Origin of the sequence: Holophaga foetida DSM 6591, assembly GCF_000242615.2 — a bacterium.
GTDB lineage: Bacteria > Acidobacteriota > Holophagae > Holophagales > Holophagaceae > Holophaga > Holophaga foetida.
In genome coordinates this window covers 647,443-704,238 of sequence record NZ_KI912268.1, presented here as the reverse complement: position 1 = coordinate 704,238, position 56,796 = coordinate 647,443, and the positions used below count along the sequence as shown (strand labels likewise).

Genomic DNA, 56,796 nt, shown 5'->3' with positions numbered 1-56,796 from the left:
CAAGGCCCTGTTGTCGGGCCTGGATCACAAGCTGCCCCTGGTGCTGGATCTGCGCCAGTGCGCTACCGGGGATCTCCAGGAAGCCGCCCTCATCGCCGGATTCTTCCTGGGAGATGGTCCCTTTGCCACCATCCAGGAGGTGGGGAAGGGGGATCGCCTTGTCCGGACCGTGGCTGTCTCTCTGGAGCCCTTTCCCAAGCTGGCCGTCCTCCAGGGGGTCGGTACCTTGGGGGCCCCGGAGGCCCTGGTTTCCGCCTTCAAGAAGCAGGGCGTCCCCACCTTCGGGGATCGCACCGCCGCCCTTGGGGTGGAGCGCTCCCGCTTCACCCTGCGCACCGGAGCCGCTGAAATCGTCAACCGCCGCTGGGTCGGGGTGGGTGGTGAGAAGCTGGGCTTCGGCGGCGAGAAGAGCGAGCAGGCTCCCGGCGTGGCCCCACAGCACGCGCTGAAGGGGCTGAAACCCGAAGAGGATCCCCTGCCCAAGGTGCTGGAGATCCTGCTGGCTCCGCCGACCGATGAGAAAAAGCCCGGAGCCCAGGCCCGCCTGGGGCTTCCAGTCTTCTGGTTCGGGGTGGTCTCTGCGGTGACGGTCTAGTTCATGGCGCCCAAGCGACGCGGCGGCGGCACTTCCACTGGAAAACTCCTGGTTCTGGCCTGCACCATGTTGCTGGTGGGCCTGGGGCTCGGGCTCCTGTTCAGCAGCTATGGATGCGATAGGAAGCGGGATCGCAGCGGGGAAGGTCTGTTGCGCCCCGAGCCCCAGCGGCCGGTCCGCCCTCCGAAACGGCCGGAAAAGCCCACGGAGCCTGTTCCTGAATCGCCGGAACCTGAGCCCACCAAGCCTGCGGAGCCCAAGGGACACAAGGAGCCAGTGCCGGAGCCTGAAACGCCTTCGAAGCTGCCCTCCTTTGCCCTGATCATCGATGATCTGGGCTATGCCCGGCCCGAACTGGTGACCCGGCTCTGCGCCCAGTCCGTTCCCTTTGCTGTAGCGGTACTTCCCTTCCAGGAGTTTTCCCGCCAGAGCGCCGAGATTGCCCATACCAAGGGCAAGGAGGTGATGCTGCATCTCCCCATGGAGCCCATCGGGTATCCCGGGCCCAGCAAGAATCCCGGCCCCGGGGCCGTGTTCTACAACCAGTCCGAGTCCGAGGTGCGGGCGACGGTCCGGAAGGCCCTGGCGGAGGTGCCCCACCACAGGGGTGTGAACAACCATATGGGGAGCCGCATCACCCCGGACCGCACCCGCATGGGCTGGGTGCTCCAGGAGATCCATCGCTCCGGCTGCTTCTTTGTGGATAGCCGCACCGAAAAGGACACCGTGGCCCTGGCTGTGGCCCAGAGCCTTCGCGTCCCCGCGATCCAGCGCAAGGTCTTCCTGGATGATGACAAGCGCTTCGGGGAGATGGAAAAGCAGTGGGATCGCGCCATCGCCATCGCCAAGAAGGAGGGGCATGTGGTCATCATCGGTCACATCTACCCCGAGACCGTGGAGGCCCTGGAAAAACTGGTGCCCAAGTCCAAGGATCAGGTGCGCTTCGTGAAAGTGGGCGAGTTGGTGCGGTGATCGGAGGATCACTGGCTGAGCCAAAAAGATCAAAAGAGTAAACACAGACGTGATGGTCGGGCTTTGCCCGGCCACCACGTGGGGGTCAAAGGGGGGACATCGCGAGCGCAGCGAGCAGGCGGTCCCCCCTTTCATGACAGAGGGCACAGAGGTTCAAAAGAGAGGGCACAGAGAAAAGCAAAGATGGACTCTGGCTGACTGGGTCTTATTCTCGCCTCTGTGCTCTCTGTGCTGAATCTTTTATATCCCAAGCCGCGCCATCTTCCGGTAGAGGGTGTTGCGGGCCAGGCCCAGCGCCTTGGCGGCCCGTGAGACGTTGTTCTCGTGCTCCTCCAGGGCCTTCATGATCTCCACGCGGGCTTCCCGATCGAGGGACTCCCTGAGCTCGCTTCGCTTAGCCAGGGGGGGCGGGGAGGCCGGGGCGCTGCCTGGCTTGGGCGCCATCTGTCGCGGGGAAGGCCGGAGGATCTCCTCCGGCAGATGCTCGATCCTGATGGGGCCTTCCCGGGAGGCCTGGAGGATGCGTTCCACGGTGTTCTGGAATTCCCGGATGTTGCCGGGCCATGGGTAGGCCTGGAGGGGGGGGATGATATCCGGATCCACGGGTGGGTGGGGTTTCTGGCCCTGGTTGGCCAGAAAGGCTTCGAGCAGGAGGGGGATGTCCTCGATGTGCTCCCGCAGGGCCGGAAGGTGGATCGGCCTGACGTTGAGGCGGTAGAAAAGGTCTTCGCGGAAGGTGCCCTTCTGGACTTCGGCTCGCAACTCCTTGTGGGAGGCGCAGATGATGCGCACATCCACCGTGAAGGGGCGTTCCCCGCCGAGGCGGGTGACAGTCCGGTCCTGCAGGACCCTGAGGAGGGCTACCTGCTGGTCAAGCGGCATATCGCCGATCTCATCCAGGAAGAGCGTACCGCCGGCGGCGAGTTCGAACTTGCCCGGGCGTCCCCCCTTGTTTGCGCCGGTGAAGGCGCCCTCCTGGTAGCCGAAGAGCTCGCTGGCCAGCAGTTCCCGGGGGATGGCACCGCAGTTGATGGCGATGAAGGGGCCCGTCGCCCGGTCCGAGAAGTTGTGGATGGCCTGGGCGAACATCTCCTTGCCCGTGCCGCTTTCCCCGGAGAGCAGCACGTGGCTGTCGTCCGAAGCGGCGTGTCTGGCCAGCTCCAGGGCCTTCTGGAGGGCTGGACCGCGCCCCAGGATGTTCTCGAATCGGAAGGTTGCCTCCGAGCCGCTGTAACGATTGATGAGGCGGCGCATGCTCTGGATGGGATGGACCGAGAGCACCGCTCCCTGCTGCTGGCCCTGCTCATCGAAGATGGGGCGGCCGCTGGCGACGCAGACGATGGGGCGCTCCCACAGGGTCAGTTCCAGCTCCTGGTCCTGCAGTTCCACTCCGGAGTGGAGCAGCATGCGCAGCGGGTCCATCCGCTTCATGTGCTGGCAGAGGTCCAGTCCCGTGGCCTGGTGGTTGGACATGGAAAGCAGGCGCTCCCCGGCAGGGTTGATCTGCTGGATGATGCCCTTGGAGTCCAGGACGATGATTCCATTGCTGGCCGCCCGGAGGATGCTGGTGATGTGAGCATTGAGCATGGTCAGTTCACAGTTCCGCTGATAGATCCTGCACTCGTTCTCGATCGCCTGCACCGCGGCCACCACCATGCCGAGGGTGTGGATGTGGGAGGTGTCGATGGGCCCCATGAGTTCCAGGACGCCTGTGATCTGGCCGGACTCGTTCCGGATCGGGGCACCGGAGCAGGTCCAGGCGTGGTATTTCCGGCAATAGTGCTCGCGGCCGGCGACCTGGATCGGGCGTCCCAGCAGCAGGGCCGTGCCGACTCCGTTGGACCCCTCGTCCTTTTCCGTCCAGCGGGCTCCAGGCTGGAAGTTGATGTGAGGTGCTGCCCTGAGGGTTTCGGCGTCTCCGACCGCCTTCATCAGGATTCCGCGCCCACTGAAGAGGAGGACGACGGAACCCGAACCTGCCACAAAACTGTGCACCTTCTGCATGAATGGCGTCGCGATGCGGATCAGTTCAGCCTTCTCCTGCAGAAGGGCCGTGAGCTTGGCTCCGGTCACCTGCTGTTCCGGCTTTTCGGCGAATGGGTCTATCCCCCACTCCTTGCAACGGTGCCAGGAATCGGCGATTTCCGCTCGGAGCGCTTCCTTGGGGAACACCTCCCCCGTTCGGATGAAGTGCTCCCAGACCTGGGCCAAACGGTGCTGTCTGCGAAGCGATTGTGCCATGGTGTCATCCGTGTGTTCCAAACTGTTCCATTTATGGGGCATGTGGAGACAGTAAATCAAGAAGGGAAATCCTGTGATGGGTGGTGGATGATTTACAAGACTATCAAATGCAGTCTTTATGCGTTTCACAATAAATGGCGTGAGCTTTGCTTTGGAGAAGTGACTAAAGGATTTGCCACGGTGTGACACGACTTGGGCGTTGTCCGCAGTGTGTCTGATTGGAAATTGATTTATTAACCACGGAGTTGGCATGCCTAGCCCTGTAACAGACTTCTTTGAATCGCTGAGGGATCGAGCCCATTCAGCTTTGGCCGGGGGTGGCAAAGCGGGCAAGGTCACCATTCAGGTCGGATCTGCGACCTGTGAACACGCTGCGGGTTCGCTGGATGTCCTGGATGAGTTCACCAAGCACATCCAGTCTTCAGGTTCGGATGGCATCGTGATCCACAAGACGGGCTGTACCGGAAGGTGCAGCAAGGAGCCTATCGTGGGGATCTTCATTCCCGGTCAGGCGCCCGTCAAATACGAACGCGTGAACCGGGAACTGGTACACGAGATCTTCACGAAGCACATCCAGAAGGGGATTCCCCTCCCCGAGCATGCCCTTGATGGTTCGCTGGATCGCAAGGATGGGCCGGAGAAGTCTGGCAAGACCTCGATCTCGAAGCATTTCTCCGACATGTATGGCGATGTGAGCTTCTTCACCGCCCAGAACCGGGTCGCCATGCGCCATAGCGGGGTCCTTGATCCTGAGAGCCTCGAGGAATACATCTCCCTCGACGGGTTCAAGGCCCTGGCCACGGTCCTCTCCAAGAGTGATCCCGAGTGGGTCATCAACGAGGTCCTGAAGGCCCGGCTGCGGGGCCGCGGCGGTGGTGGATTCATGACGGGCCAGAAGTGGAAGTTCGCCTCGCAGAACGAGGAGAAGACCCGCTACATCATCTGCAACGGGGACGAAGGTGATCCCGGCGCCTTCATGGACCGGGGCATGCTCGAGTCCGATCCCTTCAGCGTGCTGGAGGGCATGATCATCGGGGCCTACGCCATCGGTGCCGGCAAGGGCTTCTGGTACATCCGGGCCGAGTATCCGCTGGCCATCAAGCGGATCCAGAACGCCATCGATCTCTGCAAGGCCGCTGGCCTCCTGGGCAAGGACATCATGGGCTCGGGCTGGGATTTCGAGATGGAGATCCGCTTGGGCGCTGGCGCTTTCGTCTGCGGGGAAGAGACGGCCCTGATCCGTTCCATTGAGGGCGAGCGGGGCCAACCCAAGGTCCGTCCCCCCTTTCCCACGACCCGTGGCCTCTGGGGCAAGCCGACCTGCATCAACAACGTAGAGACCTTTGCCAACATCACAGCCATCATCAACCACGGCGGGGAGTGGTTCGCCAGCGTGGGTACCGAGGAGAGCGGGGGCACCAAGGTCTTCGCCCTGGCAGGCAAGGTGAAGCACACCGGTCTCGTGGAGGTGCCCCTGGGCACGCCCCTGCGGGATGTGGTGTTCGGCATCGGCGGCGGTGTGCAGGATGACAGGCCCCTCAAGGCTATCCAGACCGGCGGGCCCGCAGGGGGCTTCATCCCCGCCTCCATGGACACCCTGGCGGTGGACTTCGGCCCCCTGTCCAAGGTGGGCTCCATCATGGGTTCCGGGGGCATGATTGTGCTCTCCGAAGATGACTGCATCGTGGACATCTCCAAGTTCTATCTCTCCTTCACCCAGGAAGAGAGCTGCGGCAAGTGCACCCCCTGTCGCGAGGGCACGACCCGCATGCTCGAGATCCTGGAGCGGATCACCGGTGGTTCGGCGGTTCTGGAGGACCTGGACAAGCTGGAACGGCTCGCCAGGCTCTGCCAGCAGACGGCCCTCTGCGGGTTGGGCCGGGCGGCACCCAACCCCATTCTCAGCTCCCTCAAGCACTTCCGGGAGGAATACATTGAGCACATTGAAGGCAAGACCTGTCGGGCCAAGAAGTGTGTGGCCATGATCCATTTCGAGATCAATGCGGAAGCCTGCATCGGCTGTACGGCCTGCGTCCGGAACTGCCCCGTCAACTGCATCGCCGGGCAGCGGAAGGAAGCCCACTCCATCGACCAGAGCCGCTGCGTCAAATGCGGACAGTGCTTCGATTTCTGCCGCTTCAACGCGGTCGAGCGCAAGTAAGTCGCCCTCCACGCCGATCACCTGGGAAACAGCATGATGACCAAACAAACAATCAACCTGACCATTGATGGGACCCCGTTGCAGGTGCCTGCCGGGACCACCGTCATGAAGGCTGCCGAACGCCTCGGCATCCATCTTCCGCGCCTCTGCTACCACCCCAACCTGAGCCTGGAGGGCGCCTGCCGCGTCTGTGTGGTGCAGGTGAAGGGCTTCAACCACTTCATGACCGCCTGTAGCCAGGAGGTCTGGGAGGGGATGGCGGTCCAGACCAACAGCCCCGAGATCCGGCAGGCCCGCCGCGACATCGTGGAACTGCTGCTGGACAACCACCCACAGGATTGCCAGACCTGTGATCGTGACGGCAACTGCGAGCTCCAGCGCCTGGCCTACCAGCTGGGTGTGCGGGAACGCCTCTTCGAGGGCAAGAAGAAGGAGTTCCCCACGGACGAAAGCAGCAAGTCTGTGATCCGCAACCCCTCGAAGTGCATTCTATGCGGGCGCTGCGTCCGGGTCTGCGCCGAAGTGCAGGGCGTCGGCAACCTCAGTCAGCACGGCCGGGGATTCAACACGGTCGTGGGTCCCGCCAACCTCTGCAACATGGACGAGTCCGTCTGCATCCAGTGCGGCCAGTGTGTGGCCGTCTGTCCCACCGCTGCCTTCCTGGAGCAGGACCACACCGAGCGGGTTTGGAAAGCTCTTGCTGCGGAGAAGAAGCACGTCGTGGTCCAGGTGGCTCCCGCCATCCGGGCAACCCTGGGCGAGATGTTCGGCCTTCCCGTGGGGACCCCCGTGACCGGCAAGCTGGTGACGGCCCTCCGGCGTCTGGGTTTCGATGAAGTCTTCGACACCAACTTCGGCGCGGATCTCACCATCATGGAGGAGGCCACGGAGTTCCTGAGTCGGGTCTCCAAGGGCGAGAACCTGCCTCTGCTCACTTCCTGCAGCCCCGGCTGGGTGAGCTTCCTGGAGAAGTTCTACCCGGAGATGATCCGCTTCACCTCCACCTGCAAATCCCCCATGCAGATGACCAGCGCCCTCATCAAGTCCTACTACGCGGAGAAGAAGGGGCTGGATCCCAAGGACATCTGTGTGGTGGCCATCATGCCCTGCGTGGCCAAGAAGTTCGAGGCCGGACGGCCCGAGCACACCATGGCCAACGGCGACCCGTACACCGATGCGGTCCTTACCACCCGCGAACTGGGCTGGATGATCAAGTCCTACGGCATCGACTTCAATGTCCTTCCGGAAGGTGAGTTCGACCGTCCCATGGGCATCTCCTCGGGCGCTGCCGATATCTTCGGTGCGACGGGTGGTGTGATGGAGGCCGCCCTGCGCACCGCCGCTGTCAAGTTGACGGGCGAGGAACTGGGGCCCCTGGAATTCGCCGAGGTTCGTGGCGTGACCGGCATCAAGGAAGCCACCATCAAGATCAACGGCATGGAGATCAACATTGCGGTGTCCAACGGCCTGAACAACGCCAAAAAGCTCCTGGAATCCATCAAGTCCGGGGAGAAGAACTACCACCTGGTGGAGATCATGGCCTGCCCCGGCGGCTGCATCATGGGGGGTGGCCAGCCCTATCCCCCGGTGTATCAGGATCCCATGGATCCTGAAATTTCCAGGGCCCGCGCCAAGGCGCTCTACGGCATCGATGCCCAGAAGCAGCTGCGCCGCTCCCATGAAAACCCCGCCATCGCCCATCTCTATGCGGAGTTCCTTGGCGAACCCAATGGCGAGAAGGCCCATCAACTTCTGCACACCACTTATCAGGCCCGCAGCCCCAGGGGGATTCGGTGAATCACCAGACTTCGACGACCGACAATTGGGAGGCCATCCGGGCCGCCTGCCTTGATGTGCTCCCGGCGCACATCATCGCCTTCATCGAGCAGAATCAAGATATGGAGCACTCCGAGGGGCAGCTCATCGCCGTCCTTCATATGGTCCAGGCCCATTTCGGATTCCTCGGGCAGGACACCATGCATGCCGTGGCCCAGCTGGCCCAGATTCCGCTCGCGAAGGTGACCGGGGTGGCCACTTTCTACCACTACTTCCGGCTCCAGCCCCGTGGAAAGCACATGATCAACGTGTGCCTCGGCACCGCCTGCTATGTGAAGGGTGCTGAAAAAGTTGCTCAGCGGCTCATGGACGAGCTGGGCATCCACTTCGGGGAGACGACCAGGGATGGCCTCTTCTCGCTGGACAGCACCCGCTGCCTGGGCACCTGCGGCCTGGCGCCGGTGGTGATGGTGGACAACCAGGTCTTCGGACCCCTGACCCCCACGGATGTCTCCGTACTCCTCGCCAAATACGTCAAGAAAGAGAAGGTTGCCGCCGAGTAGTTCCCCTGGCGGCACGCCCATACCCCTTCCGTGAAGCAGCGCTCAAAACCGTGAAACGCCTCCCTCCGGGGTGGGCTGCGGAAAGGGCCGTGCTTCATGGAAGGGCTCTTTGATGTTGGCGTTTACGGATTTGTAAGCGGCGACCCCCGCCATGGAATAGGAACGGTGGGAAAAGCAGAACCGGCCGCGGATAAATTGGATAAACGCCGATAAAGAAGTGGTCTACGGGCGGGGCACCTGGGCCTGCCCCGCGACGCGGGGGCGGACGGCGAAGCCGCCCGCGTTCAACAAGGGAGAGGGAGGCTATGGCACGCATACGTGCCTCCGCCTCCCTCTCCCTTGTTGAACCAGTCCCAGGTGCCCAGGTGGACTTCTCTGATCTGTGTGCATCCAGTGCATCTGAGGCTGAAACTGCCTTTGCTTCTCCTGGAACGGGGAGATCAAGCTTCGCAACGGCGATAACCTGGTCTTCCTTTATCCGCGTGCATCCAATTTATCCGCGGCCAACATGCTTTTCTCCTCGGGGAAAGCACGATCCGTGGCTCTCGAGCTGAACGGCTACTTCTTGGTGAAACTTGGTGCCCTTGGAATCTTGGCGGTGGAAGTGCTTTTCGGAATGATATTTTTAGACAATTGTTCTGACTTTAATGTGATGTTTGACGCATTTATTGGGGAATGCAGTTGCTTGCAAAGGTTGATTGGTAAAAATTAATAATTTGTAATCAATGGCTCGCAAGGGCGATCTGGCCCGCCCCGCTATGCGGGGACGCGCGGCAAAGCCGCACGCGTTAAGGAAGGGCAAGGGGGCTGTGGCACATAGGCGTGCTTACGCCCCCTTGCCCTTCCTTAACCTGGCCAGAGCGCCGAGCCTTCTGTCATCGGCTTTTCATCCCTTTCATCCGTGCGCATCCCAGCTCATGTCTTTTTCGGCTGAGTAAAGCCGATAATTGGATTTTATTATTGTTATAGGTGGATAGGCCTGCTTGGGGAGCCCGTAATCGGGTTTGATGCCTCATTGTCCGTAGCTTTCTCGGGACATTCCCGCCATTGAAAGGTATCCTGGGAGTTTATTCCTGGAGTTGATCCAGGACGCTTTCGGAGGAACCATGTGCGGCATTCTGACCATTCTCAATATCGATCCCGCACGGTCCAATCCCAATGAGCTCCGGAAGGTGGCCCTGGCCATGGGCCGGAAGATCCGTCACCGCGGTCCCGACTGGAGCGGCATCTGGGCCTGTGACCGGGCCATCCTGGTGCATGAGCGCCTTTCCATCGTGGACGTGGAGCATGGCGCCCAGCCCCTGGTGGACACCATGAATGGCAATGTTCTGGCGGTGAACGGCGAGATTTATAACCACAAGGAACTGCGGAAGCAGCTTCATGAGACCCATGATTTCCAGACCAACTCTGACTGCGAGCCCATTCTCTATCTCTATGACGAGTTTGCGCCGAAGGACTTCCTGAACCGGATGAACGGCATCTTCGCCTTTGTCCTCTACGATCCCAAACGGGATACCTTCCTCATCGCCCGGGATCCCGTCGGCGTGATCCCCTTGTATGTGGGCTGGGATCGCCAGGAGAACATGTACGTCTCCTCGGAGATGAAGGCCCTGGTGGGCCACTGCGAGCGCATCCAGGAGTTCCCGGCGGGCCACTACTTCCTGGGCCACGAGGCAGACAAAGGCTTCCAGAACTACTACGAGCCCAAGTGGGCTGAGCCCGGCTTCTACCCCACCACGCCTTACGACCCGGCGGTGTTGCGGGACGCCCTGGAAAGCGCCGTCAAGCGCCAGCTCATGTGTGACGTGCCCTACGGCCTCCTGATCTCCGGAGGGGTGGACAGCAGCATCATCGCCGCCATCGCCGCCAAATACAGCCAGAAGCGGGTGGAGGAGGACGAGCAGTCTCCCTCCTGGTGGCCCCGGATGCACAGTTTCGCCGTGGGCCTCAAGGGGGCTCCGGACTTCGCCCCGGCCCGCAAGGTGGCAGAGTACATCGGCTCGGTGCATCACGAGATCACCTTCACGGTGCAGGAGGGGCTGGACGCCCTCTCTGACGTGATCTACCACCTGGAGACCTTCGACATCACGACGGTGCGGGCTTCTACGCCCATGTATCTCCTGATGCGGAAGATCCACTCCTTCGGCATCAAGATGGTCCTGTCCGGCGAAGGCGCCGACGAGATCTTCGGCGGCTACCTCTACTTCCACAAGGCCCCCAACGGTCGGGAACTGCACGACGAAACGGTCCGCAAGCTCGAGAAGCTGCATCTCTACGACTGCCTGCGAGCCAACAAGACCAGCTCCGCCTGGGGTGTGGAGGCCCGGGTGCCCTTCCTGGACCGCGAGTTCCTGGACGTGGCCATGATGATGGACCCCGAGGCCAAGCTGCCCCGCAACGCCGACTACCCCCGGCCCATCGAGAAGTATCCCCTCCGCAAGGCCTTCGACGGCTACATCCCCGACGAGGTGCTCTGGCGCCAGAAGGAGCAGTTCTCCGACGGGGTGGGCTACTCCTGGATCGATTCCCTCAAGGCCTACGCCGAGAAGGAGATCTCGGATGGCATGATGGGCGGCGCTGCCCACCGCTTCCCGGTCAAGACCCCTGAGACCAAGGAAGCCTACCTCTACCGCCAGCTCTTCGAGCAGCACTTCCCCAGCGCCACTGCGGTCAACTGTGTGCCCCACGAGAAGAGCGTGGCCTGCAGCACCCCCACGGCCCTGGCCTGGGATGCGTCCTTCCAGAACATGGTGGATCCCTCGGGTCGCGCCGTGGCTGGGGTGCATGACGAGGCCTACAAGCAGAAGTAAGCGTCGCCTCTGAAAAGAGAGGGCACGGAGGGAAAGACCCCGTGCCCTCTTGGATTATCGTTATGACATAAACAGCTGACCCAAGAAAAGAGGCCTCCCAGGGGGGAGGCCTCTTTTCTTGGCGGGAAACCCAGAAGGGTTAGAACCTCACCGTCACCTTGTCGCCGCTGGTGACGTGCACCGTATCGATGAAGCGGACACGGCGGGGGTTGAAGTTCAGGATGAGGCTGCTGGTGCGGATACCGTCGCCAAAGGAGCGGACTCCGTTGAGAAGGTTGCCGCTGGTGACACCGCAGGCCGCGAAGATGATCTGATGGCCGGGGGCCAGATCCTCGGTGAAGTAGATGCGGTCGAAGTTCACGCCCATCTTCTCGGCCTTGTCGCGGCTGGCGGTGTTGCTGTCCGTCAGGAGGCGGCCCTGGATTTCGCCATTGAGGCACTTGAGGGCGGCGGCGGAGAGGACGCCCTCGGGAGCGCCGCCGATGCCCATCACGGCATGGACGCCGGTGCCGGAAACGGCGGCGGAGATGGCAGCACTGAGGTCACCGTCCCCGATGAGCTGGATGCGGGCACCCGCCTTGCGGATATCCCCGATCAGTTTCTCGTGTCGTGGGCGCTCCAGCACCACCACGGTCAGATCCGCCACCTTGCGGTTCAGGGACTTGGCAATTTCCTGGAGGTTTTCGCCCACTTCGGCATCCAGGCTCACCTTGCCCTTGGCCTGGGGTCCCACCACCAGCTTCTCCATGTAGAGATCGGGGGCGTGCAGGAGGCCACCCTTGGTGGAGGCGGCCAGCACGGCGATGGCGTTGGCTGAACCTGTGGCGCAGAGGTTGGTGCCCTCCAGGGGGTCCACCGCGATATCAATGGCGGGGCAGCCTGCGCCGCGGCCCAGCTTCTCGCCCACATACAGCATGGGGGCCTCGTCCCGCTCCCCTTCGCCGATGACGATGGTGCCGTCCATCTGGATCTCGTCCATGGCCTTGCGCATGGCCTCGACGGCCAGCTGATCACTGTGCTTGCGGTCCCCATGCCCAATGCTCCGGGCGCAGGCGATGGCAGCCTGTTCGACGACGTGAAGGAATTCACCGGTCAGTTGTTGTTCCATGGGGGCTCCTTCCGAGGGGATCGGGTAGGGGTTTTGAGGTGATATATGAAGTGCTCAGGCCAGGTTCTGCTCGTCTCGGACGATAGCCTGTCTGATCCATTCCTGGAAGGGGGCAGAGGCCGCTTCGACCGGAACCATGAGGATTTCCGGAACCTCATAGGTGTGCAGATCCGTGATGGTCCTGGAGACATCCTCGAACTTGTCGCGGGTGGTCTTGATCATCAGCATGACCTCTTCGTCCAGGTGCGTTCCGCCCTGGTAGTAGTAGTAGCTCTTGATGCTGGGCAGGATGTTGACACAGGCAGCATAGCCCATATCCACGAGGGCCGAGGCGATCGTCAAGGCCGTCTCCTCGCTCCCGCATGTAGTGAAGATCGTGCACACATCGGTCACGGACAATGCTCACCCCCGGCAATCACCGTCCCATAGTGTGCCACGGCTTGCGGATTCGCCCAAGGGGCAGGAGTTGCGGAATAGGCTTCCGGTTTCACGACGGCATGGATTTTTCGGCCGCATGCCATTCCTCTGCTCGTTCGGCTCTCGGATCCGCGGGCTTGCTACGCGAGGTCCGTGTCAATACAGCATTCCGGCCATGGCACCCGTGATCAGGGTGGCGAGGGTGCCGGAGAGGATGGATCTGATTCCCAGGGAGATGATCTCGTTCCGGCGCTCAGGGGCCATGCTGCCAAGGCCGCCGACCATGATCCCGAGGCTGCCGAGGTTGGCAAATCCGCAAAGTGCGTAAGTCATGATGAACCTGCTCCGCGGGCTCAGGGCTTCTGTGGAGAGTTTTGCCATATCCAGATAGGCGATCATTTCGTTGAGAATGGTTTTGGTGCCCATGAGTGCCCCGGCCGCCGGGGCTTCCTTCCAGGGGATGCCGATGAGCCAGACCACCGGTGCCATGATGTAGCCGAGAAGGCCCTGGAGGCTCACGGGCTTGCCGAACAGGGGGGGGAGCAGTCCCAGCAGTCCGTTGGCAAGGGCGATGAGGGCCACAAGCACGATGAGCATGGCTACGACGTTGATGAGGAGAGCAACGCCCTCGGTGGTGCCCAGGGCAATGGCATCAATGGAGCTTGTTGCAGGTTGGGGCGGCGTGAGCTTGCCCTCGGTGGTCCTACCCGTCTCGGGCACCATGATTTTCGAGACCACGATCGCAGCGGGGATGCTGATGATCGACACGATGAGTATGTGCCCGATGGCATCCGGCACGGAGTTCCGCAGAACCGATGCGTAGAGCACCATCACGGTTCCTGCGATGCCAGCCATGCCGCAGCTCATGGTGATGAAGAGCTCGCTGCGGGTCATTTCCTTCAGGTAGGGCTTGATGAAGAGCGGCGATTCAACCATGCCGAGGAAGATGTTGGCCGCTGCGCTCAATCCCACGGCTCCGCCGACCCGGAGCGTCTTCTGGAAGAACCAGGAGAAGACCCTGACGAGGACCGGGAGGATCCGCCAATAGAAGAGCAGGGACGAAAGGGCGCTTATGACAAGCACAATCGGCAGGGATTGGAGGGCGAAGACAAAGCTCGAGCCCGGGGATTCCTCGCTGAAGGGCAGGGGGCCACCACCGAGATAGCCAAAGACAAAGGAGGTCCCCGCCCTGGTCGACTCTTCCAGGAGTCCCACCCCCCTGTTGAGCAGGTAGAAGACCTGGCGGGCGAAGGGAGCCTTGAGCATGATGAAGGCCAAGGCGACCGTGACGGCGAGGCCTAGGGCCGCCTCGCCGAACTTGACCCCTTTTCGGTTCTCGCTGAGCAGCCATGCGAAGAACAGGAGCACGAAAATGCCGGATACGGGTTGGAGGATGGACATAATCACCACGATATCCCAAGCCTGAGCCTCCGGTTCTGCAGGACTGCGCCTTCTGTGCCGCGTGAAGTTCAGGGGAGGCCCATCCAGGGGATACGGTTCCCGCTCCTCAACCGCAGGATCGTGATGGTTCCTGCGTGAAGCCTGACTCCAAAGGCTATCCTTCCAGAAATTCGCGCAGTTGACCTAGAACACGAGCCGCAACGGCAAGCTCATCGGGGTTGAGCCGCTTTGCCAGCGCTTCCTCCAGTTTGTGGCTCCGGTCGTGGAATTCTGAGAAGAGAATCGCTCCCTTTTCACTCAAGGTGATGTAACTGCGGCGCCCGTCACGCGCATCGGTGGATCTTTTGACGAGCCCTTCCTGCTCAAGGTCACGCACCTGACGAGTTACGGCGGCGGCGTTGATGTTGAGCTGACGGGCCAAGTCCATCACACCCATTTCGCGGTCACTCACCGCCAGCAGGCGCATCACTCCAAGGCGAGCCAAGGGAGTGCCGACTTCGCGAGAGAACGCAGCCATCAAGACCTGATGCGTGCGCACGATCTCTCGCAGCAGGTGCGGCTCTCCGCCTGAATGGTCCAGTCCTTTTCCCATCTGTTCGGCACGTGTGTTCATGGGGCGATTTCCACATGTTTCATGGCACACGTCAACGATTGCCGCGCCGCTGAGCGCGAGAGATGAAACGCGGAACCCGTTGCGCGATGTGAAGAATCAGAAGGATCGTCAGCGGAAGCGCCAACTTGTCATGCACCTCAACAAGCATGAATCGGAGGTGGGGGGAGCCGCCGAGCAGGGTCAGTCCCCATGGCACCAGCCCCGTGATGGCGACGAACAGCATGAGGACCGTGAGCCAAAGGAGTTGAGGGTGACCGGAAGGGCTCCCCCGCCGCAGCAGGCGTGCGTACCAGGAACGTCGGAGGATGACGTGCTGGATGAGGAGCAAGGAAAAGATTGTGATTGCGACTTTATGAAAAAGCCCCCACTGGGGCTTGTCCAGCCCCCAGACGGTAAGCGCCGGTAAATCAGATGGGTGTATCGACGCCCTCACCGTCCGGGATGCGGCGCCCAGGTGGAACCCCACCTGGATCGCGAGTCCTGAGATGGCGGTCGCCAGGCCACTTACGAGGAGGGCAATGTTCGCCAGGGTGCCAACCGGGTTCAAGGTTCTCGCCTTGGTCCCCTGGGGCTCGGAGGCTGGTGTGATCGCTCCATACTTGCACTGGCGGATGCATGCACGGCATCCGGTGCACCTTTCGGGTGCGCTGATGCACACGTGTTTGTGCCACGGAAGATCGATTTTCCTGAAAACCCGATTCTTGCAAACGTCGAAGCACTTCCAGCAGGCGCTGCATTGGTGTGCCGCGAGGCGGATATGGTCAGTCTCCTGAAGTGGCATGCTCCCTCCGGTCCAAGTTGCCTGGGAGATTGTTTGACATAGTCATTGACTGTGTCAAGTATTATGGCGCCCTGCTGTGCTCACCGCATCTGGTGGAGGTTCGAATCCTCTCGCCCCGACAGATACAAAAATGGACGGCTTTTGCCGTCCATTTTTGGTCGGGGCGAGAGGATTCGAACCTCCGACCTCTCGGTCCCGAACCGAGCGCTCTACCAGGCTGAGCCACGCCCCGAAAGATCCGATCGTACCTTGCTCTGCGAGCTTTGTCTAGCCTTCCTTCCTGCGCTGGCGCAGGAGTTCCAGCACTGCCAGGAGGGGATCCTCGTCTTTTGGCGGCAGGGGGGCAGCCGGAGGCGGTGGGGGGTCGCAGGGGACAATCTCAATCCGCTGGAGGTCCAGCTTGAGCATTCTCTTGATCCTCTCCTGGACCTGGGGCCATGTGGCTTCGGCGGAGAGGCGCAGATTCTGGATGGCACTCACCTGCCAGCAGCCCACGAGCAGTATGCCGGCGCGCACTCGCAGCAGGCGGGTGTGGTTCATCAGCAGCGGGCCCACGATCAGGGGCCAAGCCCGGCGCAGGCGCTGTTCCATCCGGGCCTCGACGGCCTCCCGGCCCTTCAGCCCCGCTTCCCGGATGGGAGACAGGCCTTTGGAGCGGAAGCGGGAACGGGGGAAGGACATGGTCAATCTGAATGATGACATATTGGCGATGCCCCTCGGGGCGGGCATCGCCAAACGTGCTAGAATCCTCTACTGAGCGGCCGACCGGCCGCTCCCTTTTTGTGGCGTCCAACATGGCTCTTGTCGACGAAATCCAGAAAAGGCGGACCTTCGCCATCATCTCCCACCCGGACGCGGGCAAGACGACCCTGACGGAGAAGCTGCTGCTCTACAGCGGCGCCATCGACCGGGCTGGCTCGGTGAAGGGTCGCGAAGGTTCAGGCATGGCCCAGTCGGACTGGATGACCATCGAGCAGGAGCGCGGCATCTCTGTGACCTCTGCCGCCATGCAGTTTGAGTATCACGACCACATCATCAACCTGCTGGACACGCCGGGCCACCAGGACTTCAGCGAAGACACCTACCGGGCCCTCACGGCGGCGGATAGCGTCGTGATGCTTCTGGACTGCGCCAAGGGCGTGGAAGAGCAGACCAAGAAGCTCTTCCGGGTGGCGAACGAGCGCAAGCTCCCCATCTTCACCTTCGTCAACAAGCTGGACCGGCCCGGTCGCGAACCCATCGAGCTCATCGACGAGGTGGAGGAGCTCTTCGGGCTCCACGCCGTGCCCATGACCTGGCCCATCGGCTCCGGCCCTGACTTCAAGGGCGTCTATGTGCGCGCCACGGGGCAGATCCAGGTCTTCGAACGCACCAAGGCCGGGCGGAAGGCCCGGGTGGCAGGGCAGGGAAGCCTGGATGATCCCGAGATCGCCTCGCTCCTCACCGCGGGCGAACTCCAGCAGCTCAAGGAGGATGTGGAACTGATGGACCACGTCCTGCCCAGCTTCGATGTGGAGGAGTTCCTGGCGGGACGCCAGTCCCCCCTGTTCTTTGGATCGGCTCTCAACAACTTCGGCATCGCCGAGTTTCTGGACGAGTTCCTGGAGATGGCCCCCTGTCCCCAGGGGCGACCCCTGGCCAATGGTGGAGAAGTCAAGGCCGAGCAGCCCTTCACGGCCTTCGTGTTCAAGGTGCAGGCCAACATGAACAAGGCCCACCGGGATCGCGTGGCCTTCGCCCGCATCGTCTCGGGACACTTCGAGCGGGGCATGGACGCCCTTCACGTGCGGGAGAAGAAGTCCATCAAGCTCAACTACCCCCACATGTTCTTCGGGCGGGAGCGGCAGATCGTGGACGAGGCCTATCCCGGTGACATCCTGGGCCTCATCAATCCCGGCATGTTCCGCATCGGCGATGTGCTCAGCGCCTCGGGTCCCCTTGAGTTCCACGCCGTGCCCCGCTTCTCGCCCGAGCAGTTCAGTGGCGTGCGTCTGGCGGACCCCGGAGCCCGGAAGGGATTCCTGAAGGGGCTTCAGCAGATCGCCGAAGAAGGAGTGGTCCAGGTCTTCTGGCCCAAGGGGGGCGCACCTCTGCCCATCCTGGGGGCCATCGGTCGCCTCCAGTTCGAGGTGCTCCAGCATCGCCTCAAGGACGAATACGCCTGCGCGGTGCTCATGGAACCCCGGGGCTTCCAGATGGCCCGCTGGATCGAGGGCGGCTGGCCAGAGCCCAGCCGCTACTGGGGCGAACTGGTGGAGGACAGCGAGGGGAACTCGGCCATCCTCTTCGAGAACGACTGGCAGCGGCGCACCACTGCCGAAAAGTGCCCGGACCTCCAGTTCCACCCCCACCCCCCCAAGTAGACGCTTTCGTTCCTACCTGCTTGATGCTCGCGCCATCCCTGGACTTCCATCCTGGGCTGGCGCGATTCGGCTAATGGCCCGATCCTTCTTCCCGGTTGGCCGGAAAGGCCTGTCGCTGCGGGCTGTGACCTCGGTCAACAACCTGTAAACGCGTGGTGATTATTGTTGCCACAGGGAGTCTTCAAACTGAAAATCTCTTTCATGCGGGTCCATTGTCATGGGGAGAAACACGAAAGGTATGACCAGGTGCGAGGCTCGGCTTCGATGGTTGCACTGGACGGGGCTTTTGTTCGTGAGTTTTGATCCCATGTCGGTATAACTGGTTTTTTTTAACACTTATCCACGTATGGATGGAGGAAGACCCATGAAGAAGCTCTTGACTGGCGACGAAGCCGTCGCCCGGGGCGCCTGGGAAGCCGGTGTCAAGTACGCCTCGGCCTACCCTGGAACCCCCAGCACCGAGATTCTCGAAAACCTGGCTCTCTACAAGGGCGATATCCTCGCCGAGTGGGCCACCAACGAGAAGGTCGCCATGGAGGCCGTCATCGGTGCGTCCATGGTTGGCGCCCGCACGATCTGTTCCCAGAAGCACGTGGGTCTGAACGTCGCCGCCGATCCCATGTTCACCTTCGCCTACACCGGCCCCCTGGGCGGTATGGTGATCGTGACCGCCGACGAGCCCGGCCAGCACTCCTCCCAGAACGAGCAGGACAACCGCAACTACGCCAGGCACGCCAAGATTCCCATGGTGGAGCCCTCCACCGCCCAGGAATCCAAGGACATGGTGAAGGTCGCCATGGAGATCAGCGAGGAGTACAACACCCCCGTGCTCTTCCGCATGACCACCCGGGTCTGCCACTCCAAGGGCATCGTCGAGTGTGGCGAGCGTACCGAAGTGGGCGTCAAGCCCTATGTCAAGGACATCAAGAAGAACATCCCCGTTCCCGCCATGTCCCGGGTCCAGCGCGTCCAGGTCGAGGCCCGCACCGAGAAGCTCAAGGTCTACTCCGAGAACACCCCCCTCAACTTCGCCGAGATGAACAGCGACGAGATCGGTGTGATCGCCTCCGGCGTCTGCTTCAACTACGCCAAGGAAGTCTTCGGGGATTCCGCTTCCTACCTGAAGCTGGGCTTCACCTACCCCATGCCCACCGGCAAGATCAAGGAGTTCTGCTCCAAGGTCAAGAAGGTCTACGTCATCGAAGAGAACGACCCCTGGATCGAGGAGCAGGTGCGCCTCCTGGGCTTCGAGTGCTTCGGCAAGAACCTCTTCCCCTTCAACGGCGAGATGACCCCCGATGTCATCCGCAAGTCCGTCTATGGTAAGCCCTGCGACACCATCGAAACCGATGGCAGCAAGGTGGTGGATCGTCCCCCCACGCTCTGCGCCGGTTGCCCCCACCGCGGCTTCTTCTACGAAATCGGCAAGAAGAAGAACGTGGTCATCGCTGGTGATATCGGCTGCTACGCCCTGGCCTTCACCGAGCCTTACAATGCCACCGACTGGTCCAACTGCATGGGTTCCAGCACCGGCACCGGCCACGGCGCCCAGCAGGTCTTCAACATGCTGGAAGGCGACGCCAAGAAGCGCGTGGTTGCCGTTCACGGTGACTCCACCTTCTTCCACACCGCCATGAACGGTCTGGTCAACATTGCCTACAACCGCAGCAACACCATCACCGTCATCCTGGACAACCGCATCACCGGCATGACCGGCCACCAGGAGAACCCCGTTTCCGGCTACACCCTCCAGGGTCTGGAAACCCCCGAGATCGAGATTGCGGGTGTGGTCAAGGCCATGGGCTTCAAGAACGTCATGCAGGTCGATCCCAACGATCTGACGGCCATGAAGTACGCCATCGACTGGGCCCTGGCCAACGAGGCTGAGCCTTCCGTCATCATCACCCGCTGGCCCTGCGTGCTGAAGAAGTTCTCCGCCCAGGACAAGGCCGAGTTCCCCGAAGCCTTCAAGAGCAAGTCTGTTATTGACCAGGACAAGTGCATCGGGTGCAAGAGCTGCATCAAGACCGGCTGCCCCGCCCTCTCCTACGATGCGGCCGCCAAGAAGGTCTCGATCATCCGCGACCAGTGCGTGGGCTGCGGTGTCTGCATCCAGACCTGCCCCCCCAAGATCCAGGCCATTTCCAAGGAGACCAAGTAATGACCAAGAGCATCATGCTGGTGGGTGTGGGCGGACAGGGCACCATTCTCGCCGCCAAGCTTCTGACCGTCGCCCTCATGGACGCCGGCTATGACGTGAAGATGAGCGAGATCCACGGAATGTCCCAGCGGGGCGGCTCCGTGTCCTCCCAGGTGCGCTACGGCAAGGAAGTCCACTCCCCCGTGATTGAAGAGGGTGGCGCTGACATCCTGGTGGCCTTTGAGAAGATGGAAGCCATGCGCTGGCTGAACTACCTCAACCCCAAGGGCAAGGTCGTGGTGAACAACTGGGAGATCAAGTCCATGCCCATCGTGACGGGGAAGGTGGACTACCCCGCAGGCATCATTGAGGAGCTGGGCGCCAAGGTTCCGACCACTTCCATCGACGCGGCCAAGCTGGCCACTGAGCTGGGCAACTCCAAGGTGATGAACGTGATCCTGCTGGGCGCCACCGTGAAGTCCATGGGCCTCGACACCCTGGACTGGGAGCGCATCATCAAGGAGAACGTGAAGCCCGCCCTGGCGGAACTGAACATCAAGGCCCTCAAGCTGGGTATGGCGCAGGTGTAGTCATATGGGGGGGAGGGTGGGGTGCCCCGGCGGCGCTTTCTCATCCCCCTCGCCGATACAGCCCCAAAGGCAAGCCTAGCTCGTCTTTGGGGTTTTCTCTTTTAGCGGCGCATACAGGTTTCAAAAGCCTCATGTGCCTCCCCTTTCCCGAGGAATGTCCGATGAGCTGCAAAGTCCTGGCTATCAACCCCGGTTCCACGTCCACCAAGATTTCGGTCTACGAGGACGAGAAGGAACTCTTCACCAAGACCCTGGACCACCCCGCTGAGGAGGTCGCCAAGTACTCCCATGTCGCCGAGCAGTTCGAGATGCGGAAGGACCATGTGCTGGCTCTCCTCAAGGAGAATGGCTTCGACGTCAAGGAACTGGCGGCGGTGGTGGGCCGTGGCGGCATGCTGCCCCCGGTCAAGTCCGGCGCCTACGAGGTCAATGAGACCATGGTGAAGCGCCTCCGCTTCAACCCCGTCCTGGAGCACGCCTCCAACCTCGGCGCCCTCATCGCCTTCGAGATCGCCCAGAGCATCGGGGTGAAGGCCTTCATCTATGACTCCGTGAAGGTGGATGAGCTTCTGGACGTCGCCCGGGTCACAGGCGTGCCCGAGCTCCCCCGCACCAGCGTCACCCACACCCTGAATTCCCGGGCCATGGCCATGAAGTGCGCCAAGTCCAAGGGCAAGACCTACCAGGACATGAACTTCGTGGTGGTCCACATGGGCGGCGGCGTGTCCGTCAATGCCCACATGAAGGGTCGCCTGGTCGACGTGATCCCTGACAACGAGGGTCCCATGAGCCCCGAGCGCGCCGGTCGCATCGGCACCGCCGGTCTGGTGGATCTCTGCTACTCCGGCAAGTATGACAAGCGCGGCATGCACAAGAAGCTCCGTGGCGACGGCGGCCTCAAGGCTTACCTGAACACCGTGGACGTGCGCGAAGTGATCAAGATGATCAACGAGGGCAACGCTCAGGCCCGGCTCCTGCTGGAGGCCATGACCTACCAGATCGCCAAGGGCGTGGGCGAGATGGCCACCGTGCTCTGCGGCCAGGTGGACGCCATCATCCTCACTGGTGGCATCGCCTACTCCGAGATGGTCTGCAACCTCATCAAGGAGCGCATCTCCTGGATCGCCCCCGTGGAGGTCCTGGCTGGTGAGAACGAGATGGAGTCCCTGACCCTCGGAACCCTCCGCGTCCTGCGCGGCGAGGAGATCGCCCACCAGTACGTGGAAGCCGAATAGCCTGGAAGTCGGCAAATGACTTTTATTGAATGTAAAAAGGGACCCATGGGGTCCCTTTTTACGCGGGATGATGGTGCATCGGCCATCGTTCTGTCGGAATCCCGCGCGTGGTAAATCTCCTCATCGTCTCCTTCATCTGGGCTGCATCCTTCAGTCTCATCAAGACCTACCTGGTCTCCGTGCCGCCGGATATCGTCAACGCCGTGCGCCTGGGACTCACCTTGGCAGTGTTCCTTCCTTTCCTCTCATGGAAGAAGGTTCACGGGTGGAAGGCCATGGAGCTTACTGCCATCGGTGCGATCCAATTCGGAGCCATGTCCTTCTTCTACACGCGCTCCTTTGGAACTCTGCAGGCGCATGAAGCCGCCCTTGCCACCATCATGACCCCCCTTTACGTCATTCTCCTGGACGATCTCCTGGAGCACCGGATCCAGTGGCTTTTCCTGGGCTGCGCGCTGCTGTCCGCGCTGGGGACCGCTATCAGCCTCGGAATCCTGGATGTCGGCCTGAAGGGGCTCGGTATGGCCTCCCCCAAGGGGCTTCTGCTGATCCAGGCCTCCAATCTCTGTTTCGCCGCCGGGCAGGTCTGGTATCGCCGGGCCATGGGGCGAGGCTTGGGGCTGGGCAATGCTCAGGCCTTCGCCTGGTGTGCGGTGGGGGCCGCCCTCGTCGCGGGGGTGGCGGCCATTCCAAGCCTGGTCAGCCGAGGTCTGCCTGTCCTGGGCAGGATCCAGCTGGGTGTGCTCTTCTATCTGGGCGTGATCGCCTCCGGGATGGGCTTCTTCCTCTGGAATGTCGGGGCACGGAAGGTCAACGCCGGGGTCCTGGCGGTGATGAACGACCTGAAGATCCCCTCGGCCATGCTCGTGGCCGTGCTGCTCTTCGGGGAAAAGGCTGCCTGGATCCGCCTCGGGGTGGGCGGAGCCATCATGTGTCTGGCCTGGTGGCTCGCCTCACGCTTTCCCCGAGGAGAAAAGCCTGTTGGCCGCGGATAAATTGGATGCACGCGGATAAAGGACGCCCCAGTTATCGGCGTTGCGAAGCTTGATCTCTCTGCTCTTGGAAAAGCAAAGGCATTTTCAACCACCGATGCACAGGATGCACACAGACGTGATGGTCGGGCTTTGCCCGGCCACCACGTGGGGGTCAAAGGGGGGACATCGCGAGCGCAGCGAGCAGGCGGTCCCCCCTTTCATGGCAGATCAAGGAAGTCCACCTGGGCGCCTGGGACTGGTTCAGCAAGGGAGAGGGAGGCTATGGCAAGCTCGCTTGCCTCCGCCTCCCTCTCCCTTGCTGAACGCGGGCGGCTTCGCCGTCCGCCCCCGCGTTGCGGGGCAGGCCCAGGTGTCCCGCCCGTAGATTATTTCTTTATCGATGTCCATCTTGTTTCTCTGTGGACGATTCTGTTTTTCCCGGCGATCCCATTCCATGGCAGAGCCCTGAATGCCTGCCTTTACGATTGATGTCAAACGGGCTCAGGCCCTGGGGAGCAGGCGGTTCAGACCGCTCAGCACGGCCTTGAGGCTGGCCGTGGCGATATCCGCGTCCTGTCCGACGCCGTAGCCTGTGGAGCCATCCGCGAGCCTGAGCTGGACGTAGGCCACGGCCTCGGCGTCCTCGCCGTCTCCCAGGGCGTGTTCGTGGTAGCCCCGGACGTGGATGCCTTTGCCCAGCTGCTGGTTCAAGCCCTTGACGAAGGCGTCGATGGGGCCCTTGCCCGTGCCCTCCAGGGTGATGGTCGACGATCCGTCCTGGAGGCTGGCCTGGATCTGGCAGGTGTCCGATCCCAGGAGGCGGCGGCTGTCGTAGTCCGCCAGCCTGAAACGACCCGGGCACAGATACTCGCTTTCAAAGGCCTGCCAGATGCGCGCGGGGACGAGTTCCTCGCCCGAGGTGTCGGCGAGATGCTGCACCTCTCCACTGAACTCAGCAGCCAGTTCCCTAGGGAGTGCAAAGCCGTAGTTCTCCTCCAGGACGAAGGCCACGCCCCCCTTGCCGGACTGGCTGTTGATTCTAATGATCGGTTCATACTGTCGCCCCACGTCCGCAGGATCCAGGGGGAGGTAGGGCACTTCCCAATCCGAGCGTCCTTCCGCCTTGAGGATGGCCAGTCCCTTCTTGATGGCGTCCTGGTGGGAGCCGCTGAATGCGGTGAATACCAGCTCTCCAGCGTAGGGGTGGCGGGGAGGGATGGGCAGGCGGTTGCAGTGCTCGAAGACTCGCACCAACTCCGGCAGGTTGTCCAGTCTGATGCCTGGATCCACGCCGCTCATGAGGAGGTTGAGGCCCAGGGTCACCAGGTCGACGTTGCCGGTGCGTTCACCGTTCCCGAATAGGGTGCCCTCCACCCGTTCGCCTCCTGCCAGAAGCCCGAGTTCCGTGGCAGCCACGGCGCAGCCCCGGTCATTGTGGGCGTGGAGGCTGATCACCACTCGCTCCCGGTGCTTCAGGTGGCGGACCATCCACTCGATCTGGTCGGCGTAGTGGTTGGGAGAGGTTCTTTCCACGGTGTTGGGAAGGTTGAGGATCATCTCTCCGGGGCGCGTGGGGTTCCAGGTCTCGATGACCGCATCGCTAACTTCGGCGGCAAAGTCCAGTTCCGTGTCGGAAAAACTCTCGGGGGAGTATTCGAATACCACCTCGCAATCCCTCAGACCCTTGGCGGCCTCCTTGACCCAGCGGGTGCCCTGGACCGCCAGATCCTTGATGGCGTCCCTGTCCTGTTCGAAGACCACCCGGCGCTGGAGGGCAGAGGTGCTGTTGTAGAGGTGGATGATCACCCGCTTGGCACCCTGGAGGGCCTCGATGGTGCGGGCGATGAGGGGCTCCCGGGCCTGGGTCAGCACCTGGATGGTCACATCCTCCGGGATGCGGTCCTCCTCGATGAGGCGGCGGATGAACTCGAAATCCATCTGGGAGGCGGCGGGGAAACCCACCTCGATCTCCTTGAAGCCCACCTGGAGGAGGGTTTCAAAGAAGGCCAGCTTGCGGTCCCAGGCCATGGGTTCCACCAGGGACTGGTTGCCGTCCCGCAGGTCCACGCTGCACCAGCGGGGTGGGGCTGTCTGGGTGCGGTTCGGCCATTGGCGACCCGGCAGGTCGACAGGGGGAACTGGGTGGTAGCGGTGAGCCTTCACGATATCTCCGAAAGACGGGCGTGCCGAAGGTGATCGAGATGCCTGCATGCCAGCAACCCCCTCCGGCTTTCGCAGGAGGGGGTTGAGAAGATGTTCTGCAATCAGCTCAGTCCCGTCCCGCGCCGCTAAGGAGCAGGTTCAGGAGCATAAGGCTGAGGGACGCGGAACGCATGAGAAATCCAGTCTTTCTGAATATTCGCCCTGGGTCAAGCAGTGATGGCTCCTCTTTGTATTTCGTTCGGGTTGGCCTATATTTCCTGAAACACTGGACAGCAGCCTGAATACCGTAAGTTCCCGGGGGATGGCACGTGGAAGACGAGAACAGCAAGGGGATACCCGCCGAAACGGCTGAACGGACCCTGCGTGAAACCGAGGAGAAGTACCGCACTCTGGAGCATCTCTTTCATCTCTTCCTGGAATACAGCCCGATCTATTTCTTCTTCAAGGATGCGGAACTGCGTCCCATCCTGCTGAGCCGCAATTTCGAGCAGATGGTGGGAAAGCCGATGGACCAGATCCTAGGTCGGACCATGGAGGAACTCTTCCCGCCAGAATTGGCCAAGAGCATGATCGAGGATGATCGGCGGATCCTCCAGGAAGGCGCCCTGGTGAGGGTTGACGAAGCCCTGGGCGGGAAACACTTCACGACCATCAAGTTCCCCGTGAAACAGGAGGGAAGGCCCACCTTCCTGGCGGGTTTGACCATCGATGTCACTGATCAGAAGAATGCAGAGGAAGCCCTCCGGCGGAGTGAAGCGAAATTCCGTTCCCTCTTTGATTCGATGATCGAAGGGGTGGCCATTCACGAAGTCATCTACGACTCCGAAGGCAAATCCATCGACTACCGGATCCTGGATGTCAATCCAGCATACGAGACGCAGACCGGTCTCAAGGCCGACCACAGCAAGGGGCGGCTGGCGAGTGAAATCTATGGGGGAGAGGGCCCTCCCTACCTTGACAAATTCGTCTCCATGGCGGCTGGCGGAGCCCCCCTGGCCTTTGATGCCTACTTCGCCCCCATGGATCGCCACTTCCATATCTGTGCCTTCTCCCTCCAGCCGGGTGCTTTTGCAACGGTCTTCGAAGACATCACGGAGCGGAAGCGCAGCGAGGAGGAACGTTGCAGACTGGAGGCCGAATTCCAGCACATGCAGCAGCTCGATAGCCTGGGTAGCCTTGCTGGGGGAGTCGCCCATGACATGAACAACGTCCTGCAGGCGATTCAGGGCATGACCTCTGTATTGAAGGTGAAGTGTGCTGAGGATCCGGGTCTGGCTTCAGGGCTGGACCTCATCCTGAGCGCATGCACTCGCGGCGGGGATCTGGTGAAGAACCTCACGGATTTCGCGCGGAAAGGCCTACAACAGCCCTCCTTCCTGGACCTGAACCAGGTCGTGCGGAACGAGGTGGAGATGCTCCAGCACACCACGCTCCAGCGGATCGAGCTCCAGACGGAGCTGGATGCGACCCTACCTCAGGTCCTCGGCGATTCCTCCTCCATCGGGAACGCCCTCATGAACCTCTGCATCAACGCCATCGATGCCATGCCCGAGCGAGGGGTGCTGCGCTTCAGGACCCGAAGGCTTGGGGATGGCTGCGCAGAGCTTTCCGTGGAGGACTCGGGGCAGGGCATCGCGCCGGAAGTCCTGGCGCATGTCACCGAGCCCTTCTTCACCACCAAGCCCAAGGGGAAGGGCACCGGACTCGGCCTCTCCGGTGTGTACGGAACGATGAAGGCCCATGGCGGATCCATGGATATCCAGAGCGAAGTGGGCAAGGGCACGAGGGTCATCCTCCGCTTTCCTGCTCCGGGGAGCGACCTGGCCCCAGCCACGCTGTCACCCCTCGCGGCTCCTTCCGGATCCGCCTGTGTAAGGTCCCTCCGGATCCAGCTCATCGACGACGACGAACTGATCCGCGAGACCTTCCCGGAATTCATGGAGATCCTGGGGCACCGCGTTCTGGCGACGGCCGAGGACGGCAGCAGCGGTCTGCGGCAGATCGAGGAGGGCCTGGAGGTGGATGTGGTCGTCCTGGACCACAACATGCCCGGACTCAGCGGGGTCGAGACCCTGACCCGCCTGCGCTCCCTGCGCCCAGGTCTGCCCATCGTGTTCTGTTCGGGACACCTGGAGGACGCTGTGAGAAGCCATGTGACGGGATGTTCCCTGGTGTGGACCCTGATGAAACCCTACGGCATCAAGGACATCCAGGTCCTCCTGGGCGAGGTGGCCGGGACGCTCTGGGTGCCATCCCAGGGCTCAGGGCAGTCGTCCTGACACAATCCTGATGCCTTTCGGGCGCATCCTGACAGCGCCCTGACACGGATTGGCCGAACGTGTACGTGGAGGTGGTTCCATGTTCGGACTCCGGATTCTGGCCGCCGTCCTGGCCTCTGGCCTGGCGGCATATCTTGTGGTGGCGCTTTTGCGCCCGGAGCGGTTCCAATGAGCCCGCTCCTTGGCATCCTGTTCGCTGGACTGCTCGCCCTGCTGCGTCTCCAGCACCATCTCCCCATGAATCCCCAGGGTTTTGGACCGATGAGCTGGCCTCTCGCCTTCAATACGGCGGTGAGTTTCATCACGAATACCAACTGGCAGGCATACAGTGGCGAGGCCGCCCTCAGCTACCTGAGCCAGGCCCTGGGGCTCACGGTCCAGAACTTCCTCTCCGCAGCTACGGGTATCTCCGTCATGGCCGCGGTGGCCCGGGGCATCCGGCGCAGGAAGGCCACCAACCTGGGCAGCTTCTGGGTGGACTTGGTGCGGGTGACCCTCTAGTCCAGGCCGTTGGCAGCCTGGAGGGCAAGGAACTTCGCCACGGGATCGATGCTTCGGTCCTCTGGTCCACGGCCACGACCGCCGCCAGCAACGGCAGCGTGAACGCCCAGCACGATGCCATGTCACCCCTGGCCGGGCTCTCCCAGATGGTGCTCATGCAGATCGGAGAGGTGCGCGGATCCGTGTGGCGCTTCGGAATCGCCCTGGAATCCAGGGGGCGAGTCCGCTGCTGGAGATCGGGGATCTACGGGTGGATCTGGAGACCCGCATCGTCACCCGCGGAGGGGAAAGGGTGCACCTCACCCCCAACGAGTTCAAGCTCCTGGTGGCGCTGATGCGGCACCCGGGCAAGGTGCTGACCCACAACCAGCTCTTGAAAGAGGTCTGGGGTGCGGCCTGCCTCCAGCAGGTCCACTCCCTCCGGGTCTGCATGAACCAGCTGCGCCACAAGCTGGAGCCGGATCCGACCCGCCCGAAACACCTCCAGACGGAACTGGGGGTGGGTTATCGGCTTTGCGATTAACCATTTATAGCGTGCGCACGATCCGCTCGATCTTCGTGGCCTTCTTTCGATCGGTCTCGATGAGCATGGCGTGGAACTGGAGGTCCCGCTCGGCCACTTCGAAGCGTTCGCCCCGGGCCTTGAGGAAGCGGCTCAGACTGGCTTCGATCTTCATGCCGATGACGCTCTCGTAAGGGCCCACCATGCCGATGTCCGTGACGTAGGCGGTGCCGTTGGTCAGGACCCGGGCATCCAGGGTCGGCACATGGGTGTGGCTGCCTACCACGGCGGCCACGCGGCCATTCAGGTGCCAGCCCAGGGCCTGGGCTTCGCTGGTGGCCTCGGCGTGGAAGTCCACCAGCACGAGATCGGCCCGCTCCTTGGCCAGGATGGCGTCCGCGCAGCGGAAGGGGCAATCGCAGGGGGGCATCTGGACCCGGCCCATGAGGTTGATGATCAGGACCTCCAGCCCAGAGTGCGTGTGAAGCTTCACGTAGCCGTTCCCCGGGGTGCCGGGGGGGTAGTTGGCGGGGCGGAGGAGGCGGGTCTCCTTCTGGAAGTAGCTCACGATGTCCTTCACGTCGAAGGCGTGGTTGCCGGTGGTGATGACATCCACCCCCAGCTCCTCGAACCAGCCCTTGGCGATGCGTTCGGTGATGCCGTGCCCGTGGGCCGCGTTCTCCCCGTTGACGACGACGAAATCCAAGCTCAGTTCCCGTCGGAGGGTGGGCAGGTGCTCCTCCAGCAGCCTTCGGCCAGGTTCACCCACCACGTCGCCCGTCACAAGAATTCGCATGATCCCAGCCTACCATCCACCGGATTCACCCCGGAGTCCGGAAAGGCCGAAAGGAGGGCAGGTGTTGAGCATGAACGAAGAGTCCACTCATTCCTGGCGACGAAGGGGATGGAAGCCCCGTTCCCTCAGGGGGCGTGTGCTGGGGGCCCTGCTGGTGACCGGCCTGCTTCCGGTGCTGATCCTTGGGGTTTACAGCTTTCTCGCCGAGCGCCAGAGGGCCGTGGTCCTTGAACTCTCCCGACTCTCGGACCAGTCTCAACAGCTCTGTTCATACATAGATAAATACATTTCCTCGAACTCGAAGCTGGTGCGGCACTTGGCCCTGACATCCGAGGTGGCGTCTTTCCTGGCGGAGGCCCATCCCGACGCGGCCCGTAAGGGCGCCATGAATGCCTGGCTCCAGCAGGAGCTGGCGCTGGACGAGGATCTGGATGCCCTCTTCATGATTCGCACGGATGGCTTGTGCACGGCCTCCAGCGAACCCAGGTTCCTTGGGGTCAACTACGCCTTCAGGGGCTATTTCCAGGATGCCATGGCCAGACGATCCCATCTGGCTGACTGGCAGATCGGTCTGGTTACCCATGATCCGTGTGTCTTCTTTGCAGAGAGGGTGGAGCGGGGGGGGCGGATCCTGGGAGTCATTGTCCTCCGGATCGGCATGGCCAGGGTCCAGAGGGAAATCCGCGCCCGATCTGCGGAGGGCAAGGTCGCCTACCTGATCAATGCCGATGGCATTTTCCTGGCGCACTCTCAACCCGATCTGGTTTACACCGCCATCACGCCCATCCCAGCGTCACGTCTCCAGGAGATCCAGGCCAGCCAGCAGTTCCTGGGGAGGGAGCACCCCGTTCGGATTAGCTTGAATGCTCACAGCATTCAGACGGTGTTCCAGACGGTGGCGACCGGGCAGCCTGTCCAGTCACGGTACGTCCGCGGTGGTTTTGCGCGTTGGGTTTCCCTGCGCCGACTGGAATCCGAGCCCTGGGTCGTGGGGATCGCGGTGAACGAAACCGAGGTCTACTCCCATTCCCAGCGGATCCTGCTTCTGACCACTCTGGCTTGCGTCCTGACGCTGCTCCTGGTGGTATTCGGGGGCTTCTGGTTCTCCCGGCAGATTCTGAGGCCCCTGGGGCGGCTGGAGGATACGATCAACCGCTTCGCCTCGGGAGAGGTGGGGGTGCGGGCCCCGGAGGAGGGGGTGGATGAGGTCGGGCGCTTGAAGCACCACTTCAACCTGATGGCCGACACCATCCAGGAGCAGACCGAGGCCCTTGCCATGCGGGTGGACACCCTGGAGGGCATCCTGCCCATCTGCGCCTCCTGTCGGAAGATCCGCAACGAGGAAGGGGTCTACGAGCCCATGGAATCCTATATCTCGACCCGCTCCGGGGCCCAGTTCACCCACGGGCTCTGCGAGGACTGCGCCCGGAAGCTCTATCCGGAGCTCCATGATCCCGATGGGCGAAGAAAGAGCCCACCCCGGAAGCCCGCGTAGCCACACTCGGAACCCCAGGCTCCTTTGGCGCATTGCCATAGTGCCCGCTGCTCTGGAGGACCCATTCCAGGTGCTAATGTGGATCTGGGACACGCCTCATGAATCGATTGCTTTTCTCCTGTGTGATGGGCCTTTCCGGCCTCAGTCTCGTGGCCCAGGCCCCTTCCCAGACCATGGGCCTCCACGAGATCCGGCCCGGCATGAAGGGATACGGGCGCACGGTCTTCCTGGGCGGAAAGATCGAGAAGTTCAATTTCGAGGTCCTGGGGGTGCAGCGGGGCACTGCCCCTGGCCGCAGCATGATCCTGGTGAGGGCCAGTGGCGGCCCCCTGGCGGAAACCGGGATCATGCAGGGCATGAGCGGCTCTCCCTGCTATATCGACGGCAAGCTCATCGGCGCCCTGTCTTCGGGCTGGCAGTTCCAGAAGGAGCCCATCGGCGGCGTCACGCCCATTGGGGAGATGCTCGATCAGCTCAAGGACCTTCCGGAGACCCCGGCCATCCGAACTCCCCTGATTCTGCCCAAGCTGGAGCCCCCCAAGGTTCTGAAGTCCGCCCTCCGGGGCGAGATGATCCCTCTCTCCCAGCTCATGGGAGCCGGGGCGGAGCAGATGCCTCTGGTCCTGAGCGGCTCCAGGCTGGATCCAGAGGTCAAGGCCCTCTGGGAGGGCACCTCCGTTCAGTTCGCCGCAGCGAGCAACGGAGCCGGGCACGGCCTTGGTGAAGCCAGTCCCCTGGAGCCGGGGGGGATGGCCTCCATCGCCCTCATGCAGGGGGACATGGAGTTCGCGGCCTCGGGCACCATCACCTATGTCAGCGGCAAGAAGGTGCTCCTCTTCGGGCACCAGCTCTTCAACCTCGGTCCGGTGGACCTTCCCCTCTGGTCCGCCACCGTCGCCGGGAACGTGGCCAGCTACTCCACCTCCTTCAAGCTGGCCCAGCCGGTGGCTCCCGTGGGGGCGCTGCGCCTGGATCGGAGCGCCGGGGTGGCCGGGACTCTGGGGGCCGAGGCGAAGATGATCCCCCTGCGGGTTGGGCTCAACCTGGGAGGGAAGCGGAACCTCAACTACCGTTTCGATATCATGGACCACCCCACCGCCACCCCGGCCCTGGCGGCCACGGCGGTGATGCAGACCCTCAACACCCAGGTCCGGGCCCTGGGCTTCACCAGTCTGGCCATGCAGGGCCATATCAAGCTCGCGGGCCATCCCCCCATCCAGATCGAGAACATGGTGGCGGACCTCAATTCCACACGGATTGCCCAGTACGTGGGGGGCATCCTCCAGGCCATCACCCTCAATCCCTTCGAGCGGCCGGTGTTCGAGGGCATCTCCATTAGCATCAAGGCCGAGGAACGCCTGGATCGTACGGCCATTGCCGGGGTCCGCATCCTCAAGGCGAGGGTGAAGCGTGGCGAAGTCCTGCCGGTGCTGGTGACCCTCCAGAACATCCAGGGGGTGCGGGAGACCGCCACCTTCAACGTGAACGTGCCCTCTTCTGCCAACCCAGGCATGGCTACCCTGATGGTGGGGGACGGTCTCAGCCTGCTTAATGCCGACCCCGACGAGCGGGCCATCGAGATCGCCAGCCTGGGCGACATGGTGCGGCTCATCAACGGGAGCCTCCGGAACAATCACGCGTACGCGCTCCTGGTCCAGGCCCAGCCCGGCGCAGGACTTCGGGGCTCCCGCATCGAGGGGATCCCCCCCAGCGTGAGCGCCATGCTGGGCAGTGATGGGGATTCCCGCTCCAACCAGCTTCAGAAGCACATCATCAGCCGCTCCCTGCTGCCCCTGGAACGGGAAGTGAACGGGCTGGTGGGCCTTGAGGTGGAGATTGAGTAGCGGCGTTTTGGAAAAGAGTCACCACAGAGGGCACAGGGGGAAAGAGTGGGGAGGAGATGTCCCTCTGCCATGCCCCGCTGGGTTCGTTCTTTCTGTTTGATTTCGAGTCTCACGGAGTATCCATGCGTTTCAGCAAGATGATCCCCCTGGCGGTGTGTGGCCTGACGCTCCTGGCGGAGCCTCCCCAGGCCCGCTTTTCGAGCTTCAACGACTGGCTGGGGGCCGAGAACCGGGGGGTCCGTATCGGAGCCGATGGGAAGCTTCGTCTTGCACCCAATCTCCGGCGGGTGGCCCAGGTGCCCGAGGGGGTCATCTGGGCTTCGGTGCCGGACGGTGCGGGCGGAGCCTACCTGAGCGCAGGCAACGAAGGTCGGCTCTTCCACTTCACGGGCGGGCAGGTGAAGCCCCTGACCCAGGTGAAGGGGGGGCTCGTCTTCGCCATGGCCCGCCTGGGAAGTGATCTCATCGTGGCTCCCAGTGGCGAGGGCAAGCTCTACCGCATCAACCCCGCTGGCGACGTGAAGCCCTTCGCCGATACCGAGATGAAGATCGTCTGGAACATCGCCGTCCAGGGCTCGGATCTGGTACTCGCGGGCGCCGGGGAACGGGGCGCCACGCTGACCCTGGCCAGGGAGGGGACCTGTCGCAAGCTGGCGGAACTACCCGATGAAAGGGCCTTCACCGCCATGGTCCCCGACGGACAAGGGGGCTTCTATCTGGGGACCCATGGCAAAGGCCTCGTGGTGCGATACTCGGGCATGGGGGCTGGGGATCGCCTGGAGACCCTCATGGCCACCGGCATGGAGGAGGTCCGGGGTCTGGTGCTCCACGAGGGGCAGATCTACGTGGGGGCCAACAACGGTCTGGCCCAGCGATTCTCCACAGGGCAACTGGAGCGCCGGGAGGGCTACCTGGCGGGACCCAGCGCTGGGACCAGATCCCTCCTCATGCGCCTGGATCGGAGCCGCGTTCCGGAGACCCTCTGGCAGAGCGCCCAGAGCCAGATCTTTGCCATGACCGCCTGGAATGGGCAGCTGCTGGTCGGCACCGGGAATCGTGGGCGGCTCTTCGCCGTCCCCCTGGACGATGCGGCACGGGCCCTGGAATCCTTCAGCGTCCTGAACGATCTGGGTACGGCCCAGGCCACGGCTTTCCTCAAGTCCGGCCAGGAGCTGTTGGTGGTGGGCTCCAATCCGGCTGAACTGCACAACCTTTCGGAAGTCCAGGCCACCGAGGGAGCCCTCGACGGCCGGATCATAAAGGGGAGCCCACTGGCGGATTGGGGACGGGCCTACCTGGATGCCGAGACCCCCTCGGGCACCAAGGTGGAGTTCCAGTTCCGCTCGGGCTTCACCGAGACTCCGGACGCCACGTGGACCCCCTGGACGCCGCCCCTCCAGAGCGGGGAGCGTCCCAGCATGAATCCCTCCCGCTTCTCTCAGTTCCGGGTCAAGCTCAGCAGTTCCAGGGGGGGGACCACCCCCACCGTGGAGGGGATTGAAGTCCACTGGGCCAACCGCAATCTGGCGCCCGTCTGGTCCGAGGTGGAAGTCCTGCCCCCGGGGCTTGTCGTCACCCGTCAGGGGCCCGCCGAGGAACTCGGCATCGAGCGGGTGCCCCTGGAAACCCAGAAGCTGATCCCCGCCATCGGGCTTGCAGCGGGGGAGAAGCGGGGCTTCCGACGCGGCTCCCAGGCCTTCCTGTTCCGGGTGAACGATCCCAACGCCGATCAGCTCGCCTTCCAGATCCGCCTCCTGCCGGATAGGGGGCGGGCGATCGAGTTGGAGAACAGTTGGCGTGAACGCTTTTTCACCTTTGACACCCTGCCGGTGCCGGATGGCCGCTACCGGCTGGAAGTGGTGGCCAGCGACGCCCCCACCCAGCCCTTCAATGGCGCCCTCAGCGCCGTTTGGCGCACCGCCGCTTTTATGGTGGACCACACGCCGCCTGTGATCAGCGAATTGAGTGCCACCCAGGAGGGAGAGGGCGTTCGCATACGCTTCGCTGCCAAGGATGAGAGTTCCCTCCTCAAGGAAGCGGCTCTTTCCGCAAATGGCGACACATGGCTCCAGATCGCCCCCGAGGATCGGGTTTTCGACCGCAAGGAGGAGCACTTCGACATCCTGGTGCCCAGGGAGCACGTCAAGGGCGACCGGGTTCTGGTGCGGATTGTGGATGCCAGCAGCAATGAACAGAGTGCTGCCGTGATGATTGGAGTGGTATCAGGACGAAAAAAATGATTTGTTTATAGTGTTGGGGCTTTTCAGGCTCGCAGGGTTGCAATGGGCTCCTTCAGGCCCGTGAGCATCGCGAAGTTCTTCAGCTTCTCCAGGTGGGTCTCCCTCAGGATGGTTCCGGCGGGGATGACCAGCCAACCGTTCTGGGTCTCCACGTTGTCCAGGACCTGCATTCCCGCGGAGAGTTCCCGCAGCGTCATGGGCTCGGGTTCCGACGGTGAGCGTGTCTCGTTTGCTTCCGCCTGCAGCACCTTCCTGAGAGCCTGGAGCACCTCTATGTCGTACCAGGCCGTGCGTGCGAACATGTCTTGCACGGTGGCGAGGGGGCCTGGCTTCTTGGGGAGCAGGCCGAGGTAGTCCCCCACGACCCGCAGAATCCTGGCCCCCAGGGGAATGGCGCCTTCCTTCAGATTGTCCGGGGGGAAGCCTGACCCGTTGAAGTTCTTCTGGGCGTAGTAGACGGCTTCAGCCACCTCCTCCAGACGGGGGATGTTCCGTATCAGGTTGGATCCGATCTCAGGCACGCGGGCATAAATCTCTCTTTCAGCGGAGTTCAGGATGCCTCCGCGACGGGTCTTCTCCATCACCTGGGGGGGGACCGTGAGTACGCCAATCTGACAGAGGACCGAAGCGACCCCCAGGTACCAGGGCTCGTCCAGGCCCATTGCCAGACCTACCCGCTCCGAGAGTTCCGCCAGACGCTGGGAGCGCCCAAAGCTTTCGGGATCCAGCAGGGAGAGCAGTTCCACCAGCATGGCGATGGCTCCCCTCAGGGTCTGTTCGACCAGTTCCTTCTCGGCGGTTACGAGCCTGTACTGTCTCAGGGCGGCCTGGAGGACGGATCCCAGGGTTTCCGCCTCACATGGCTTGGTAAGAAAACGGAAGATCGCGCCTTTGTTGACAGCATCTGTGGCCGTCTGCTGGTCCGCGTTGCCTGTGAGCATGATCCGGATGGTGTCTGGCGAGATCTCTCTCACTTTGGCGAGGAGTTGGACCCCATCCATCTCCGGCATGCGCATGTCCGAGACGATGACCGCAAACGGGCCAGAAGTCCCCAGCCGTTCGAGGGCTTCAGCGCCTCCCAGGGCCGTCTCGATCAGGAAACGTTTTCGGAGCACCCGGGTGTAGGCCGATAGGACATTTTCTTCATCGTCCACGAAAAGGATTTTCTGGGCCACGGGGTCTCCACTCAGTACTCGAGAACATGGACAGGCTCTTCCAGACTGCGGAGCTCCTGCAGGGTGTTCAGCAGGTCCAGGTGTGCAGGCCCCAGGCGAAGGCCCGCCAGCAGCACGGTCTGCCCTGATGCATCCTCTACGTTGTGGGCCAGGACCATCCCCTCCTTCAGCTCCCGGGGGGGAAGGGCCCTCGCCCTGGGGGGCGGGGAAAGCATGACGGTGAAATGGCGCTCCAGGAGGGAGATCAGCTCCAGATCCGGGTTCTTGGAATCCAGCTTCATGTCTTCGATGACGACCTGTGCGTCCTTCCGGGCCTGCTCCCGCAGGGTGAAGTCCGTGACACCTCGGAGGATCCGGGCCTCAAGGGGGTCTGTGCCATCGGGGTCCTGCTTGGCCTGGAGCCGTATGATCTGGGCCACATGCCCCATGCGCGGGATATTTTCCAGGAGGTTGGCCCCGAACTCGGGGGCCCGGTCCACCAGGGCGCTTTCCTTGGGGGAGAGAGGACGTTTCTCCCGGCACTTGGCCGCCAGGCCCCGGGGGAGGACCGCGAGGCCGATGGGGGAGAGCATGGCGGCCATCTCAAGTTCCCAGGTGTTTTCGAGACCCATCACCGTGCCGAGGGTCCGGACCCGCTCCCGGATCAGCTGGGAACGCCCATAGGCTTCTGGATCAAGCAGACCCAGGAGATCCGTCAGGACCCGGATGCTGCCCATGAGGGTCCTTTCGAGAAGGATCTTTTCTGCCTGGGTCAGGTGGTACTGGCGCAGGGCTGCGAGGATCGCTGTCCGCATGTGATCGGAGTCACAGGGCTTGCTCAGGAACCGGAAGACCTCTCCCTGGTTCACGGCATCTGCAGCGGTTCCCTGATCCGCATTGCCGGTGAGCATGATCCTCACGACTTCCGGCCAGCGATCCCTGACGCTCTTGAGGAGCTCCAGCCCGGTCATGCCGGGCATGCGCATGTCCGCTACCACGACCGCAAAGGGGCCATGGCTCTCCAGGGCCTGGAGTGCCGATTCGCCCCCCAGGGCGACCTCGATGGAGAAATGGCGGCGCAGGTTCCGGAAATAGCCCTGCAGGACGTTTTCGTCATCATCCACGAGCAGGATCTTGTCTGTGGTTACGAGTTCCATGTCATGACTCCGTGGGCTGGCAAAGCATGTTCCGCCAAATCTGGATGCGGTCCTTCAGTCCGGCGGCTTCCAGGGCGGCTTCATCCAGTTCTCCTCCCTCGAAAAGGGGGTGCTGGTTTGTTCTCCCGGAGAGGGCGTCAGCCGCATGCACGGCGATGATCGGACTGAAGCCTTTGGCCAGGGCAGGAAGGGGCCCGTGGTGCTTCTTGACAATATCCAGGATGGGGGCCGGGATCCCCCAGAGCCCCAGAAGGTAGGCTCCCACCTCTGCGTGGGTGATGCGGAAAAGCCGCTGCTCTGCCAGGGGAACCGGGACGTGTTCCTGCACCACGATCTCCACCACACGGTCGTAGGCCTCGGGGAAGTTGGCGGCGAGGAGAAGGATGCCCACATCGTGCAATATTCCTCCCACAAAAGATGCTTCCTGGGTGTGCCTGTCAGCGTGCTCCGCAGCAGCTATGGCCCGGGCGTTGTTTGCGACCTTCAGGCTGTGATGCCAGATGCCTTCCAGATTGAAGATCTGGGTTTCCAGGCTGGGGGACTCGCAGAAGATGCCATGGGCGAGCACCAGGGTTTTCACGGTCTCGATCCCCAGGTAGGCCACGGCTTCGTGGGGGGTCTCGATGGTCCGGCGGAGGCCGAAGAAGGCGCTGTTCACCAGCTTCAGGACTTTGGCTGTCATGCCAATGTCGTTCTGGATGATGTCTCCGATGGACTGGGTGCTGGTGCTCTCGTCCTCCAGGGCCTCCTGCAGGCGGTGGTAGAGCTGGGGCACGCTGGGCAGGCGGATGATGGAGCCGACGATCCGTTTGACCTCTTCGCTCGCCAGATCCCCCCCGGGGAGACAGGCGTTCCGGATTGTGGACTTGAGCTGTTCCGGCTCGCAGGGCTTGCTGATGTACTGGTGGGCCACCCCCACGCACTGGGTCACCAGGTCACGATCTGCGTGGCCAGAGAGTATCAGACGCACGGTTGTCGGGTAGCGCCGCATGACCTCCTGCAGGAGCTCCGCTCCGTTCATTCCGGGCATCCGCATATCCGTGACCACCACGTCGAAAGGGGTCTGGGCCATGAGTGCCAGGGCCGCCTCGCCTCCTCCGGCAAAGACCATCTCCCATTCCCCGCGCATCTGGCGCAACATGCGCTGGAGTCCCTGGAGCACCATGGGCTCGTCATCCACAAAGAGGATGCGCTTGGCACTCATGACTGGACCTCGGTTCCTTCTGGATGGAGGGGGAACCGCAGAATGAAGGTGGCTCCGTGGCCGACCTCGCTTTCCGCTTCGGCGGTTCCTCCGTGCTTGGCCATCACTGAGTGGACAATGGAGAGTCCCTGGCCGGTGCCTTTGCCGACTGGCTTGGTGGTGAAGAAGGGAACCCAGATCTGGGGCAGATGCGGGGTGGGAATCCCGGGACCGGTGTCCTTGATCCGGATCTCCACCCAGTCGCCCGTCTGGCGGGTGCTCACCGTGATGAGCCCCTTCTCCCCCCCCCTGGAGCTCTGCCCCTCGGCAATGGCGTGGGCGGCATTGATGATGATGTTGAGGATCACCTGGTTGAATTCACCGGGATAGCAGGGCACCTGGGGCAGATTCTCATCGAAGTGGGTCTCCACGTCCGCGACGTATTTCCATTCGTTGCGGCTGACCGTCAGGGTGCTCGCGATGGCATGGTTGAGATCCACGAGCACCCGTCCTACGGTGCCGGGATGGCTGAAATACTTCATGGCCTTGACGATGGTCGAGACTCGCTCGACACCGTCCATGGACTGGGAGAGGGCCTGGGGGGCTTCCTGCATCAGGTAGGCGAAATCCTCCGCATCCTGGAGTTCCCGGAATGCCTGGACCTTTTCGGCCAGTTCCGGGATCTCGCTCGCGCGGTTCAGCAGGTCTGATTGGGCGTCCATGAGCTTGCTGAGGCTGTTGTAGGCCTCCGACAGAAACCGCAGATTGTCCCCGATGAACTGGATCGGCGTGTTGATCTCGTGGGCGACACCAGCAGCCAGCTGTCCAACAGCCTCCATCTTCTGGGCATGGCGGAGCTGGACCTCCACCTGGGCACGTTCCAGTTCCGATTGCTTGCGCTGGGAGATATCCCGGGAAACCAGCAGCAGGGTGTTTTGGCGTCCCCCTGGGTCTTCCACCATGGAGACCTGTCCTTCCAGATGGATCCACTGCTCCCTGGCATTGGCCATCCGGTACTCGAAGATCTGGGTCAGTCCAGCTGAGGTTCCCTTCTCCATGGCTTCCCGGAATCGAGCCCGGTCCTCTTCGTGAACGACATCGATCATGCGGTTGGTGGCAAACCAAGCGTTCGAGTGGCCCAGGAGGCGCTGAAGCGAGGTGTTGTGATAGATCATCCGGCTCTCGGTGTCCAGGAGGCAGATGAAGTCCAAAGCGTTGTCCGTGGTCACCTTGAAGAGGCTTTCGGCCTTCTTCAGGCGCCGCTCCATAGCCATCCGGTTCGTGATGTCCCGGAAGAAGAAGACCGCGCTCACGTCGGACGTCATGGGGGGGCGCACGGCCACCATCTCGTAGAAGTGGGAGCCCTCCTCCTCCTGAAGGGGGAAGTCGAAGTGCAGCCGTGGAATCCCCCCCTTGAGGATGCTGCTCGCTCCCAGGGCTACGATGCCAAGCCCTCCATCCTCGGTGAGGATCTTCTTGCAAACTTCGTGGTAGGAACGCCCAGGCGCACACCCCACTACGAACGGGTTCCTCCCCTTGTAGTTGGCCCACTGCTCGTTTACAGACACCAGCAGGCCCGTTGCGTCCACGATGCCCACGCAGGCGTCGAGACTGCCCATCAGTGCCTGGTACAGCGCTTCTGGGGACCGCCATTCATTGGATGGAGAGGTGGGGTTCATCACCGATGCCTCCGCAAGCATGCCTGAGATTCGGCCGCCGATTCCAGACTGCTCATGGTTGATCTCCAGGGTGGGTAGGCAGTTCGATGATGAAGGTGGTGCCCTGTCCCTCTTCTGATTCCACGAATATCCTGCCCCTGTGTTTGTCCACGATCACGGCGTGGGCCTGGGAGAGCCCCTGTCCCGTGCCCTTTCCTACGGGTTTGGTGGTGAAGAAAGGTTCGAAGATCCGCTCCCGGATGGCTTCAGGTATGCCTACCCCCGTATCGGAGATCCTCACCTCGACTCCAAAGGAGGTTGGGTGGGTCTGGATACGGATCAGGCCAAGCTGTTCGTCCCCGTTGATGTTCTGGGCTTCTGCGATGGCATGTGCGCTGTTGACGATGACGTTGAGGAGGACTTGGTTCAGTTCTCCGGGGAAGCAGGGCAGGGGAGGCAAGGTCGGGTCCAGCTCCAGCTCCATCTCTGCCACATATTTCCACTCATTCCTCGAAACCGTCACGGTGCTTTCGATGGCCCGGTTGAGATCGATGGTTTCGATGGCTGTGCCGCCAGGATGGCTGAAGTCTTTCATGGCTGAGACGATCCTGCTGACGCGGCCCACGCCATCCAGGGTCTGCTGGATCGCCTTGGGGACCTCGTCTCTAAGGTAGTCCAGATCCAGGTTCTGGATCCTGGCCCTGATGTGGGAGATGGCATTCCCCTCGGGTTGCTCCAAGTCCTGGGATACGCCAGCCGCGAAGAGGCAGAGCTCCTGGGCGGCATCCTTCAGGAAGGTTGCGTTATCCCCGATGTACTGGGTGGGCGTATTGATCTCATGGGCGATACCCGCCGCGAGCTGGCCGATGGCTTCCAGTTTCTCGGCCTGTCGGAGGCGGGCCTCCATCTGGACTTTCTCCTTCTCCGCCCGTTTCCGCTCCGTGATGTCCCTCGCCACGATGAGAGCCCGCGGGGATTTGGGGTCATCCCCCTGGATCAAGCACCCCCTGGATTCAAACCAGAGATAGCGGCCATCCTTGTGTTTCATCCGGTACTCGACGATGTTGGCGGCCTGGCCGTGGAAAAGGGGTGCCAAGGCCCCCGCTACCCGGTCCCGATCCTCGGGATGCAGCAGAGCTTGGCTGCCGAGGTGTGCCACCTCCTCCTGGGAGTAGCCGAGCCCTGTGGCGTAGGAAGGACTCGTGTAGATGCGGCTCCCATTGGTGTCGATGATGGCCATGAGGTCGAGGACATTGTTCGAAATGACGGAGAACAGTTCTTCCGAGGTGCGCAGCTTGGCTTCCAGTTCCTTGCGTTCTGAAATATCCACCTGGGAAACCACGATCGTTGGCCTTCCCTCCCTGTCCGTGAAGCGCGTCACCGTGAGCTCGTACCAGCTTCGCCCCGAGAAGGCCGGAACGCTGTAGTCCTCCGTGAAGTGATTCCTCCCCCCGCTGAGGACCTGGAGGATCCCGCTGAGCACCTCGGGTGCGGCGCCGTTCTCCGCCCTGTCCCTGTCGCAGATGGCAACGTAGTCCGTGCCGATGGTGCAGGCGTAGATCAATGGGTTCTCTGGATTGTCGTAGCGGTTCCAACGGGAGTTGGTGGCCCTTATCCGCCCCTTCTCATCCAGAATTGCGATGAAGGCTGGAAGGGCATCCAGAGTCGCGGCTAGAAGCTGCCGCGATTGGCGCAGCTGCAGATCCAGTCTGGCCCGTTCGAAGGCGTAGCGAGCCACCCGTGTGATGCCACTTGCTGTAATGGCGCCCTTTACCAGGAAGTCCTGCGCCCCCGCCCTGAGGGCCTGACGGGCCAGGGCCTCCTCGCTCATGCCGGTCATCACTACGATTCCGGTATCGGGGGCCTCGCCTCTGAGGCGGAACAGGGTATCCAGCCCACGGCTGTCCGGAAGGTTCAAGTCCGTAAACAGGAGATCCCAGCTTCGCTCCGCCAGGCATTCTCTGGCCTTCGCCATCGTGCCGACGGACCTGGTGTACCACTCCTGCCGTGACTGGAGCACGCGCTGGATCAGTTCTGCCCATTCGGCGCTGTCCTCAACGATCAGGACGGAGATGACCCCATCTCCCGTCTGATTCATTGTGGGCTCCTGACCCGTCATGGGCATCCCCTGGGACGAAAACGACTTTCCCCCATCTGATCGGACAGATCCCCCTCGGGGTCAAGGAATGGCGGGGCCGGGGATTCAGACGCCTTGCGGGCGAACAAGGACATGACCCCTGGATGTCGGCATGAATCCAGGGGTCTGTAACCGGTTACTCCGCCGCGGCCCCTAATGCCCGTAACGCGTGCCGATGAACTTGAGCTGGTGGTAGAGGGTCTTCAGGATCGGCAGTTCCACCCCGGCCGCCTCGGCGATCCGCAGGGGGGCGCCATGGATGGCCTCCACTTCCATGGCGCGGCGCTCGTCGTAGTCGATCTTCATGCTGGCCCGGTAGGGCGTCATGACCCGGGTCATGTCCAGCATCTTCTGGACGAACTCCCCGGGGATCACGCGGCCGCAGGCCGCAGCCCCCTCCAGCACCTCCCACATGAGGCCCTCGACCAGGGCCAGGGAGTCCGGATCCTCCATCAGTTCGGAGGTGTTGGCGTCCAGCACCACCGAGAGGCCGTTGTAGGGGATGTTCCAGACCAGCTTCTGCCAGCGGGCCAGGATCAGATCATCCAGGAGCGAAACCTCTATCCCCGCGTGTTCAAAGTCGCTCCCGATCCGTCGCAGGGTGTCCGAGATGCCTGCGGGTTTACCGTCCGGGGAATGCTCGGCCATGCGGATGCTGCCGTAGTCCAGGTGGCGGATGTGCCCGGGCCCCACGCGGTTGGAGCAGATGAAACAGAGCCCCCCAAAGACCCGGTGGCCCGGCGCAGCGGCGGCGGCGGCCTCTTCCACCCCCAGACCGTTCTGCAGCACCAGCACGACACCATCCTCCTTGAGCACTGCCGGGAGCAGGGCAGGGAGGAGGTGGTTCTGGACCGCCTTCCAGGCCACGATGGCCACATCGCACTTGGGCATATCCTCGACACTCTTGTAGGCGTTCACCTTGGGCAGGTGGAAGTCGCCCTCCTTTGATTCCACCATCAGCCCGTGTTTCACCACATGGTCGTATTCACTGTGCAGCAGGAAGTGCACCTCACTCCCGGCCCGCTCCAGCCGAGCCCCATAGAAGCCCCCCAGGGCACCGGTTCCAAGTATCGCGTAACGTGTCGGCTGCATCAGCTTCCTCGAGTGGAGTCCGCTACCAGTCTACTGCCGTGGGAGCAGGATCCTGAACCGGATGCCTTCGATGGGGTGATGCGGGAAGAGTCCAGAGCCTATGCGTGAGCTAAGTTTCATCCCTCATCCTCGGTGGTGGAAAGAACTTTTGCGTGTGCCCCAGGAGGCTCCCATGACCCTCAACCCACAGATCGCCCTCTTCGCTGCTCTTCTGGCCGCCTTGGGCGGGCCGACCCGGGCCGGATCGCCTGAGGAGACCGAAGCGGGCGAATTCCGGAAGACCCAGGCCGGTCTTCACCAGCTGGCCAGCGAGCGGCCCTGTCCCGATCCGGACGTTTCCATCCCGGACTACTTCCACGAGATTGAGCTCATCCCCCACTCCACGAAGTAATCTTGACCTGGGCCTGGAGCCCGGGATGGCTGGAGCGGCATGCGGATACTGTTGGTCGAGGATGATCGGATGATCGGCGAGGCCATCCAGGCGGCGCTCCGGGAAGCCGCCTACGCGGTGGACTGGGTCCGTGACGGCCGGGCCGCCCTTGATGCCGTGGCCACCCAGCGTTACGACATGGTGCTCCTGGACCTGGGTCTGCCGGGACGGGATGGGCTGGAGGTGCTGGCCTCTCTGCGTGGGGAGCACAACCCCGTCCCCGTCCTCATCATGACGGCCCGGGGCAGCGTCCAGGACCGTATCCAGGGTCTGGACGGCGGGGCCGATGACTACCTACTCAAGCCCTTCGACCTGGCGGAGCTCCTGGCCAGGATGCGGGCCGTGCTGCGTCGCCAGGGGGGATCGGTCCTGCCCGTGCTCACCAGCGGGAGCCTGGTTCTGGATCCCGCCACCCACGAGGCCCGCTTCCAGGATCAGGCCCCGGTGGCCCTCTCCAACAGGGAGTTCGCCCTCCTCCAGGCCCTCATGGTCAGGCCGGGGGCCATCCTGTCCCGCTCTGACCTGGAGGATCGCGTTTACAGCTGGGGGCAGGAAGTGGAAAGCAACGCCATCGAATTCCTCATCCACGGCCTGCGCAGGAAGCTGGGCCGAGACGCCATCAGGAATGTAAGGGGGGCGGGATGGATGGTGTCAAGAAACGCCTGAGGTATTCCCTCCGTCTTCGGCTTTCGCTGTGGCTCAGCCTCGCCATCGGCGGACTGGCCATCGCCGGGGGCCTCCTCTCCCTGAGAGCCGCATGGAAGGAAGTCCACGAACTGCAGGATGATGTGCTGCGCCAGGTTGCCATCCTGGTCAGGTACCAGCCCGCCAGCGCGATCTCCCTTGGGGAGGGGCCCACCGGGGCCAAGGGGGTAGACCGCGACGACAGCATCACCATCCTGCCTCTGCCCCACCGGGGCGCCCAGGAAGGCTTGGCGTCGGTGGCGCGCCTCCGGGACGGCCTGTATACCGTTCCCATCGGCGGGCGCTCCTTCCGGGTGGCGCTAAGGAGCCTGCCGGGAGGGGGACGCATCGCGGTCACCCAGGCCACCAAGGCCCGGGACCAGATTGCCCTGTCCGGTGCCCTGCATACCGTGCTGCCCATGGCCCTGCTCCTGCCGGTGATTATCCTTATGGCCACCCACGTGGTGAGGCGCATGTTCAAGCCCGTCGCCTCCCTGGCTGCCGAAGTCGAGGCCCGGGGGGACCGGGATCTCCACCCTCTGCCTCAGCGGAACCTCCCTCTGGAGGTGGATCCCTTCGTCACCGCCATCAACCGCCTCCTGACCCGGGTGAGCCAATCCATGGAGACCCAGCAGCGTTTCATCGCCGATGCGGCCCACGAGTTGCGGACCCCCCTCACCGCGCTGTCCCTCCAGGCACAGCGCGTCGAGGCCGCTGAAATGTCCCCGGAGGCCAGGGAGCGCCTGGAGGTCATGCGGGAGGGGCTGGAACGCAACCGCCGTCTTCTGGATCAGCTCCTCGGCCTGGCCTCGGCCCAGCGGTCCACCACGGGGGCCGGGGCCGAGGTCACCCTGAGGGAGGTTTTCCATCGCGTTCTGGAGGACGTTCTTCCCCTGGCCGAGGCCAAGGGCATGGATGTGGGGATCGCCGGAGAAGCCGATGTTCGGCTCGCGGCCTCCGAGGCCGACCTTGTCTCCCTGGTCCGGAACTTGGTGGACAATGCGGTGCGCTACACGCCGGAGGGGGGGCGGGTTGACCTGGGCGCCAGCGAGTCCGGCGATCAGGTGATCCTGCAGATCGAGGACAACGGCCCAGGGATTCCGGTCGAGGAGCGGGAACGCGTCCTGGACCCCTTCTACCGTGTGCTCGGCAGCGAACAGCCCGGATCGGGCCTGGGCCTCTCCATTGTCCGCACCCTGGCGGAGCGCCTGGGAGGGCGCCTGGAACTGGCCGACTCGACCCGTTTCGACCACGGGCTGAAGGTGACCGTCACCTTCAGCAAGGTCTGATCCCCGTTTGCCATCAATCGTAAAGCTTCAAAAGCCACTTCCACCACCAAGACAGGAAGACACCAAGGATTCACCAAGGGCTTACCAGCGACCCATGGCTTTGCCCAAGGGCGAATGTGAAAGCCAGCCCGTGCCATATCGCTCCACCAGGCTGGACACTCAGGCCGCCCCGCTGCGCGGGGGCGCGCGGCAAAGCCGCACGCGTTCCGGGAGGGACAGGCGGCGAAGGCACGTGAGCGTGCCATAGCCACCTGCCCCTCCCGGAACCAAGCCTGAGTGTCCTGGTCAACGCATCAGGCTTTTCTTGGTGAAACTTGGTGCCCTTGGAGTCTTGGTGGTGGAATTTATTCTTTGTTTGCGAATGTTAATGATTATTTAATCGACGTGTCTGGGGTCCTTGGGGATTGAAATGGGCGTTCCCACCTCACCGGCGTAGACCACCAGGATCTTGAGCGGACCGTGGCCGACATTGACGCCGCGATGAGCGGTATTCACCAGCTCCGCGAAGGATTCGCCCTGCTTGAACTCGCGGGTGATTCCGTTCTCCAGTTCCAGCCGGAGCTTCCCCTCCAGGATGTAAGCGATGTTGTTGACCGGGTGCAGGTGCCAGGCGGTGGCCGCTCCGGGGGCAAGTTCAACGATGACCGTCTGAATCTCAGGCTTATCTGTCCGGGAATAGACAATGGGCGTGCCGTTCCAGGTGGTGGCGGTCTTGAGGAGCGTGGTGGAGGTGACCGCCGCTGCATTGCCTGCAGGAGAAGCCCCCGGCAGCGATAGGGTCGCGAAAAGAGCGAGATGGCAGGCGAAACGCATGGGCTCTCCTCAGAGAGGTGACTTGGTGGACAGGGGGAGCGAACTGGATCGGAAACGGCGCACCAGCATGGGGATGACGATCATCGCGCCAAGGACGATCAGCATTGTGGTGTTCGGGTCCTTGAAATACGCGTTCAGGCGAAGGGTCGAGATCGCGATGACGGCGTAGTAGAGCATGTCTCCGGCGATGGCAAAGGCCCAGCCCGCCAGGAACCCGTGGCCGGCGGCAAGCGCCGTGGCGCGGCCGGTCATCGGGTCCACACCGAAGGCGATCAGGGTGAGGGCGATGGGTCCCGCGCTGGCGCCACCGAAATGGGCCACGCTGCGGGCAGTGGCAGCCTTCATCGCCGCGCCGAGACGGGCCAGGAAGGGGACTCTGCCCCCCAGCAGGATGAGACCCCGGAGGATTGGTTCAAAGACGATGGCCAGGATTACATCGGAAAGCAGGTAGAGCCCTGCGGCCACGGCCCAAGGCAGGCCTTTGGTGTGGGCAAGCAACACACCAGCCGGGATTCCGCCCCCGACTGGCAGTAGGAAGAGCATCAGCACGGGAAGCATGATCCATGTTAACCGGCCCGGCGCCAGGCTGGAGAGTCTTTCCCGGAAGCAGGGCTCGCGTATCGCAACCCCTTTGGTTCGATGATGGCTGTGTGGAAAAAATGCACTTTCGTCACCTGCTTCCAGGATCTAACCTTGGAGTCTCTTCCCAGGAGTCGCCATGAAGCCGGACCATGTCATCCTTGGCATTCACGTGACGGATCGCCTGCACAAGGCCAACGATCTCCAGAAGGTCCTCACGGAGTTCGGGGCCAACATCAAGACCCGCCTTGGTCTGCATGAGACAGGGGAGGGCTACAGCTCGCCCGGCGGCATCGTGCTGCTGGAGCTGGTGGGATCCATGGAGGAACTGGTGACCCTGCGGGCCAAGCTCCAGGGCATCGTGGGGCTGGAAATCCAGCAGATGCTGTTCAGCCACGAGTAGGGGCCACGGATCAGATCGACTGAACACCTCAGGATCCCCTGTGCCAGGATAGTGTGTATCTTTCTGGAGCATTCTGAGATGGGGCTGAGGCAATGGGAACGGCATTTTCGGCATGCCTTCAGGAGATGGGCCGACCTGAACAGGAGACGCAGGAGGGAAAGCTCCGTCCTGGGGCTATTCCGCGACTCCCGTTCCCGGGCCATCTTCGAGACCCTCCTCCGGATCCGCCGGACGGGAGGCACTTCCATCGAGCATATGCGCCGGTTGGCACCATTCAGGGAGCGCTGCGCTATCAAGGCTTGCGCGAAGCTGTGTCCGCCGATTCCAGAGGGGCCGGAACCCCTTATATTCATGGACGAACACCAGTATTTCCCTGAGGATCTGATCCGCTTGGGCCCCGAGGAGTTCTTCCTGGATGCGGGTGCCTTCACCGGCGACACGGTCCAATCGATCCTGGCCCATACCGGGGGACGTTTTGGAGCCATCCACTCCTTCGAGCCTGATCGCTTGAGCCATGCCAAGCTCTGCGACCAGGTGGCGGCACTGCCGCCGGAGCAGCGCCTTCGGATCCAGTGCCACCGGATGGCCCTCTCGATGGAAGCCCGCCAGGCCCTGTTCCCCTCCACCGGGAGCTCATCGGGGAATCTGTTCCAGCCCGATGGGCTTGAAACGGTGGATGTGGTCAACATCCACAATGTGCTTCCCCAGGAAGTCCTGGATCGCCTGAGCTTCATCAAGATGGATGTCGAGGGATCGGAAATGGAAGTGCTGAGATCCCTGGAGGCGGAGATCCGGGCGCAGCACCCCATCCTGGCTGTGTGCGTCTACCACAGGGACGAAGATCTCACCGAGATCCCCGCCTTTGTCCACACCCTCTATCCCGACTATCGCCTGTTCCTTCGGCACCACAGCAACTGCCGCTGCGAGACGGTGCTCTATGCCATTCCGCCGGAGCGGGTTATCGGCAATCCCGGATGAAATTGGCCTTGGACCGATCGTAGGTCCGCTCGCCTTCGGCACTGAAGAAACAGCCCGGCAGCTCCCCTTTGTCGCGGTGGTAGTCAACGCACTGGCAGCAGTTGCCCTTGCGGGGGCAACCGGGATAGGTGCAGGCGCACTTGGAAGCATCACCTTGGCAGGAAGGCATGGGGAACCTCGGAAATCGTTGATGGAAGCCTAGTCTAGCCGATCTGGTGCTGCCCACGGGCCTTCCTGGCCCATGCTGGCCCTCATCCCTTCTCGCCCGTGATCAGGAAGAGGGTGAAGGTCCTCCCGTTCTTCTCCATCGTGGTGGCCGTGCGTTCTCGCAGGTCATGGAAGCCTTCGCGAGCCAGGGCCTCCATGAGGTTGCGGCGTTCGAAGCCCAGATGGAAGACATCGTCGGATGGGCCGTGGAACGAGCCGTCCTCGGAGTCGAGATCCGCCAGGGCAATCCGGCCGCCAGGGGCCAGGGCGGCGTGGATGGCCTGGAAGACCGGTGCCAGTTCCGGGACGTGATGCAGGGCCATGCTGCTGAGGACTAGGTGGTAGGGGCCGCCCAGTCCCTCGGTGCCCTTCAGATGACGGGTCCGCACCTCAAGGCCCTTGGCCTGGGCCTTCTGGCTGAAGACCTCCAGCATGGGCTGGGAGGTGTCGGCCCCGGTTAGGGAGCGGACCAGGGGGCGGAGCTCCAGGCTGAAGAGCCCGGTGCCGCACCCGAAGTCCAGTAGATCCATGTCGGGGGACAGGTTCAGGGATTCCCTGAGGGCAGTCTGGACCCCCTGGGCCATCTGGACCCGGCGGGTCTCGGCGTCCCAGGAGGCGGCGGCGTTATCGAATCGGTTGGACATGGGGACCATCATAGCCTCGGGGGGAACACGAAGCACACAAAGGTGAGGAAGGGGAGCATATGAAGAACGCCCCCGGACGGGGGCGCTCTTCGTGTCCTTCGTGGTCTACTGCCACAGGCTGAAGTCGGCCACCCGCATGAAGGCCTTACGCAGGCGGTGGAGCAGGGATAGGCGGGCACCGCGCAGGGCTGCGTCTTCGCACTTCACCATGACGGCATCGAAGAAGGCCGCCAGGGGCTGGGCCAGTTCCGCCAGGGCGGCCAGGAGGGTCGCCTGATCCGAGGCGGCCTCGATGCGGCCCAGGTGCTCGGCCAGGGCCTTCTCCTCGGTCACCTGGAGGACGGAAGCCTCGAAGGCATCCGCAGGGGCCTCATCCTTGAGGATGTTCCCGATGCGCTTGGCGCTCTGGGCCAGGGAGGCGAAGCGTTCGTCCTCCGCAAAGGCCGAGAGTGCCTCGCAGCGGGCCTTGAGGTCCACCAGATCGCTCCAGCCGATGGCCAGGGCGCTGCGGCGCACCGCTCCGGCGTATCCCGCCACTTCGAGCTGGTAGGCCACGCGGTCCTTGAAGAAGCCCAGGAGGGCCTCCCGGGTCTCGGGCAGGGGTTTGGAGGCGCGGTTGGCCACGGCCTTCAGGCCCAGGTCCACCAGGGCTTCCACCGAAAGGGTCCAGCCCTGCTCCCAGAGGATGCGGGTGATGCCGATGCCGGCCCGGCGCAGGGCCAGGGGGTCCTTAGAACCGCTTGGGATCTGGCCGATGGCGAAGCAGCCCGCCACGGTGTCCAGCTTGTCGGCCACGGCCAGGAGGCCGCCCATGGGGGTGGAGGGGATGGCGTCCTCGGCGCTCACGGGGTGGTAGTGCTCCTTGACGGCCTTCCAGACTGCCTCGGGCTCGCCTTCGTGCTTAAGATACTCACCGCCCATGACGCCCTGGAGCTCGGGAAATTCCCCGACCATGAGGGTCATGAGGTCCGCCTTGGAGAGGCGGGCGGCGTGGTCCGCCTGGGCGAAGTCCAGCCGGAGGGCGTGGGCCAGGCCCGTGGCGATGGCCTGGATGCGCTCGGTCTTCTCCAAGTAGCTGCCCAGCTCGCGATGGAAGGTGAGCTGCTTGAGCTTTTCCAGGCGGTCCTGAAGGGGGGTGCGGCGATCCTCGGCGAAGAAGAACCGGGCGTCGTAGAGCCGGGCCTTGAGCACCCACTCGTTGCCCGCCTTGATGAAGCCCGCCGGGTCGTCATCGCGGTTGGCCACGGTGAGGAAGAAGGGCAGGAGGTCCGTGCCGTCGGTCTTCTCGATGCAGAAGGACTTCTGGTGCTCCTTGAGGCTGGTGACCAGCACCTCCTTGGGGAGCTCCATGAACTCGGGAGGGAACTCACCGCGCAGGGCCCGGGGACACTCGACGATCTCCGCCAGGGTGTCCAGCAGCTCCTCGTCCTTTACCACTTGGCCTCCGGTCTGGGCGGCCAGCTCGTTGAGCTGCCCTTCCAGGATGCGGCGGCGCTCGGAGAAGGAGACCACTACACCGGCCGCCTTGAGGGCTTCGACATACTCCTTGGGACGCTCCACCTTGATGGGCTTGGGGTGTTCCATGTGGTAGAGCCGGTGGCCCCAGGTGGAGGCGGTGGCCTTCACGCCATCGATCTCGATGGGGACCACATCCTTGCCGAAGAGGCAGAGGACGTTGCGCACGGGGCGCACGAACTCGAAGCTGCTGTTCCCCCAGCGCATGGCCTTGGGGACGTGGAGGCCCGCGATCAGGCGGGGAAGGGCCTCCACCAGCAGGTCCAGGGTGGGACGGCCCTTGCGGGTCAGCTCCACCACGGCGCAGGGCTCCTTCTTGCCCGCGGGCTGCTCGAAGCGCACGGTCTCGAAGCCCACGCCCCACTTCTCGGCGAACTTCTGCCCCTGGACCGTGGGCTTGCCGCCCTCATCCACGCACATGCGCTGGGGCGGACCCACCTGAAGCTCGGTCTGGTCGGCCTGGGCCACAGGCAGATCCGAGATGTTCCAGCTGAGCTTGCGGGGAGAATAGTAAGGCGTGATGCCCTCATAGCCCAGCTTTTCACCTTCGGCCCACTTGGTGAAGGCGGTCGAAAAATCCTGGGTCAGGGGCTTCAGGAAGCGCGCTGGAATCTCTTCGCAGTGCAGTTCCAGCAAGAGGGTTTTCATGTCGCTCATCCCTTCACCTCCTTGCTTTCCTCAGCGCCCTTGCTTTTTTTCTCCGCGCCCTCCGCGTTGATCAGTTCCTTCTCCTGGTGTTCGAGGTAACCCTTGGCGCAGGCCACCGCCAGATCCCGCACCCGCTTGATGATGCCGGGGCGCTCGGTGGTGGAGATGGCGCCCCGGGCATTCAGGACGTTGAAGGTGTGGCTGAGCTTGAGGGTCTGTTCGTAGGCCGAGAGGTAGTGGCCGATCTCCTTGACCAGGCGCCAGCCTTCCTTCTCGTATTCGGAAAAGAGCATCCAGTGCAGGTCCAGATTGGCGTGCTCGAAGCTGTAGGCGGAGAGCTCGAACTCCTCGCGGTGGCGGACCTCCCCGTAGCTGATGGGGAACACGCCGTCATCGGTCTTCACATCGCCCCAGGTGAGGTCGAAGATGTTGTCGATGCCCGTGAGGAACATGCAGATGCGCTCGATGCCGTAAGTCAGCTCGGCGCAGACCGGCTTGCAATCAAAGCCCGCCACCTGCTGGAAGTAGGTGAACTGGCTGATCTCCATGCCGTCCAGCACCACCTGCCAGCCCACGCCCCAGGCCCCGAGAGTGGGGGATTCCCAGTTGTCCTCCTCGAAGCGGAGGTCGTGCTTGCTCATGTCGATGCCCAGGGCTTCCAGGCTCTCGATGTACATCTCCTGCACCTTGGCGGGCGAGGGCTTGAGGATGACCTGGAACTGGTGGTGCTTGTAGAGGCGGAAGGGGTTGTCCCCGTAGCGGCCGTCGCTGGGCCGCCGGGAGGGTTCCACGTACGCGACGTTCCAGGGCTTGGAGCCCAGGGCGCCGAAGAAGGTCAGCGGATTCATGGTGCCCGCACCCTTCTCGATGTCATAGGGCTGGCCCACCAGACAGCCCCTGTCTGCCCAGTACCGCTGAAGTCTCAGGATCAGTTCTTGTACATGCATGGGAACCCGCGCAAAACGTTCATTCTAGCGCGCGGGAACGTGGCTGGCGAGGCTTGGATGCTATCCGATGGCCCAGATTCCCCACTCCGGGTGTCTCTGGGTCAGCAGGTCAATTCCCCGGTCCCGGACCGCATCATTCGTGAACCGCGCCGCCCAGGAGGATCCCGAGCCGCAGAGCAGGGGCTCGCCCCCCAGTTCCATGAGTTCCAAGCGCAGATCCGCCAATTCAGGGCAGACCCAGATGGAGGCTCCCGTCAGATCGTTCCTCCAGGGAGGGGTTCCGCCAGCGGGCAGGCTGGGGCAGGCCTCGGGCATGGGATAGCGGACCTGGGTCAGGGCCCGGAAGACCGCCGGGGTGGGAATGTGGAGTCCTGGATTCACGATGAGCATGGGTTCCAGGGGGACGGGGCGCAGGGGGAAGACCCGTTCGCCTCGACCCAGGCCCAGTACGGTGCCCCCCAGGGTGAAAAGGGGGACATCGCTGCCCAGTTCCGCGCCCAGGCCCAGGAGGGTGCTCTGGGGCAAGCCCAGGTCGTAGAGTTCATTACCCAGGCGCAGGGCTGCGGCGGCGTCGCTGCTGCCGCCCCCCAGGCCCGCTCCGTGGGGGATCCGCTTCTCCAGGCGCAGGGCGGCGGGCAGGGAGCGCCCTGCCTCCCGTTCCAGGAGGCGCCAGGCTCTCAGCACCAGGTTGGACTCGTCCACCGTCAGGCCCGCGGAAGTGGGTCCGGTGAGCGTCAGGCTCAGGGCCCCGGCCTTCTCGGCCTCCAGGGTGTCAGCCAGTTCTTCGACACCCTCCAGGACCGTGGTGACCAGCTCCATCTCATGGAAGCCATCCGCCCGCCGTCCCAGGATCGCCAGGAAGCGGTTCAGCTTGGCCGGGGCCTTGACTCGCAGAGGCATCAGGCCAGTTCCAGCTCGGGATCCGGCAGGCTCAGGATGTCCGCCTCACCGGAGGTGATGGCCACGGTGTGCTCGAACTGGGCGCTGAGCTGACCGTCGGCGGTGCGCACGGTCCAGCCGTCGGGTTCCACGAGGCAGCGGTGGGTGCCCGCGTTCAGGATGGGCTCGATGGTGATGGTCATGCCCACATCCATGCGGAAGCCGGTTCCTGGGCGCTGCTCAGCGAAGACCACCTGGGGATCCTCGTGGAGTTCCCGGCCCAGGCCGTGCCCGATGTATTCCCGGACGATGGAGTAGCCCCGCTCCTCAGCGTATTTCTGCACAGCCGAGGACATGTCGCCAAGGCGGTAGCCCACCTTGCAGTAGCCGAAGGCCAGCTCCATGGCCTCCTTGGTGGTGAGGATCAGGCGTTTGGCCTCCTCGCTGATCTGGCCCACGCCGACGGTGAGGCAGGTGTCGCCGTGCCAGCCGTCCAGCTTGGCGCCGCAATCAATGGCGAGGATATCGCCCTCCTGGAGCACGTAGCTGGTTGGGATGCCGTGCACGACACGATCATTGACGGACATGCAAAGGGTGCCGGGGAAGCCGTGGTAGCCCTTGAAGCCGGGCGTGCCGCCGTTCTTGCGGATGTAGAGCTCCGCAATCTTGTCGATCTCCAGGAGGGTGGCGCCGGGCTTGGCGGCGCGGGCGGCCATGCGCAGGGCATTCGCCGTCAGGCGTCCCGCTTCGCGCATCTTCTCGATCTCGCGTTTGCTTTTCAGTTTGATCCGTTCGCGAATGGCCACCATGAGCTCCCTTCCTGAATAGTCTAGCCGCTCGGGCTGTCATCGGGAGGCGGGCCCTTTCCCCCGATACAATGGCTCTGTACTTGGAAAAGGATTTCAGTGAGCTATACCCGAGAGGAACTGGATTGGATCGAGGCCGAGTGGGCCTTTCACCTGCACGGAAGGAGCGCGTTCTTGAGCCGGGAGGACTTTGCCACACTCCAGAAATGGGATGCGGCGGGGCTTCCCGCAGAGACTTTGGTGGGCTGCATGGGAACCTACTTCGAGCGTCGGGCTGCGCGCCCCAAGGCTCGGGGTTTCGTGGCCCTCTCCCACCTGGAAAAGGATGTGGCCAAGGCCATGAAGCTGCGGGAATCCCTCCAGCGGGCCGGGGTGGAGGCCCCCAAGGTCGAGGGCTGGGAAAGGGTCAAGGAACCCCTGCGCTCCGATCCCAAGGCCCGGACTGCCTTTGAAGCCTGGGGCCGCCTGAAGATGAGCGCCCCTGGCCCTGATGCCCCGGGCTACCTCGACCACTTCGACGCAGAACAGAAGGCCCACCAGGAGCTGGTGGCCCTGGCGGAAGAAAAGCTGGCTCCGGGGCTCAAGGCCTCCTTGACCCAGGGGCTGGAAACCAGGCTCAGGGAAGCCCAGATCCAGCCCGGAAGCTTCGTGTGGAAGCGGGCCTGGGAGCACCACTGGAGTCTGGCGGTGTGCGAAGCTTGGGGCCTGCTCGGGTTGGGCCCCAGGGCCGCCGCATGTACCAATCATTACAAAATCGATCAAATCGGCTAGATTCCGCGTAATTCAACCGGAAGTGCCCATTTGATACTTGTACTTTATAGCCAGCTATGGCATGACGTTCTATGGAGATCTTCCCATGGGAACCAAAGCCAGAAGCCTCGTCGATCACCTCGAATCGTTGCCCGATCCCCGGAGCATGCGTGGTCAGCGGCACCTCCTTCTCGACATCATTCTCATCGCCGTCCTGGCCGTTCTCTGTGGTGCTGACAGCTGGGAGGACATCCACCGCTTCGCCAAGTCGCAGGAGGCATGGCTCAGAACCTTTCTCTCGCTGCCCAACGGTGTGCCAAGCGCCGACACGATCAACCGGGTGTTCATCCTGCTCGACCCCAAGGCCTTCACAGAGTGCTTCCTCTCCTGGGTTCGCGACGTACGGAAGAAGGTTCCTGGGGATGTTGTGGCCCTGGATGGCAAGACTCTCCGGGCATCGCTTACAGCCGGTAAGTCGGCCCTGCACATGGTCAGCGCTTGGTCCTCTGCGAACCATATGGTGCTTGGACAATGCGCCGTCAACGAAAAGAGCAACGAGATCACAGCTATTCCCGCACTCCTCAAGGTTCTGGATCTGAAAGGGTGCATCGTGACGATTGACGCCATGGGGTGCCAGAAGGGAATCGCCAAGGGGATCGTGGCCAAGAAGGCCGACTACCTTCTGGCCGTCAAGGGCAACCAGGAGCGCCTCCACAAGGCCATCAAGGTATGCTTCGAGCGGCTGGATGCCAATCTGGCTGGTACTGCCCACGGCAGCGCCGAATCCTTGGAGTCTCGACGTGGCAGACATGAGCGGCGCCGCGTGACCACCCTTGATGCCGTTGAGCAACTCCCGGAGGACATCCTCCTGGAATGGCCCAAACTGGAGACGATCACGCGAATCCACTCAGAATCCATGCGCGACGGCAAGCCTGCCCTGGAAGAACGGTTCTACATCACCACCTTGCCCATGACCCAAGCCGAGGCTATTGGTTCGGCCGCCCGCCATCATTGGGGCATCGAGAACAAGCTCCACTGGGTTCTCGATGTGGCATTTCGGGAAGATGCCAATCGGACTCGGAAGGGAAGCGGCCCTGAGTGCAGCGCGGTCCTCCGCCATATCGTGCTGAATCTCCTCCGGCAGGACCCGAACCCCATGGGAAGCATCAAGTTCCGCAGGATGCAGGCCGCCATGTCGCCGGATTATCGTATGGCTGCTTTGCTTGGATTCCCACACTATGGAGAGACGACCTCTATCTAATAATTCCATCATGCGGTGGCCCTGGGTTGGGCCCGGGTTGAACAGGGGGTTGGGAATTATAACAAAATAACTATTGCCAATATTGCCAAAGAACCGATACCGAGACAAAGGATTAGCAGATAGTGGCTGTTGGGTCCGGGTTGAACAAAATGTTAGGCCGGGGACGTTCATTTGGCTATACGAACTGTGAAAAAGTGAAATCCACTGGATTGAGCCTGTCTAAAATCTGCCTTTTCAACCGACAAACCTGCTGCGAGTGCGAGTGGGTAAAATCGTGAATAGGAAGGCTCATCAAAGGAATAAGCAGCACCAAGCATTAATCCGGTATAGATTTCGCCGAATCTAGTTTTCTTGATTTTGAGGCGACCAGAGTGTTCAGCCAGGTTTTGCCTAACATGGGAATTCATTATCTCTTCAGAGTCGACTATCAAGCAGGCATCAACATCAACGCAGATGACATCGACGGATGATCGATAAGCAAAATACCCGATTACTTTGGTGTCGCTAACTTGCATTTGATCCTCAATGATGGGGCCTGTCATGAAAGCCAGGTTGAACTGATGCCATGAGGGCAGTTATCAGTGTTCCTGGCTGGGTAGCTGGTAGCCGAGGTGCTGCAGCTCGCGGAGGTGTTTCCGGATGGCTCGCTGACGGCGGGCTGGATCGGAGTTCTGGCGACTGGGCTCATGGAAGGGCTCCATGCGGTTGAGGACGTGATAAACGATTATGGCGAGTTGAACGAAGCCGCTCCGCGGCGGGGGTGGCGCCGTGTGGCGGGCCCGCGCAGTAAGAAAGCTAGCAATTCCATGTAAATGAAGGCTCCTTGGTCATCGCGATGTTGACGCATCGCCAGACGACTGTCAAGCGACATGAAAATTAACCCACCCGGCGACACGAATATTGACCCCCTTGTTGTATGAGCCCGTGGGGTGTCTGGAGCGTAGGCCGTAGGCCGAAGCGGAGGACACCCCACTGGGTGCGGCTCAGGTGGTGGCCGCTGGCACCGGGGCCGGGACGATCCC

The 56,796-nt window shown here is 62.7% G+C and carries 48 protein-coding genes, 1 tRNA gene and 2 pseudogenes (1 of these 51 only partly in view); 25 read left to right on the top strand and 26 right to left on the bottom strand.

The window, feature by feature from the left end; translation table 11 throughout:
• Together HOLFODRAFT_RS0203070 and HOLFODRAFT_RS19040 are read left to right on the top strand one after the other, a co-directional pair.
• Positions 1-595, top strand: the 3' portion of a protein-coding gene (locus tag HOLFODRAFT_RS0203070) for a S41 family peptidase (protein ID WP_005032675.1). Its footprint begins 644 nt before the window's first position; only the last 595 of its 1,239 coding nucleotides appear in the window; its start codon lies off the left edge, out of view; its stop codon occupies positions 593-595.
• 3 nt (positions 596-598) lie between these two features.
• Positions 599-1,567 carry a divergent polysaccharide deacetylase family protein gene (locus tag HOLFODRAFT_RS19040; protein ID WP_005032673.1) on the top strand — a complete coding sequence of 323 codons (969 nt, stop codon included), beginning with the start codon at positions 599-601 and terminating at the stop codon, positions 1,565-1,567.
• Positions 1,568-1,807: 240 nt separating this feature from the next.
• Here HOLFODRAFT_RS19040 and HOLFODRAFT_RS0203055 read toward each other — a convergent pair whose 3' ends face one another.
• On the bottom strand, positions 1,808-3,808 hold the full coding sequence (locus HOLFODRAFT_RS0203055) for a sigma-54-dependent Fis family transcriptional regulator (protein WP_043486016.1): 2,001 nt from the start codon (positions 3,806-3,808) through the stop codon (positions 1,808-1,810).
• 250 nt (positions 3,809-4,058) lie between these two features.
• Here HOLFODRAFT_RS0203055 and HOLFODRAFT_RS0203050 point away from each other — a divergent pair, with 250 nt between their 5' ends.
• The 4 genes from HOLFODRAFT_RS0203050 to asnB all read left to right on the top strand — a co-directional run bounded on the left by HOLFODRAFT_RS0203050 (position 4,059) and on the right by asnB (position 11,118).
• Positions 4,059-5,969, top strand: coding sequence for an NADH-quinone oxidoreductase subunit NuoF (locus tag HOLFODRAFT_RS0203050; RefSeq protein ID WP_005032669.1), 1,911 nt, complete (start codon positions 4,059-4,061; stop codon positions 5,967-5,969).
• A 33-nt stretch (positions 5,970-6,002) separates the two neighbouring features.
• Positions 6,003-7,766, top strand: coding sequence for an NADH-dependent [FeFe] hydrogenase, group A6 (locus tag HOLFODRAFT_RS0203045; RefSeq protein WP_005032667.1), 1,764 nt, complete (start codon positions 6,003-6,005; stop codon positions 7,764-7,766).
• Entirely contained in the window at positions 7,763-8,308 is a 546-nt protein-coding gene (gene nuoE / locus HOLFODRAFT_RS0203040) for an NADH-quinone oxidoreductase subunit NuoE (RefSeq protein WP_005032664.1), read from the top strand. The genes HOLFODRAFT_RS0203045 and nuoE overlap by 4 nt, the downstream gene beginning before the upstream one ends.
• 1,106 nt (positions 8,309-9,414) lie before the next feature.
• The gene (asnB, locus tag HOLFODRAFT_RS0203035; RefSeq protein ID WP_005032662.1) at positions 9,415-11,118 is read left to right on the top strand and encodes an asparagine synthase B; all 1,704 of its coding nucleotides are present in this window, start codon (positions 9,415-9,417) and stop codon (positions 11,116-11,118) included.
• 139 nt (positions 11,119-11,257) lie between these two features.
• On the opposite strand, the gene glpX is transcribed toward asnB, so the two are convergent.
• From glpX to HOLFODRAFT_RS0203000, 8 genes and pseudogenes are all read right to left on the bottom strand, one after another.
• Positions 11,258-12,226, bottom strand: a complete 969-nt coding sequence (glpX, locus tag HOLFODRAFT_RS0203030; RefSeq protein ID WP_005032661.1) for a class II fructose-bisphosphatase — start codon at positions 12,224-12,226, stop codon at positions 11,258-11,260.
• A gap of 54 nt (positions 12,227-12,280) precedes the next feature.
• Complete coding sequence (gene cutA / locus HOLFODRAFT_RS0203025; protein WP_043486012.1) at positions 12,281-12,610, bottom strand: divalent-cation tolerance protein CutA; 330 nt, start codon at positions 12,608-12,610, stop codon at positions 12,281-12,283.
• 189 nt (positions 12,611-12,799) lie between these two features.
• Positions 12,800-14,044: a NupC/NupG family nucleoside CNT transporter gene (locus tag HOLFODRAFT_RS0203020; protein WP_005032658.1), complete on the bottom strand. Its 1,245-nt coding sequence runs from the start codon at positions 14,042-14,044 to the stop codon at positions 12,800-12,802.
• Between the two features lie 154 nt (positions 14,045-14,198).
• Positions 14,199-14,657 (bottom strand): MarR family winged helix-turn-helix transcriptional regulator, encoded by a 459-nt coding sequence (locus HOLFODRAFT_RS0203015; RefSeq protein ID WP_005032656.1) that lies wholly within the window; start codon positions 14,655-14,657, stop codon positions 14,199-14,201.
• A 31-nt stretch (positions 14,658-14,688) separates the two neighbouring features.
• Positions 14,689-14,880, bottom strand: coding sequence for a hypothetical protein (locus HOLFODRAFT_RS25205; RefSeq protein ID WP_244432594.1), 192 nt, complete (start codon positions 14,878-14,880; stop codon positions 14,689-14,691).
• A gap of 90 nt (positions 14,881-14,970) precedes the next feature.
• Positions 14,971-15,438: pseudogene (locus tag HOLFODRAFT_RS25700) on the bottom strand (DUF4405 domain-containing protein); the annotation flags it as partial.
• A gap of 155 nt (positions 15,439-15,593) precedes the next feature.
• Positions 15,594-15,670: transfer RNA gene (locus tag HOLFODRAFT_RS0203005), tRNA-Pro, on the bottom strand.
• Positions 15,671-15,705: 35 nt separating this feature from the next.
• The gene (locus HOLFODRAFT_RS0203000; RefSeq protein WP_005032651.1) at positions 15,706-16,119 is read right to left on the bottom strand and encodes a DciA family protein; all 414 of its coding nucleotides are present in this window, start codon (positions 16,117-16,119) and stop codon (positions 15,706-15,708) included.
• A 113-nt stretch (positions 16,120-16,232) separates the two neighbouring features.
• On the opposite strand from HOLFODRAFT_RS0203000, the gene HOLFODRAFT_RS0202995 reads away from it, so the two are divergent.
• The 5 genes from HOLFODRAFT_RS0202995 (at position 16,233) to HOLFODRAFT_RS19030 (ending at position 22,761) form a co-directional block, all read left to right on the top strand.
• Positions 16,233-17,801, top strand: a complete 1,569-nt coding sequence (locus tag HOLFODRAFT_RS0202995; protein WP_005032649.1) for a peptide chain release factor 3 — start codon at positions 16,233-16,235, stop codon at positions 17,799-17,801.
• A gap of 364 nt (positions 17,802-18,165) precedes the next feature.
• Complete coding sequence (locus HOLFODRAFT_RS0202990) at positions 18,166-19,962, top strand: thiamine pyrophosphate-dependent enzyme (RefSeq protein ID WP_005032646.1); 1,797 nt, start codon at positions 18,166-18,168, stop codon at positions 19,960-19,962.
• Positions 19,962-20,531 carry an indolepyruvate oxidoreductase subunit beta gene (locus HOLFODRAFT_RS0202985; RefSeq protein ID WP_005032644.1) on the top strand — a complete coding sequence of 190 codons (570 nt, stop codon included), beginning with the start codon at positions 19,962-19,964 and terminating at the stop codon, positions 20,529-20,531. Before HOLFODRAFT_RS0202990 ends, HOLFODRAFT_RS0202985 begins: the two co-directional genes overlap by 1 nt.
• Positions 20,532-20,692: 161 nt before the next feature.
• Positions 20,693-21,766, top strand: coding sequence for a butyrate kinase (buk, locus tag HOLFODRAFT_RS0202980; protein WP_005032640.1), 1,074 nt, complete (start codon positions 20,693-20,695; stop codon positions 21,764-21,766).
• A 107-nt stretch (positions 21,767-21,873) separates the two neighbouring features.
• On the top strand, positions 21,874-22,761 hold the full coding sequence (locus HOLFODRAFT_RS19030) for an EamA family transporter (protein WP_005032637.1): 888 nt from the start codon (positions 21,874-21,876) through the stop codon (positions 22,759-22,761).
• 480 nt (positions 22,762-23,241) lie between these two features.
• Here the strand turns inward: HOLFODRAFT_RS19030 and leuA are convergent, their stop codons facing one another.
• Positions 23,242-24,951 carry a 2-isopropylmalate synthase gene (leuA, locus tag HOLFODRAFT_RS0202970; RefSeq protein WP_052572422.1) on the bottom strand — a complete coding sequence of 570 codons (1,710 nt, stop codon included), beginning with the start codon at positions 24,949-24,951 and terminating at the stop codon, positions 23,242-23,244.
• Positions 24,952-25,211: 260 nt separating this feature from the next.
• Between leuA and HOLFODRAFT_RS22505 the strand changes: the two genes are divergently transcribed.
• From HOLFODRAFT_RS22505 to HOLFODRAFT_RS24965, 4 genes and pseudogenes are all read left to right on the top strand, one after another.
• Entirely contained in the window at positions 25,212-27,182 is a 1,971-nt protein-coding gene (locus HOLFODRAFT_RS22505; protein WP_005032633.1) for a hybrid sensor histidine kinase/response regulator, read from the top strand.
• 79 nt (positions 27,183-27,261) lie between these two features.
• Entirely contained in the window at positions 27,262-27,354 is a 93-nt protein-coding gene (gene kdpF / locus HOLFODRAFT_RS25695) for a K(+)-transporting ATPase subunit F (protein ID WP_005032631.1), read from the top strand.
• A gap of 5 nt (positions 27,355-27,359) precedes the next feature.
• A pseudogene (locus tag HOLFODRAFT_RS24970) lies at positions 27,360-27,856 on the top strand (potassium-transporting ATPase subunit KdpA); the annotation flags it as partial.
• Between the two features lie 11 nt (positions 27,857-27,867).
• Positions 27,868-28,206 (top strand): winged helix-turn-helix domain-containing protein, encoded by a 339-nt coding sequence (locus HOLFODRAFT_RS24965; protein WP_005032626.1) that lies wholly within the window; start codon positions 27,868-27,870, stop codon positions 28,204-28,206.
• Positions 28,207-28,210: 4 nt separating this feature from the next.
• Here HOLFODRAFT_RS24965 and HOLFODRAFT_RS0202945 read toward each other — a convergent pair whose 3' ends face one another.
• Complete coding sequence (locus HOLFODRAFT_RS0202945; protein WP_005032623.1) at positions 28,211-28,981, bottom strand: TIGR00282 family metallophosphoesterase; 771 nt, start codon at positions 28,979-28,981, stop codon at positions 28,211-28,213.
• A 70-nt stretch (positions 28,982-29,051) separates the two neighbouring features.
• Here HOLFODRAFT_RS0202945 and HOLFODRAFT_RS0202940 point away from each other — a divergent pair, with 70 nt between their 5' ends.
• The 3 genes from HOLFODRAFT_RS0202940 (at position 29,052) to HOLFODRAFT_RS0202930 (ending at position 34,560) form a co-directional block, all read left to right on the top strand.
• The gene (locus HOLFODRAFT_RS0202940) at positions 29,052-30,476 is read left to right on the top strand and encodes a HAMP domain-containing protein (protein WP_158412902.1); all 1,425 of its coding nucleotides are present in this window, start codon (positions 29,052-29,054) and stop codon (positions 30,474-30,476) included.
• Positions 30,477-30,574: 98 nt separating this feature from the next.
• A complete protein-coding gene (locus HOLFODRAFT_RS0202935) occupies positions 30,575-32,320 on the top strand; it encodes a SpoIVB peptidase S55 domain-containing protein (protein ID WP_005032619.1) in 1,746 nt (581 codons plus the stop codon).
• A gap of 122 nt (positions 32,321-32,442) precedes the next feature.
• Positions 32,443-34,560, top strand: coding sequence for a hypothetical protein (locus HOLFODRAFT_RS0202930; protein WP_005032617.1), 2,118 nt, complete (start codon positions 32,443-32,445; stop codon positions 34,558-34,560).
• 23 nt (positions 34,561-34,583) lie between these two features.
• Here the strand turns inward: HOLFODRAFT_RS0202930 and HOLFODRAFT_RS0202925 are convergent, their stop codons facing one another.
• The 6 genes from HOLFODRAFT_RS0202925 to HOLFODRAFT_RS0202900 form a co-directional block, all read right to left on the bottom strand.
• Positions 34,584-35,735 carry an HD domain-containing phosphohydrolase gene (locus tag HOLFODRAFT_RS0202925; protein WP_005032614.1) on the bottom strand — a complete coding sequence of 384 codons (1,152 nt, stop codon included), beginning with the start codon at positions 35,733-35,735 and terminating at the stop codon, positions 34,584-34,586.
• Positions 35,736-35,746: 11 nt separating this feature from the next.
• A complete protein-coding gene (locus HOLFODRAFT_RS19015) occupies positions 35,747-36,871 on the bottom strand; it encodes a response regulator (protein ID WP_005032612.1) in 1,125 nt (374 codons plus the stop codon).
• 1 nt (position 36,872) lies between these two features.
• Positions 36,873-38,075, bottom strand: coding sequence for a response regulator (locus HOLFODRAFT_RS0202915; protein ID WP_005032610.1), 1,203 nt, complete (start codon positions 38,073-38,075; stop codon positions 36,873-36,875).
• On the bottom strand, positions 38,072-39,733 hold the full coding sequence (locus HOLFODRAFT_RS19010; protein WP_005032608.1) for a PAS domain-containing sensor histidine kinase: 1,662 nt from the start codon (positions 39,731-39,733) through the stop codon (positions 38,072-38,074). Before HOLFODRAFT_RS19010 ends, HOLFODRAFT_RS0202915 begins: the two co-directional genes overlap by 4 nt.
• Positions 39,734-39,785: 52 nt before the next feature.
• Entirely contained in the window at positions 39,786-41,810 is a 2,025-nt protein-coding gene (locus HOLFODRAFT_RS22500) for a PAS domain S-box protein (RefSeq protein WP_005032606.1), read from the bottom strand.
• Between the two features lie 192 nt (positions 41,811-42,002).
• Positions 42,003-42,941: a putative 2-dehydropantoate 2-reductase gene (locus HOLFODRAFT_RS0202900; protein ID WP_005032604.1), complete on the bottom strand. Its 939-nt coding sequence runs from the start codon at positions 42,939-42,941 to the stop codon at positions 42,003-42,005.
• 172 nt (positions 42,942-43,113) lie between these two features.
• On the opposite strand from HOLFODRAFT_RS0202900, the gene HOLFODRAFT_RS0202895 reads away from it, so the two are divergent.
• From HOLFODRAFT_RS0202895 to HOLFODRAFT_RS0202885, 3 genes are read left to right on the top strand one after another with little or no spacing between them, the layout of a single operon-like run.
• Positions 43,114-43,332: a hypothetical protein gene (locus tag HOLFODRAFT_RS0202895; protein WP_005032602.1), complete on the top strand. Its 219-nt coding sequence runs from the start codon at positions 43,114-43,116 to the stop codon at positions 43,330-43,332.
• Positions 43,333-43,371: 39 nt separating this feature from the next.
• Entirely contained in the window at positions 43,372-44,037 is a 666-nt protein-coding gene (locus HOLFODRAFT_RS0202890) for a response regulator transcription factor (protein WP_026938983.1), read from the top strand.
• Positions 44,013-45,344, top strand: a complete 1,332-nt coding sequence (locus tag HOLFODRAFT_RS0202885) for an ATP-binding protein (RefSeq protein WP_005032598.1) — start codon at positions 44,013-44,015, stop codon at positions 45,342-45,344. The genes HOLFODRAFT_RS0202890 and HOLFODRAFT_RS0202885 overlap by 25 nt, the downstream gene beginning before the upstream one ends.
• A gap of 375 nt (positions 45,345-45,719) precedes the next feature.
• On the opposite strand, the gene HOLFODRAFT_RS0202880 is transcribed toward HOLFODRAFT_RS0202885, so the two are convergent.
• Both HOLFODRAFT_RS0202880 and HOLFODRAFT_RS0202875 read right to left on the bottom strand, forming a co-directional pair.
• Complete coding sequence (locus tag HOLFODRAFT_RS0202880; RefSeq protein ID WP_005032596.1) at positions 45,720-46,157, bottom strand: cupin domain-containing protein; 438 nt, start codon at positions 46,155-46,157, stop codon at positions 45,720-45,722.
• A 9-nt stretch (positions 46,158-46,166) separates the two neighbouring features.
• Complete coding sequence (locus HOLFODRAFT_RS0202875) at positions 46,167-46,715, bottom strand: hypothetical protein (RefSeq protein WP_005032593.1); 549 nt, start codon at positions 46,713-46,715, stop codon at positions 46,167-46,169.
• 160 nt (positions 46,716-46,875) lie between these two features.
• Here HOLFODRAFT_RS0202875 and HOLFODRAFT_RS0202870 point away from each other — a divergent pair, with 160 nt between their 5' ends.
• Complete coding sequence (locus HOLFODRAFT_RS0202870) at positions 46,876-47,139, top strand: hypothetical protein (RefSeq protein ID WP_005032591.1); 264 nt, start codon at positions 46,876-46,878, stop codon at positions 47,137-47,139.
• Between the two features lie 351 nt (positions 47,140-47,490).
• The gene (locus HOLFODRAFT_RS22495; protein ID WP_158412901.1) at positions 47,491-48,117 is read left to right on the top strand and encodes an FkbM family methyltransferase; all 627 of its coding nucleotides are present in this window, start codon (positions 47,491-47,493) and stop codon (positions 48,115-48,117) included.
• Here the strand turns inward: HOLFODRAFT_RS22495 and HOLFODRAFT_RS0202860 are convergent.
• The 6 genes from HOLFODRAFT_RS0202860 to map all read right to left on the bottom strand — a co-directional run bounded on the left by HOLFODRAFT_RS0202860 (position 48,098) and on the right by map (position 53,766).
• Complete coding sequence (locus tag HOLFODRAFT_RS0202860) at positions 48,098-48,286, bottom strand: DUF6485 family protein (protein WP_005032588.1); 189 nt, start codon at positions 48,284-48,286, stop codon at positions 48,098-48,100. The genes HOLFODRAFT_RS22495 and HOLFODRAFT_RS0202860 overlap by 20 nt on opposite strands.
• Before the next feature lie 82 nt (positions 48,287-48,368).
• On the bottom strand, positions 48,369-48,968 hold the full coding sequence (locus tag HOLFODRAFT_RS0202855) for a class I SAM-dependent DNA methyltransferase (protein ID WP_052572418.1): 600 nt from the start codon (positions 48,966-48,968) through the stop codon (positions 48,369-48,371).
• 105 nt (positions 48,969-49,073) lie between these two features.
• The gene (gene glyS, locus HOLFODRAFT_RS19000) at positions 49,074-51,140 is read right to left on the bottom strand and encodes a glycine--tRNA ligase subunit beta (RefSeq protein ID WP_005032584.1); all 2,067 of its coding nucleotides are present in this window, start codon (positions 51,138-51,140) and stop codon (positions 49,074-49,076) included.
• Entirely contained in the window at positions 51,137-52,078 is a 942-nt protein-coding gene (locus HOLFODRAFT_RS0202845; RefSeq protein WP_005032581.1) for a glycine--tRNA ligase subunit alpha, read from the bottom strand. Before HOLFODRAFT_RS0202845 ends, glyS begins: the two co-directional genes overlap by 4 nt.
• A gap of 60 nt (positions 52,079-52,138) precedes the next feature.
• Positions 52,139-52,978: a 4-(cytidine 5'-diphospho)-2-C-methyl-D-erythritol kinase gene (gene ispE, locus HOLFODRAFT_RS18995; RefSeq protein ID WP_005032578.1), complete on the bottom strand. Its 840-nt coding sequence runs from the start codon at positions 52,976-52,978 to the stop codon at positions 52,139-52,141.
• Positions 52,978-53,766 (bottom strand): type I methionyl aminopeptidase, encoded by a 789-nt coding sequence (gene map, locus HOLFODRAFT_RS0202835; protein ID WP_005032575.1) that lies wholly within the window; start codon positions 53,764-53,766, stop codon positions 52,978-52,980. The genes ispE and map overlap by 1 nt, the downstream gene beginning before the upstream one ends.
• 96 nt (positions 53,767-53,862) lie before the next feature.
• Here map and HOLFODRAFT_RS0202830 point away from each other — a divergent pair, with 96 nt between their 5' ends.
• Both HOLFODRAFT_RS0202830 and HOLFODRAFT_RS18990 read left to right on the top strand, forming a co-directional pair.
• Positions 53,863-54,534, top strand: a complete 672-nt coding sequence (locus HOLFODRAFT_RS0202830) for a hypothetical protein (RefSeq protein WP_005032572.1) — start codon at positions 53,863-53,865, stop codon at positions 54,532-54,534.
• Between the two features lie 85 nt (positions 54,535-54,619).
• Entirely contained in the window at positions 54,620-55,774 is a 1,155-nt protein-coding gene (locus HOLFODRAFT_RS18990; protein WP_005032570.1) for an ISAs1 family transposase, read from the top strand.
• 167 nt (positions 55,775-55,941) lie between these two features.
• Here the strand turns inward: HOLFODRAFT_RS18990 and HOLFODRAFT_RS24325 are convergent, their stop codons facing one another.
• The gene (locus tag HOLFODRAFT_RS24325; RefSeq protein ID WP_148300336.1) at positions 55,942-56,289 is read right to left on the bottom strand and encodes a hypothetical protein; all 348 of its coding nucleotides are present in this window, start codon (positions 56,287-56,289) and stop codon (positions 55,942-55,944) included.
• Positions 56,290-56,796 lie beyond the last annotated feature (507 nt).

Coding starts and splice junctions, on each gene's coding strand:
- HOLFODRAFT_RS0203015 (WP_005032656.1), bottom strand. CDS start 14,657: ATGAACACACGTGCCGAACAGATGGGAAAAGGACTGGACCATTCAGGC.
- HOLFODRAFT_RS0202940 (WP_158412902.1), top strand. CDS start 29,052: ATGAACGAAGAGTCCACTCATTCCTGGCGACGAAGGGGATGGAAGCCC.
- HOLFODRAFT_RS22500 (WP_005032606.1), bottom strand. CDS start 41,810: ATGAATCAGACGGGAGATGGGGTCATCTCCGTCCTGATCGTTGAGGAC.
- HOLFODRAFT_RS0203055 (WP_043486016.1), bottom strand. CDS start 3,808: ATGGCACAATCGCTTCGCAGACAGCACCGTTTGGCCCAGGTCTGGGAG.
- ispE (WP_005032578.1), bottom strand. CDS start 52,978: ATGCCTCTGCGAGTCAAGGCCCCGGCCAAGCTGAACCGCTTCCTGGCG.
- HOLFODRAFT_RS0202885 (WP_005032598.1), top strand. CDS start 44,013: ATGGATGGTGTCAAGAAACGCCTGAGGTATTCCCTCCGTCTTCGGCTT.
- HOLFODRAFT_RS24325 (WP_148300336.1), bottom strand. CDS start 56,289: ATGCAAGTTAGCGACACCAAAGTAATCGGGTATTTTGCTTATCGATCA.
- asnB (WP_005032662.1), top strand. CDS start 9,415: ATGTGCGGCATTCTGACCATTCTCAATATCGATCCCGCACGGTCCAAT.
- HOLFODRAFT_RS0202890 (WP_026938983.1), top strand. CDS start 43,372: ATGCGGATACTGTTGGTCGAGGATGATCGGATGATCGGCGAGGCCATC.
- HOLFODRAFT_RS0202855 (WP_052572418.1), bottom strand. CDS start 48,968: ATGTCCAACCGATTCGATAACGCCGCCGCCTCCTGGGACGCCGAGACC.
- HOLFODRAFT_RS25205 (WP_244432594.1), bottom strand. CDS start 14,880: ATGCTGTTCGTCGCCATCACGGGGCTGGTGCCATGGGGACTGACCCTG.
- HOLFODRAFT_RS0203020 (WP_005032658.1), bottom strand. CDS start 14,044: ATGTCCATCCTCCAACCCGTATCCGGCATTTTCGTGCTCCTGTTCTTC.
- HOLFODRAFT_RS0202995 (WP_005032649.1), top strand. CDS start 16,233: ATGGCTCTTGTCGACGAAATCCAGAAAAGGCGGACCTTCGCCATCATC.
- HOLFODRAFT_RS0202900 (WP_005032604.1), bottom strand. CDS start 42,941: ATGCAGCCGACACGTTACGCGATACTTGGAACCGGTGCCCTGGGGGGC.
- HOLFODRAFT_RS0202945 (WP_005032623.1), bottom strand. CDS start 28,981: ATGCGAATTCTTGTGACGGGCGACGTGGTGGGTGAACCTGGCCGAAGG.
- HOLFODRAFT_RS0202985 (WP_005032644.1), top strand. CDS start 19,962: ATGACCAAGAGCATCATGCTGGTGGGTGTGGGCGGACAGGGCACCATT.
- HOLFODRAFT_RS19015 (WP_005032612.1), bottom strand. CDS start 36,871: ATGGAACTCGTAACCACAGACAAGATCCTGCTCGTGGATGATGACGAA.
- leuA (WP_052572422.1), bottom strand. CDS start 24,951: ATGCAGGCATCTCGATCACCTTCGGCACGCCCGTCTTTCGGAGATATC.
- buk (WP_005032640.1), top strand. CDS start 20,693: ATGAGCTGCAAAGTCCTGGCTATCAACCCCGGTTCCACGTCCACCAAG.
- HOLFODRAFT_RS0202990 (WP_005032646.1), top strand. CDS start 18,166: ATGAAGAAGCTCTTGACTGGCGACGAAGCCGTCGCCCGGGGCGCCTGG.
- HOLFODRAFT_RS0203050 (WP_005032669.1), top strand. CDS start 4,059: ATGCCTAGCCCTGTAACAGACTTCTTTGAATCGCTGAGGGATCGAGCC.
- glyS (WP_005032584.1), bottom strand. CDS start 51,140: ATGAGCGACATGAAAACCCTCTTGCTGGAACTGCACTGCGAAGAGATT.
- HOLFODRAFT_RS0203000 (WP_005032651.1), bottom strand. CDS start 16,119: ATGTCCTTCCCCCGTTCCCGCTTCCGCTCCAAAGGCCTGTCTCCCATC.
- HOLFODRAFT_RS19040 (WP_005032673.1), top strand. CDS start 599: ATGGCGCCCAAGCGACGCGGCGGCGGCACTTCCACTGGAAAACTCCTG.
- HOLFODRAFT_RS0202870 (WP_005032591.1), top strand. CDS start 46,876: ATGAAGCCGGACCATGTCATCCTTGGCATTCACGTGACGGATCGCCTG.
- HOLFODRAFT_RS0203045 (WP_005032667.1), top strand. CDS start 6,003: ATGATGACCAAACAAACAATCAACCTGACCATTGATGGGACCCCGTTG.
- HOLFODRAFT_RS18990 (WP_005032570.1), top strand. CDS start 54,620: ATGGGAACCAAAGCCAGAAGCCTCGTCGATCACCTCGAATCGTTGCCC.
- HOLFODRAFT_RS0202915 (WP_005032610.1), bottom strand. CDS start 38,075: ATGAGTGCCAAGCGCATCCTCTTTGTGGATGACGAGCCCATGGTGCTC.
- HOLFODRAFT_RS19010 (WP_005032608.1), bottom strand. CDS start 39,733: ATGAACCCCACCTCTCCATCCAATGAATGGCGGTCCCCAGAAGCGCTG.
- HOLFODRAFT_RS0202880 (WP_005032596.1), bottom strand. CDS start 46,157: ATGCGTTTCGCCTGCCATCTCGCTCTTTTCGCGACCCTATCGCTGCCG.
- glpX (WP_005032661.1), bottom strand. CDS start 12,226: ATGGAACAACAACTGACCGGTGAATTCCTTCACGTCGTCGAACAGGCT.
- HOLFODRAFT_RS0202930 (WP_005032617.1), top strand. CDS start 32,443: ATGCGTTTCAGCAAGATGATCCCCCTGGCGGTGTGTGGCCTGACGCTC.
- kdpF (WP_005032631.1), top strand. CDS start 27,262: ATGTTCGGACTCCGGATTCTGGCCGCCGTCCTGGCCTCTGGCCTGGCG.
- HOLFODRAFT_RS0202845 (WP_005032581.1), bottom strand. CDS start 52,078: ATGCATGTACAAGAACTGATCCTGAGACTTCAGCGGTACTGGGCAGAC.
- HOLFODRAFT_RS0202875 (WP_005032593.1), bottom strand. CDS start 46,715: ATGCTTCCCGTGCTGATGCTCTTCCTACTGCCAGTCGGGGGCGGAATC.
- HOLFODRAFT_RS0202935 (WP_005032619.1), top strand. CDS start 30,575: ATGAATCGATTGCTTTTCTCCTGTGTGATGGGCCTTTCCGGCCTCAGT.
- HOLFODRAFT_RS0202895 (WP_005032602.1), top strand. CDS start 43,114: ATGACCCTCAACCCACAGATCGCCCTCTTCGCTGCTCTTCTGGCCGCC.
- HOLFODRAFT_RS22495 (WP_158412901.1), top strand. CDS start 47,491: ATGGACGAACACCAGTATTTCCCTGAGGATCTGATCCGCTTGGGCCCC.
- HOLFODRAFT_RS0202860 (WP_005032588.1), bottom strand. CDS start 48,286: ATGCCTTCCTGCCAAGGTGATGCTTCCAAGTGCGCCTGCACCTATCCC.
- map (WP_005032575.1), bottom strand. CDS start 53,766: ATGGTGGCCATTCGCGAACGGATCAAACTGAAAAGCAAACGCGAGATC.